Annotated in this window: 51 protein-coding genes and 1 riboswitch (1 of these 52 only partly in view); of the genes, 20 read left to right on the top strand and 31 right to left on the bottom strand. The window is 70.2% G+C overall.

Features of this window, described 5'->3' with window-relative positions; all coding sequences use genetic code 11:
* Positions 1-172, bottom strand: partial view of a hypothetical protein gene (locus YU1_RS0111095; RefSeq protein ID WP_051356755.1) — the 5' end (the start) only. The gene continues 182 nt to the left of window position 1, outside the view; 172 of the gene's 354 nt are visible here — the first part of the coding sequence; the start codon lies at positions 170-172; the stop codon falls past the left edge of the window.
* Between YU1_RS0111095 and YU1_RS0111090 the strand changes: the two genes are divergently transcribed.
* From YU1_RS0111090 to YU1_RS31955, 3 genes are all read left to right on the top strand, one after another.
* Complete coding sequence (locus YU1_RS0111090) at positions 171-1,235, top strand: RluA family pseudouridine synthase (RefSeq protein ID WP_029004118.1); 1,065 nt, start codon at positions 171-173, stop codon at positions 1,233-1,235. The two genes, YU1_RS0111095 and YU1_RS0111090, sit on opposite strands and share 2 nt — an antisense overlap.
* A 116-nt stretch (positions 1,236-1,351) precedes the next feature.
* Positions 1,352-2,254, top strand: a complete 903-nt coding sequence (gene rpoH, locus YU1_RS0111085; RefSeq protein WP_029004117.1) for an RNA polymerase sigma factor RpoH — start codon at positions 1,352-1,354, stop codon at positions 2,252-2,254.
* 174 nt (positions 2,255-2,428) lie between these two features.
* Entirely contained in the window at positions 2,429-3,736 is a 1,308-nt protein-coding gene (locus YU1_RS31955; RefSeq protein WP_198018905.1) for an extensin-like domain-containing protein, read from the top strand.
* A gap of 66 nt (positions 3,737-3,802) precedes the next feature.
* Here YU1_RS31955 and YU1_RS0111075 read toward each other — a convergent pair whose 3' ends face one another.
* Positions 3,803-5,464, bottom strand: coding sequence for an L-lactate permease (locus YU1_RS0111075; RefSeq protein WP_029004116.1), 1,662 nt, complete (start codon positions 5,462-5,464; stop codon positions 3,803-3,805).
* 344 nt (positions 5,465-5,808) lie between these two features.
* Here YU1_RS0111075 and YU1_RS0111070 point away from each other — a divergent pair, with 344 nt between their 5' ends.
* A complete protein-coding gene (locus tag YU1_RS0111070; RefSeq protein ID WP_029004115.1) occupies positions 5,809-6,687 on the top strand; it encodes an EamA family transporter in 879 nt (292 codons plus the stop codon).
* A gap of 88 nt (positions 6,688-6,775) precedes the next feature.
* On the opposite strand, the gene gcvPB is transcribed toward YU1_RS0111070, so the two are convergent.
* The 14 genes from gcvPB to tesB form a co-directional block, all read right to left on the bottom strand.
* Positions 6,776-8,341, bottom strand: a complete 1,566-nt coding sequence (gene gcvPB, locus YU1_RS0111065; RefSeq protein ID WP_029004114.1) for an aminomethyl-transferring glycine dehydrogenase subunit GcvPB — start codon at positions 8,339-8,341, stop codon at positions 6,776-6,778.
* Entirely contained in the window at positions 8,338-9,681 is a 1,344-nt protein-coding gene (gene gcvPA, locus YU1_RS0111060) for an aminomethyl-transferring glycine dehydrogenase subunit GcvPA (RefSeq protein WP_029004113.1), read from the bottom strand. The genes gcvPB and gcvPA overlap by 4 nt, the downstream gene beginning before the upstream one ends.
* A 21-nt stretch (positions 9,682-9,702) precedes the next feature.
* On the bottom strand, positions 9,703-10,176 hold the full coding sequence (locus YU1_RS0111055; RefSeq protein WP_029004112.1) for an OsmC family protein: 474 nt from the start codon (positions 10,174-10,176) through the stop codon (positions 9,703-9,705).
* Positions 10,177-10,179: 3 nt separating this feature from the next.
* Entirely contained in the window at positions 10,180-10,551 is a 372-nt protein-coding gene (gene gcvH / locus YU1_RS0111050; protein ID WP_029004111.1) for a glycine cleavage system protein GcvH, read from the bottom strand.
* Positions 10,552-10,554: 3 nt separating this feature from the next.
* On the bottom strand, positions 10,555-11,718 hold the full coding sequence (gcvT, locus tag YU1_RS0111045; RefSeq protein WP_029004110.1) for a glycine cleavage system aminomethyltransferase GcvT: 1,164 nt from the start codon (positions 11,716-11,718) through the stop codon (positions 10,555-10,557).
* Between the two features lie 221 nt (positions 11,719-11,939).
* A riboswitch (glycine riboswitch) is annotated at positions 11,940-12,042 on the bottom strand.
* Between the two features lie 138 nt (positions 12,043-12,180).
* A complete protein-coding gene (locus tag YU1_RS31950) occupies positions 12,181-13,011 on the bottom strand; it encodes a hypothetical protein (RefSeq protein ID WP_051356753.1) in 831 nt (276 codons plus the stop codon).
* A gap of 266 nt (positions 13,012-13,277) precedes the next feature.
* Positions 13,278-14,573 carry a M16 family metallopeptidase gene (locus YU1_RS0111035; RefSeq protein ID WP_084539814.1) on the bottom strand — a complete coding sequence of 432 codons (1,296 nt, stop codon included), beginning with the start codon at positions 14,571-14,573 and terminating at the stop codon, positions 13,278-13,280.
* 113 nt (positions 14,574-14,686) lie between these two features.
* Complete coding sequence (locus YU1_RS0111030; RefSeq protein WP_029004108.1) at positions 14,687-16,036, bottom strand: M16 family metallopeptidase; 1,350 nt, start codon at positions 16,034-16,036, stop codon at positions 14,687-14,689.
* Positions 16,037-16,370: 334 nt separating this feature from the next.
* Positions 16,371-17,003 carry a hypothetical protein gene (locus YU1_RS0111025; protein WP_156922061.1) on the bottom strand — a complete coding sequence of 211 codons (633 nt, stop codon included), beginning with the start codon at positions 17,001-17,003 and terminating at the stop codon, positions 16,371-16,373.
* Positions 17,004-17,110: 107 nt separating this feature from the next.
* Complete coding sequence (gene lspA, locus YU1_RS29055; protein WP_035714979.1) at positions 17,111-17,641, bottom strand: signal peptidase II; 531 nt, start codon at positions 17,639-17,641, stop codon at positions 17,111-17,113.
* A gap of 4 nt (positions 17,642-17,645) precedes the next feature.
* Positions 17,646-20,672, bottom strand: coding sequence for an isoleucine--tRNA ligase (ileS, locus tag YU1_RS0111015; RefSeq protein WP_029004106.1), 3,027 nt, complete (start codon positions 20,670-20,672; stop codon positions 17,646-17,648).
* Positions 20,673-21,029: 357 nt separating this feature from the next.
* The gene (locus YU1_RS0111010) at positions 21,030-22,514 is read right to left on the bottom strand and encodes an ammonium transporter (protein WP_084539806.1); all 1,485 of its coding nucleotides are present in this window, start codon (positions 22,512-22,514) and stop codon (positions 21,030-21,032) included.
* 29 nt (positions 22,515-22,543) lie between these two features.
* Positions 22,544-22,882: a P-II family nitrogen regulator gene (locus YU1_RS0111005; RefSeq protein WP_012172747.1), complete on the bottom strand. Its 339-nt coding sequence runs from the start codon at positions 22,880-22,882 to the stop codon at positions 22,544-22,546.
* A 261-nt stretch (positions 22,883-23,143) separates the two neighbouring features.
* Positions 23,144-24,007 carry an acyl-CoA thioesterase II gene (gene tesB / locus YU1_RS0111000; RefSeq protein ID WP_029004104.1) on the bottom strand — a complete coding sequence of 288 codons (864 nt, stop codon included), beginning with the start codon at positions 24,005-24,007 and terminating at the stop codon, positions 23,144-23,146.
* A 135-nt stretch (positions 24,008-24,142) separates the two neighbouring features.
* Here tesB and YU1_RS0110995 point away from each other — a divergent pair, with 135 nt between their 5' ends.
* Complete coding sequence (locus YU1_RS0110995; RefSeq protein WP_029004103.1) at positions 24,143-25,390, top strand: ubiquinone biosynthesis hydroxylase; 1,248 nt, start codon at positions 24,143-24,145, stop codon at positions 25,388-25,390.
* 28 nt (positions 25,391-25,418) lie between these two features.
* Here the strand turns inward: YU1_RS0110995 and YU1_RS0110990 are convergent, their stop codons facing one another.
* The gene (locus tag YU1_RS0110990; RefSeq protein WP_029004102.1) at positions 25,419-25,631 is read right to left on the bottom strand and encodes a Trm112 family protein; all 213 of its coding nucleotides are present in this window, start codon (positions 25,629-25,631) and stop codon (positions 25,419-25,421) included.
* Positions 25,632-25,951: 320 nt separating this feature from the next.
* Here YU1_RS0110990 and YU1_RS0110985 point away from each other — a divergent pair, with 320 nt between their 5' ends.
* Entirely contained in the window at positions 25,952-26,851 is a 900-nt protein-coding gene (locus YU1_RS0110985; RefSeq protein WP_029004101.1) for a DMT family transporter, read from the top strand.
* Positions 26,852-26,883: 32 nt separating this feature from the next.
* On the opposite strand, the gene hisS is transcribed toward YU1_RS0110985, so the two are convergent.
* The 4 genes from hisS to YU1_RS0110965 form a co-directional block, all read right to left on the bottom strand.
* Positions 26,884-28,392 carry a histidine--tRNA ligase gene (hisS, locus tag YU1_RS0110980; RefSeq protein WP_029004100.1) on the bottom strand — a complete coding sequence of 503 codons (1,509 nt, stop codon included), beginning with the start codon at positions 28,390-28,392 and terminating at the stop codon, positions 26,884-26,886.
* Positions 28,393-28,448: 56 nt separating this feature from the next.
* Positions 28,449-29,261, bottom strand: a complete 813-nt coding sequence (locus YU1_RS29050; protein WP_051356750.1) for an MOSC domain-containing protein — start codon at positions 29,259-29,261, stop codon at positions 28,449-28,451.
* A 150-nt stretch (positions 29,262-29,411) separates the two neighbouring features.
* Positions 29,412-29,897 (bottom strand): hypothetical protein, encoded by a 486-nt coding sequence (locus tag YU1_RS0110970; RefSeq protein ID WP_029004099.1) that lies wholly within the window; start codon positions 29,895-29,897, stop codon positions 29,412-29,414.
* Between the two features lie 103 nt (positions 29,898-30,000).
* Positions 30,001-30,579 carry a TetR/AcrR family transcriptional regulator gene (locus YU1_RS0110965; protein ID WP_029004098.1) on the bottom strand — a complete coding sequence of 193 codons (579 nt, stop codon included), beginning with the start codon at positions 30,577-30,579 and terminating at the stop codon, positions 30,001-30,003.
* 141 nt (positions 30,580-30,720) lie between these two features.
* Here YU1_RS0110965 and YU1_RS0110960 point away from each other — a divergent pair, with 141 nt between their 5' ends.
* The 4 genes from YU1_RS0110960 (at position 30,721) to YU1_RS0110945 (ending at position 34,466) form a co-directional block, all read left to right on the top strand.
* Positions 30,721-31,176: a PaaI family thioesterase gene (locus tag YU1_RS0110960; protein WP_029004097.1), complete on the top strand. Its 456-nt coding sequence runs from the start codon at positions 30,721-30,723 to the stop codon at positions 31,174-31,176.
* Between the two features lie 171 nt (positions 31,177-31,347).
* The gene (locus tag YU1_RS0110955) at positions 31,348-32,172 is read left to right on the top strand and encodes a hypothetical protein (RefSeq protein WP_029004096.1); all 825 of its coding nucleotides are present in this window, start codon (positions 31,348-31,350) and stop codon (positions 32,170-32,172) included.
* A 64-nt stretch (positions 32,173-32,236) separates the two neighbouring features.
* A complete protein-coding gene (sfsA, locus tag YU1_RS0110950; protein ID WP_029004095.1) occupies positions 32,237-32,950 on the top strand; it encodes a DNA/RNA nuclease SfsA in 714 nt (237 codons plus the stop codon).
* A gap of 58 nt (positions 32,951-33,008) precedes the next feature.
* Complete coding sequence (locus tag YU1_RS0110945; protein WP_051356775.1) at positions 33,009-34,466, top strand: FAD-binding oxidoreductase; 1,458 nt, start codon at positions 33,009-33,011, stop codon at positions 34,464-34,466.
* 49 nt (positions 34,467-34,515) lie between these two features.
* Here YU1_RS0110945 and YU1_RS0110940 read toward each other — a convergent pair whose 3' ends face one another.
* From YU1_RS0110940 to YU1_RS0110925, 4 genes are all read right to left on the bottom strand, one after another.
* Entirely contained in the window at positions 34,516-35,727 is a 1,212-nt protein-coding gene (locus tag YU1_RS0110940) for an MFS transporter (RefSeq protein WP_051356749.1), read from the bottom strand.
* A 158-nt stretch (positions 35,728-35,885) separates the two neighbouring features.
* A complete protein-coding gene (locus tag YU1_RS31945; protein ID WP_051356748.1) occupies positions 35,886-37,931 on the bottom strand; it encodes a SpoIIE family protein phosphatase in 2,046 nt (681 codons plus the stop codon).
* Positions 37,931-38,749 carry a hypothetical protein gene (locus tag YU1_RS0110930; RefSeq protein ID WP_029004092.1) on the bottom strand — a complete coding sequence of 273 codons (819 nt, stop codon included), beginning with the start codon at positions 38,747-38,749 and terminating at the stop codon, positions 37,931-37,933. Before YU1_RS0110930 ends, YU1_RS31945 begins: the two co-directional genes overlap by 1 nt.
* Entirely contained in the window at positions 38,736-39,482 is a 747-nt protein-coding gene (locus YU1_RS0110925; protein ID WP_210163761.1) for a hypothetical protein, read from the bottom strand. Before YU1_RS0110925 ends, YU1_RS0110930 begins: the two co-directional genes overlap by 14 nt.
* 161 nt (positions 39,483-39,643) lie before the next feature.
* Here YU1_RS0110925 and YU1_RS0110920 point away from each other — a divergent pair, with 161 nt between their 5' ends.
* From YU1_RS0110920 to YU1_RS0110885, 8 genes are all read left to right on the top strand, one after another.
* Positions 39,644-40,309: a hypothetical protein gene (locus tag YU1_RS0110920; RefSeq protein WP_029004090.1), complete on the top strand. Its 666-nt coding sequence runs from the start codon at positions 39,644-39,646 to the stop codon at positions 40,307-40,309.
* Positions 40,306-42,282 carry an MFS transporter gene (locus tag YU1_RS31940; protein WP_051356747.1) on the top strand — a complete coding sequence of 659 codons (1,977 nt, stop codon included), beginning with the start codon at positions 40,306-40,308 and terminating at the stop codon, positions 42,280-42,282. Before YU1_RS0110920 ends, YU1_RS31940 begins: the two co-directional genes overlap by 4 nt.
* A gap of 8 nt (positions 42,283-42,290) precedes the next feature.
* Positions 42,291-43,301, top strand: a complete 1,011-nt coding sequence (locus YU1_RS0110910) for an ABC transporter substrate-binding protein (protein WP_051356746.1) — start codon at positions 42,291-42,293, stop codon at positions 43,299-43,301.
* Entirely contained in the window at positions 43,298-43,990 is a 693-nt protein-coding gene (locus YU1_RS0110905) for an N-acetyltransferase (RefSeq protein ID WP_029004088.1), read from the top strand. The genes YU1_RS0110910 and YU1_RS0110905 overlap by 4 nt, the downstream gene beginning before the upstream one ends.
* Positions 43,974-45,152, top strand: a complete 1,179-nt coding sequence (locus YU1_RS29035; protein ID WP_051356745.1) for an alanine racemase — start codon at positions 43,974-43,976, stop codon at positions 45,150-45,152. Before YU1_RS0110905 ends, YU1_RS29035 begins: the two co-directional genes overlap by 17 nt.
* Positions 45,153-45,393: 241 nt before the next feature.
* Entirely contained in the window at positions 45,394-45,837 is a 444-nt protein-coding gene (locus tag YU1_RS0110895) for an ATP-binding protein (protein WP_029004087.1), read from the top strand.
* A gap of 24 nt (positions 45,838-45,861) precedes the next feature.
* Positions 45,862-47,526 (top strand): Na/Pi symporter, encoded by a 1,665-nt coding sequence (locus YU1_RS29030; RefSeq protein ID WP_035714969.1) that lies wholly within the window; start codon positions 45,862-45,864, stop codon positions 47,524-47,526.
* Between the two features lie 55 nt (positions 47,527-47,581).
* Positions 47,582-47,884: an STAS domain-containing protein gene (locus YU1_RS0110885; RefSeq protein WP_029004086.1), complete on the top strand. Its 303-nt coding sequence runs from the start codon at positions 47,582-47,584 to the stop codon at positions 47,882-47,884.
* A 94-nt stretch (positions 47,885-47,978) separates the two neighbouring features.
* On the opposite strand, the gene YU1_RS0110880 is transcribed toward YU1_RS0110885, so the two are convergent.
* The 5 genes from YU1_RS0110880 to YU1_RS0110855 form a co-directional block, all read right to left on the bottom strand.
* Positions 47,979-48,524: a TIGR00645 family protein gene (locus tag YU1_RS0110880; RefSeq protein WP_156922057.1), complete on the bottom strand. Its 546-nt coding sequence runs from the start codon at positions 48,522-48,524 to the stop codon at positions 47,979-47,981.
* 189 nt (positions 48,525-48,713) lie between these two features.
* Positions 48,714-49,625, bottom strand: coding sequence for a carbohydrate ABC transporter permease (locus tag YU1_RS0110875; RefSeq protein ID WP_029004084.1), 912 nt, complete (start codon positions 49,623-49,625; stop codon positions 48,714-48,716).
* 47 nt (positions 49,626-49,672) lie between these two features.
* Positions 49,673-50,620, bottom strand: a complete 948-nt coding sequence (locus YU1_RS0110870; protein ID WP_029004083.1) for a carbohydrate ABC transporter permease — start codon at positions 50,618-50,620, stop codon at positions 49,673-49,675.
* A gap of 197 nt (positions 50,621-50,817) precedes the next feature.
* Positions 50,818-52,128 (bottom strand): ABC transporter substrate-binding protein, encoded by a 1,311-nt coding sequence (locus YU1_RS0110860; RefSeq protein WP_029004082.1) that lies wholly within the window; start codon positions 52,126-52,128, stop codon positions 50,818-50,820.
* Between the two features lie 182 nt (positions 52,129-52,310).
* Positions 52,311-53,372, bottom strand: a complete 1,062-nt coding sequence (locus YU1_RS0110855) for an ABC transporter ATP-binding protein (protein WP_029004081.1) — start codon at positions 53,370-53,372, stop codon at positions 52,311-52,313.
* A gap of 330 nt (positions 53,373-53,702) precedes the next feature.
* Here YU1_RS0110855 and YU1_RS0110850 point away from each other — a divergent pair, with 330 nt between their 5' ends.
* Both YU1_RS0110850 and YU1_RS31935 read left to right on the top strand, forming a co-directional pair.
* Entirely contained in the window at positions 53,703-54,683 is a 981-nt protein-coding gene (locus YU1_RS0110850; RefSeq protein ID WP_035714966.1) for a 2-hydroxyacid dehydrogenase, read from the top strand.
* A gap of 178 nt (positions 54,684-54,861) precedes the next feature.
* Positions 54,862-55,683, top strand: a complete 822-nt coding sequence (locus YU1_RS31935; RefSeq protein ID WP_156922055.1) for a protease inhibitor Inh/omp19 family protein — start codon at positions 54,862-54,864, stop codon at positions 55,681-55,683.
* Positions 55,684-55,739: 56 nt separating this feature from the next.
* Here the strand turns inward: YU1_RS31935 and YU1_RS0110840 are convergent.
* Positions 55,740-55,947, bottom strand: a 208-nt coding sequence (locus tag YU1_RS0110840) for an IS5/IS1182 family transposase (RefSeq protein ID WP_029003346.1), incomplete at its 5' end; no start/stop codon positions are given.

Below are 55,947 nucleotides of genomic sequence, written 5' to 3'. Positions count from 1 at the left end.
TGCCCCGCATCATGCGATAGCCGATGACACCGAGGATGCTCGCGACGCCGAGCGCCATGATGAGCCCGGACACCATGGAGAAGCGCCGGAGCTTCTGCACCACGCGGGCCTGATCGGGCGGGAGCTTATTCAGATCGTCTGGCGAGACCGGATCTGACGGGCGCGGGAACATGGGCCAGCCTTTGGGGAATGAAACCTTGGACGATGACGACCTTCTCGACCTTCCGATCGAGGACACGGACGAGACCGGCGCCACCGCGCATGTCGTGACCGCCGAGGCCGCCGATGCCGGCCTTCGGGCCGACCGCTTCCTCGCCGCCCGCCTTCCCGGCCTCAGCCGCACCCGCCTGCAACGGCTGGTGGCGGAGGGCCGGGTGAGCGTCGGCGGGCGAGTGGTAGGAGACGCCGCCGAGCGGGTCAATGCCGGCGATGCCTGGACCGTTCACGTCCCCGCGCCAGAGCCGGCCGCCCCGGTGCCGGAGGCCATGGCGCTCGACATCGCCTATGAGGACGCGCATCTCATCGTGGTGGACAAGCCGGCGGGCCTGGTGGTGCATCCCGCGCCGGGCAACTGGTCGGGCACGCTGGTCAACGGGCTGCTGGCCCATTGCGGCGACACGCTGTCCGGTATCGGCGGGGTGAAGCGGCCGGGCATCGTGCACCGGCTGGACAAGGACACGTCCGGCCTCCTGGTGGTTGCCAAGACCGACGCGGCCCATGCCGGGCTCGCCGCCCAGTTCGCCGACCACGGCCGCACCGGGCCGCTGGACCGGGCCTATCTGGCCTTCGTCTGGGGCATACCTGACCAGCGCGGCACGGTGGACGCGCCCATCGACCGCCATCCCGCCCACCGGCAGAAGATGACGGTGCGCCAGAGCGGGCGCGAGGCGATCACCCATTGGGAGCGGCTGGAGACCTTCATGGGGGCCGATGGCCAGCCGCTGGCGAGCCTCGTGGAATGCCAGCTGGAGACCGGGCGCACCCACCAGATCCGTGTCCATCTCGCCCATGTGGGCCATCCGCTGCTGGGCGACGAGGCCTATGGCCAGGGCTTCCGCACCAAGGCGAGTCGCCTGCCCGAGGCCGCCCGCGCGGTCCTGGGCGAACTGGGGCGGCAGGCGCTGCACGCCGCCCGCCTGGGCTTCGCCCATCCGGTGACCGGGGAAACCCTCACCTTCGAGAGCCCGCTGCCGGTCGAATTGGAAAAACTCCGCCGCGCCCTCGCGGGGGCGTGAGGGGACCCCACCTATCCCAACGGCGTTATCACCTCTATATTCCGAGGTTGCGGTCGGCGTCATGCGGCCGCGCATGTGGTCGCTTGGGCGGAGGACCACGAGATAAGGAGGCCGCCATGGCCGTTTCCAGACAGGCGCCGATCCCTTCAGCCGAAGGTGGTCTGACGCGGTATCTCGAAGAGATACGCCGGTTCCCGATGCTGGAGCCGCAACAGGAATATATGCTCGCCAAGAGCTGGCGGGAACATGGGGACCGCGATGCGGCCCATAAGCTCGTCACCAGCCACCTGCGGCTCGTGGCCAAGATCGCGATGGGCTATCGCGGCTACGGTCTGCCCATATCCGAGGTGATCTCGGAAGGCAACGTGGGATTGATGCAGGCGGTGAAAAGGTTCGAGCCCGACAAGGGCTTCCGCCTCGCCACCTATGCCATGTGGTGGATCCGGGCCTCGATCCAGGAATACATCCTGCGCTCGTGGAGCCTCGTGAAGATGGGCACCACGGCGGCGCAGAAGAAGCTGTTCTTCAACCTGCGCAAGGCCAAGAGCCAGATCTCCGCGCTGGAGGAGGGCGACCTGCGCCCCGACCAGGTGAAGCAGATCGCCACCAAGCTGGGCGTCACCGAGCAGGACGTGGTGGACATGAACCGCCGCCTCTCGGGCGACGCCTCGCTGAACGCCCCCCTGCGGGACGACGGCGACAGCGGCGAGTGGCAGGACTGGCTGGCCGACGACCGGCAGGACCAGGAGACCACGCTGGTCGAGAGCGAGGAGCTGGACAACCGGCGCACTGCCCTGTCCGGCGCGCTCTCGGTGCTGAACCCGCGCGAGCGGCGCATCTTCGAGGCCCGCCGCCTGTCGGAGGACCCGATCACGCTGGAGGAACTGGCCTCCGAATTCGGCGTCTCGCGCGAGCGGGTGCGCCAGATCGAGGTGCGGGCGTTCGAGAAGGTGCAGAAGGCGGTGGTGGACCGCGTGCGCAACATCGAGACGGCGGAGGCAGCCTCCGCCGACGCCTGACGCGCCTTAAGGTTTCGTTAACCCTAAAACCGCCTCCGGCCCCGGCCGGGGCGGTTTTTCCGTTTCCGGGGGCGGTTCTTAACGAGACCTCAATGACGCCGGCGTCCTTCTGGGCGCATGATGCGCGGCGTTTCCTGGTCTTTCGTAGCCCCGCTCATCTGCGTGGGGCTTCTCTTGGGCGGCTGCAGGTTCGACCTGTTCCAGCGGCGTGAGCCCTGGCGCGCCGAGGCCGAGGAGAAGTGCATCGCCGAACGGGGCGTCACCCCCTCGGTCTATGTGGAGCCGGTGCGGGCCATCGACGGCCCCGGCGTCTGCGGCATGGAACATCCCTTCAAGGTCGCGGCCCTGAATGACGGCACAGTGGGCATCGAGCCGAAGGCGACGCTGGCCTGCCCGATGATCCGCGAGATGGACGTGTGGCTCGCCGAGGTGGTGCAGCCGGCCGCCATGGCCTGGATGGGCGCGCCGGTGGTGGCCATCAAGCAGATCTCCGCCTATTCCTGCCGCGGCATGAACGGGCAGGCCGGCGCCAAGATTTCCGAGCATGCCTTCGGCAATGCCCTCGACGTGGCCGGCTTCCGCTTCGCCAACGGCGTCGACATTTCGGTGAAGAACGGCTGGAAGGGCCCGCCCGAGGCGCGCGGCTTCCTGCTCCAGGTGCAGGCGGGGGCGTGCGAAGCATTCACCACGGTGCTGGCGCCGGGCTCCAACGTCTTCCATTACGACCATATCCACGTGGACCTGATGCGCAGGAACAACCCGCGCCTGATCTGCAAGCCGAAGCCCCAGCCGCTGCCGGTGCCGCCGACGCTGACCGTCTCGACGCCGCCGAACCTGTTCCCGCAGCCGGGCCAGATGGAGCGCGGGCCGGTGATGCAGGCGCCCGAGCCGCAGATCCAGGGCCAGCCCTTGCCGGGCTACGGCCAGCCGCAGCCGGGCCAACAGCTCCAGGGCCAACAGCTCCAGGGCCAGCCGATCCAGGGCCAGCAGGGCGAGGAGCCGGCGGAGCAGGAGGCGGCGGAGCCGCAGGACATCTCGCCCCTGGGCGCGCAGCCGCCCGCCCGGCCGCAGGCGAACCAGCCCCAGCCGATCCAGCCGCAGCCCGGCTACGGCCGCCAGCCGGCCTATGGCACGCCGCAGGCCTCGGCCCCGCCGAGCCAGGGCTATGGCCAGCAAGGCTATCCCCAGCAGGGCTACCCGCAGCAGACCTATCCCCAGCAGACCTACCAGCCGCAATATAATTCCCGCGCCGCGCCGCAGCCGGGCGTGGACGCGGACGCGCACCAGCCGGTGCTGCTGCCGCCGGGCTCGCTGCCGTCGCAGCCGCGGGTGCCGGGGCCCATGTCCTACGTGGCGCCGGCCAAGCCGGCGGCGAAGGGGCCATTCACGGAAGCGGGCATCGCGGTGCGGCGCTATTATTCGGTGCCCATCCCGCAGGCCTCACCCATCCCGCTGCCCCCCGCCATTCCGGGCGAGGACTGAGCGGACGGGGATATAAAAAAAAGGGCCGGCGCTTGCCGGCCCTTTCCGTTTGGCGGAGCCTCTGGGTCAGTGGATGACCATGGCCGTGAACGGCCAGACATAGGCCTGGAGCATCACCAGCACGCCCACCAGGCAGGCCAGCGCGATGGAATGCCAGAACACGAAGCGCAGGATGGTGCCTTCGTGGCCGAACCAGTTGGTGGCGGTGGAAGCCACCACGATGGACTGGGCGTCGATCATCTTGCCCATGACGCCGCCGGAGGAATTGGCCGCGCCCATCAGGATCGGGCTGAGGCCCAGTTGCTCGGCGGTGATCTTCTGCAACCCGCCGAACAGGACGTTGGAGGCGGTGTCCGAGCCCGTCAGCGCCACGCCGAGCCAGCCCAGCAGCGTGCCGAAGAAGGGATAGAGGAAGCCTGCATGGGCGAAGGCGAGGCCGAGCGTGGCGTCGACGCCCGAGTATCGCGTCAGGGTGCCGATGGCCAGCATGGCGGCGATGGTGAGCAGCGAGTAGCGCACCACCCACAGCGTCTCCAGATAGGCCTTGATGAGCCGGATCGGGGAAAATTTCATCACCGCCGCGGCGATGACGGCGGCGATCAGAATGCCGGTGCCGGTGAAGGACAGGTAGGTGAAGGCGAACACCGCCCCCTCCCGCACCGGCGTCGCCACCACCGGCGGCACCTTCTGGATCTGGTTGTGCAGGCCCTCGATGGGGATGGCGATGGTGAAGATCGGGTTCACCATCGCCTTGAACCAGCCGGTGCCCCAGATGCCGACCACCACCGAGAGGATGACCCACGGCATCCAGGACCACACCACCTCGCTGCGCGTGGCCACACGGGTGGAGACCGGACGCGGCGGCATGGTCAGCGCGCTGTCGTCCTTGGTGCGCAGCTTGGCCGAGAGCCACAGCTCCTTCGGCTGCCACACCTGAAGGAAGGCGATGAGGCAGGCCATGGAGACGATGGAGGCGCCGATATCGACGATCCAGGGGTTGATGAAGTTGGAGATCAGGAACTGCGGCACGGCGAAGGAGACGCCGGTGACCAGGATGGCCGGCCAGATCTGCATCATGCCGCGCCAGCCGGCGAACACCCAGATCAGCCAGAACGGCACGATGAGCGAGAAGAAGGGCAGTTGCCGCCCCACCATCGCGCCCAGCAGATAGGGATCGAGCCCGGTGACGCTGGCGAGGCCCTGGATGGGCGTGCCCAGCGCGCCATAGGCCACCGGCGCGGTGTTGGCGATGAGCGACAGGCCGGAGGCGGCGAGCGGCGAGAAGCCGAGGCCGATGAGCAGCGCCCCCGTGACCGCCACCGGGGTGCCGAAGCCGGACGCGCCCTCGAAGAAGGCGCCGAAGGCGAAGGCGATCAGCAGCAACTGGATGCGCCGGTCGGAGCTGATGCCGCCGATGGATTGCTGGAGGGTGTCGAACCAGCCCTTCTCCACCGTCAGCCGGTAGAGGAAGATGACGTTGAGGATGATCCAGCCGATGGGAAACAGGCCGGTGATGATGCCGAGCCATGTGGCGCGGAGCGCGAGGCCCGCGGGCATGGTGAAGCCGAAAATGGCGACAAGCAAAGCAACGATCAGCGCGATGACGGCCGCCACATGGGCCTTCACTTTGTTGGTGGCAATGAGAACGAGCAGCGTGACGACGGGAATGGCTGCCACGAGCGTCGACAGCAGGGCGCTGCCGAACGGGTCATAGACCTGGTTCCACATGAACGTCTCCTCGGATTTTTATATGCGGGCGCCCCCCGGACCTTTCCGTCCGCTCACGCCGCGCGGTTATTCCGGGCACAGCTCCGCGCGCTGTCAACAGAACCTTGGACGCAGGGGAAGGCCGGGCGGCGAAATCGCGATTCCGGCCGCGAAAACGCGCCGGATGCGGTATCCGATGCCGCCGGGGGGCGTGATTACCAAGCGTCAACATGCGGTGAGCTTGCGTTCGACTCAGCGCGCGGTGCCCACGCATCACCGGGCGTGATGGACATCTTCAGGAAAAGTCGCTTGCGCCGGGTGTGTTCGGCTTTCAAATAGCGCATCCCATCCGGACATCGGTTTTCATGGCCCTTCGCCACATCGCCCTGGCCGTCCTCGTGGCGGCGATCTGGGGCTTCAATTTCGTCGTCATCCGCGTCGGTCTCGATACCTTCCCGCCGCTGCTGCTCACCGCGTTGCGGTTCGCGGTGGCGGCGCTGCCGGCGCTCGTCGTCCGCCCGCCGGCGCTGCCCGCCAGGCGGATGGTGCTGATCGGGATGACCTGGTTCTTCGGCCAGTTCATCTTCGTCTTCACCGCCATGACGCAGGGCATGCCGCCGGGCCTCGCCTCGCTGACGCTCCAGGCGCAATCCTTCCTCACCATCCTCATCGCCGCGCTGGTGCTGCACGAGCGGCCCTCGCCCCGGCAGATGGCGGGCGTCGCCGTCGCGCTCTGCGGCCTCGGGCTGATCGGGCTCAGCGTCGGCGGCGACATGACGCTGGTCGGCCTCGGTCTCACGCTCTGCGCCGCCGCGAGCTGGGCCGTCGGCAATGTGCTGATGCGCCAGAACGGTCCGGTGGACATGCTGTCCATGGTGGTGTGGCTGAGCCTGGTGCCGCCCGTCCCGGCCTTCGCGCTGTCGCTGGCGTTCGAGGGCTGGCCGGTGATCGCCGGCTCCTTCCAGCACGCCACGCTCCTGTCCTACGGGGCGGTGCTCTATCTCGCCGTGCCCACCACGCTGCTGGGCTTCGGCATCTGGGGCTTCCTGCTGAAGCTTTATCCGGCCGGCACGGTGGCGCCGTTCTCGCTGCTGGTGCCGCTGTTCGGCACGCTGTCGGCGGCCCTGGTGCTGGGCGAGCGCTTTCCGCCGCTGCGCTTCGCCGGCATGGCGCTGATCGTCTGCGGCCTGCTGGTCGTGGCGCTGCCGCTCGGCAAATGGCTGCGGCGCGCCCGCGCCCGGTGAGGCCGGCGCACCGGAGCGCGAACGAAAACGGCCCGGCCGGGTTTCCCCGGCCGGGCCGTTTTCGTTTCAGGTCTGGGCGAAGCGCCGCTCACTCCGCCGCTTCGGACAAGGGCGCCGGCCTCGTCCAGCGCAGCACCGGGGCGCGGGCGGCTCTCGTCTCGTCCAGGCGGCGGCGCGGGGCATAGTGCGGGGCGCCGAGGAAGCGCTCCGTCTCCCCTGCCTTCGCCGCGAAGGCCAGATCCCGCAAAGCGCCGATGAACAGGTCCAGCGAGGCCTTCGATTCGCTCTCGGTGGGCTCGATCAGCATGGCGCCGTGGACGACGAGCGGGAAATACACCGTCATCGGGTGATAGCCCTCGTCGATCAGCGCCTTGGCGATGTCCAGCGTGGAGAGGCCGGTGCCCTCCAGCCAGGCATCGTCGAACAGCGCCTCATGCATGGCCGGGCGCTCGCCGAACGGCACGCTCATCACGTCCCGCAGGCAGGCGCGGATATAGTTGGCCGAGAGCACCGCGTCCTCGGACGCCTGCTGCATGCCGTCCGCGCCGTGCGAGAGCATCCAGGACAGCGCGCGCACGAACATGCCCATCTGGCCGTGGAAGGCGCTCATGCGGCCGAGCGCCTGCGCGGCGCCGCTCTGGCCCTCGTCTTCCGCGAGGCGCAGGCCCGCGCCGTCCGCCACCAGCGCCGGGACCGGCGCGAAGGGGGCGAGCGCGGCGGAGAGCACCACCGGGCCGGCGCCGGGGCCGCCGCCGCCGTGCGGGGTGGAGAAGGTCTTGTGCAGGTTGATGTGCATGGCGTCCACGCCCAGCTCACCCACCTTCACCTTGCCGAGGATGGCGTTGAAGTTCGCCCCGTCCGCATAGAAATAGGCGCCCGCCGCATGCACGGCGGCGGCGATTTCCACCACGTCACGCTCGAACAGGCCGCAGGTGTTGGGGTTGGTCAGCATCAGCGCCGCCACGTCCGGCGACAGCGCGGCCTTGACCGCCGCCACGTCCACCGTGCCGTCGGCGCGGGCGGGGATGGACTTGACCTCATAGCCGATCAGGGCGGCGGTGGCCGGGTTGGTGCCGTGGGCGCTCTCCGGCACCAGCACGATGTGACGGGTCTGGCCGTTGGCCATGTGCGCGGCCTTGATGGCCATCATGCCGCACAGTTCGCCATGGGCGCCGGCCTTGGGCGTGAAGGCGACCGCCGTCATGCCGGTGAGCGAGAGCAGCCAGCGGCTGAGCTCGGCGATCACGCCGAGCGCGCCCTGCACGGTGGAGACCGGCTGGAGCGGGTGCACGTCGGCGAAGCCGGGCAGGCGGGCCATCTTCTCGTTGAGGCGCGGATTGTGCTTCATGGTGCACGAGCCGAGCGGGAACAGGCCGCTGTCGATGCCGTAATTCATCCGCGACAGGCGCACGTAATGGCGCATGGCCTCCGGCTCGGACAGGCCCGGCAGCTCCAGCGCCGCCGTACGGGCGTGGCCGCCCAGGCGGGGGGCGAAATCCGCCGCTTCCTCGATGTCCACGCCGGTGACCTCGGCGCGGCCGATCTCGAACAGCAGGCCCTCTTCCAGGTCCAGCGCGCGATTGCCGGTGAAGGTCTGCGGCGCGCCCGCGCCGATGGTGATGGGGGTCGTCGCCCCGCGGCCTTCGCGGTTCATGCCAGCACCTCCTTCAGCGCGGCCGCATAGGCGGCGCGGTCTTCGTCCGTGTTGATCTCGGTGGCGGCCACCAGGATCAGGTCGTCCAGTCCCGCCTTCGGGGCGAGGCGGGAATAGGGCACGCCGCCCAGCACGCCCTTGGCGGCGAGCTTCTCGATCACGTCCGCCGCCTTGCCCGGCACGCGGATGGTGAATTCGTTGAAGAAAGCGCCGTTGAGCACCTTGACGCCGGGCACGGCGGCGAGCGCGTCCGCCAGCTTGCAGGCGTTGGCGTGGTTGAGGCGGGCGAGCTTGCGCAGGCCGGTCTCGCCCAGCAGCGAGAGGTGGATGGTGAAGGCGAGCGCGCACAGGCCCGAGTTGGTGCAGATGTTGGAAGTGGCCTTCTCGCGGCGGATATGCTGCTCGCGGGTGGAGAGCGTCAGCACGAAGCCGCGCTTGCCGTCCGCGTCCACCGTTTCGCCGGCGAGGCGGCCGGGCATCTGGCGCACGTATTTCTGGCGGGTGCAGAACAGGCCCACATAGGGCCCGCCGAAGGTGAGCGGATTGCCGATGGACTGGCCCTCGCCCACCACGATGTCCGCGCCTTGCGCGCCCGGAGGCTCGATCAGGCCCAGCGACACCACCTCGGTGAACACCGCGATCAGCAGCGCGCCGGCCGCATGCGCCTTCTCGGCGATGGGCTTGAGGTCAACGATGTGGCCGAACACGTCCGGGCTCTGCACCACCACGCAGGAGGTCTCGCCGTCGATGGCGGCGAGGATATCCTCCGCGCCGTTCGGCGCCGGGGGCAGGGCGGTGACGCCGTCGTCCGCATAGCGCGACAGGGTGGCGATGGTCTCGCGATAGTGCGGATGCACATTGCCCGCGATCACCGCCTTGCGGCGCTTGGTGACGCGATGGGCCATCAGCACCGCCTCGCCGGCGGCGGTGGAGCCGTCATACATCGAGGCGTTGGCCACCTCCATGCCGGTGAGCAGCGCCACCTGGGTCTGGAACTCGAACAGATATTGCAGCGTGCCCTGGGCGATTTCCGGCTGATAGGGCGTGTAGGAGGTGAGGAACTCCGAACGCTGGATCAGGTGATCGACGGTGGCCGGCACGTGATGGCGATAGGCGCCGGCGCCGACGAAGAAGGGCACCGAGCCCGCCGGCACGTTCCGCGCGGCGAGGCGGCCGAGCGTGCGCTCGACGGAGAGCTCGCTCTGGTGGCCGGGCAGGCCGTCGAGGCCGGGGTTCAGCTTGGCGGCGGGGATGTCGGCGAAGAGGGCATCGACGGAGGGCGCGCCGATGCGCGCCAGCATCTCCGTGCGGTCCTCCGGGGTGAGGGGCAGATAGCGCATGGATGTCTCGGGTTGCTGGCCTTAGGCCACGGAAAACGTTGGCAGGAGAACCACTTCGCCACGCACGGAGTTGGCGATGTAGCATTCCTCATGGGCGCGGTGGTGCAGCGCCTCATACTCTTCGGCGGTGGGCGCCTTGGCACTGCTGAACGCCACGGCGGGGTTCAGCGTGATGCGGGCGAGGTAGAGCTTGCCATTGGCATTCGGCCCCATCTCGCCGGTGGCGGCGTCGGTGTAGCTGTCCACGGTGAAGCCGCCGCGGCGGGCGAAATCCAGGAAGAACAGCATGTGGCAGCTGGACAGCGCGCCCACCACCGCCTCTTCGGGGTCGAGGGCGTCTTCCCGCGACAGCGGCACACGCACGGAGGCGGGGGCCGAGGAGCCCGGCACTTCCAGGCCGTCGAAAATCAGCCGGTGGGCGCGGCTGTAGCGGCCGTCGGTGAACACCGCCGCGCCGCGCTCCCAACTGATGGTCGCCGTGTAGAGGTGCGCCATGGCTCAGAGCGTCTCCAGGAAGGCCTTGTAGTCCGCCTCGCTCAGGAGCGCGTCGAACTCGGCCGGGTTGGAGAGCTTGAGCTTCAGGAACCAGCCCTTGCCTTCGGGATCCTCGTTGACGGTCGCGGGGGCGGCTTCCAGTTCGCTGTTGACCTCCACCACCTCGCCGGAGACGGGGGCGTAGACCTCGCTGGCGGCCTTCACGCTCTCGACGACGGCAGCTTCCTTGCCCTGGGCGACGGTCTTGCCGACCTCGGGCAGTTCCACGAACACCACGTCGCCGAGCTGCTCCTGAGCGTAGCTGGAGATGCCGACCACGGCCACGTCGCCGTCGAGACGGACATATTCGTGATCCTTGGAGTAACGGATGATCATGGGTCAGGCCCCTTTGGCTGCAGTGGTCTTCCGAACGTAGCGCTGCGGCACGAACGGGGTTGTGACGATAGTGGCGGCGAGCGGCTTGCCGCGGACGATGACGTCCAGCTTCGTGCCGGGTGTCGACATGGCGGTGGGCACGTAGCCGAGCGCCATGGGCGCGCCGAGCGTCGGGCCGAAGCCGCCGGAGGTGACGCGGCCGACGACGGCGCCGTCCTTGGTGGCGATCTCGGCGCCCTCGCGGGCCGGGGCGCGGCCGTCGAAGGCGAGGCCGACGCGCACGCGCGCCGGGCCGTCCTTCAGCTCGCGCTGGATGCGCGCGGCGCCGGGGAAGCCGCCCTCCTCGCGGCGGCGCTTCTGGATCGACCAGGTGAGCGCGCCTTCCACCGGCGAGGTGGTGGTGTCGATGTCGTGGCCGTAGAGGCACAGGCCCGCTTCCAGTCGCAGGCTGTCGCGGGCGCCGAGGCCGATGGGCTTCACCTCCGGCTCAGCCAGCAGGGCGTTCCAGAGCTTCTCGGCGTCGCCATTGGCGACCGAAATCTCATAGCCGTCCTCGCCGGTGTAGCCGGAGCGGGAGATGCCGATGGGGATGCCGTCGTAGGTGGTGCGGATGACGCTCATGAACGCCATGTCAGCGGTGCCGGGGGCATGGCGGGCCATCACGTCCACCGCCTTGGGGCCCTGGAGCGCGATGAGTGCGCGGTCTTCGTGGGTCACGAGCGCGACGCCGGCCGGCAGGCGGGCGGCGATATAAGCGTAATCGGCGGTCTTGCAGGCGGCGTTGACCACCAGGAGCAGCGTGCCGTCCTGCGCCGGGTCCAGCGGACGGGCGACCATGAGGTCGTCCAGGATGCCGCCGTCGTCCGCCAGGAGCTGCGAATAGCGCTGCTGGCCGGGCTTGAGATTGAGGATGTCCGCCGGAACGAGGGCTTCCAGCACCCGCGCCGTGGTGGCGTGGTCGGGACCGATCAGCGAGGCCTGGCCCATGTGGGAGACGTCGAACAGGCCGGCGCTCTCGCGCGTCCAATTGTGCTCGGTGAGGATGCCGGTGGGGTACTGCACCGGCATGTCGTAGCCCGCGAAGGGCACGAGCTTGGCTCCCAGTGCCGCATGGGCGGCATGGAGCGGGGTCTTCAGAAGGGGGGTCGTGTCGTCAGCATGCGACATGCAACGGTTCCGCGATAGGCGCCAGACTGTGCGGATCGCAAGATCCGCGCGGCGCCCCCTCTGTCGCAGGAACCTGAGAGATTCACCGCGCCCATCGCATGTCAGCGACCGGCGCCGGTTTACTCCGTCGGTGAGCCGCTGGACGCATGTGAACCGGAACGCAGGCGCGAACGCCAAACGCTCCGGAACAGCATCGCGTCCGCGACTGCTTTCCAGAGGCTCGTCACCCTGCGGCCCTTGTTGCCTGAGCGGTTCCGGGGCGGTTGCGCCTTCGGCGCCGGATCACCGCGGATGCGGCTTTCCGGTCTCTCCCGCAGGGATCATCCGAACGACGGCGAGAAACCCACCGTCGCGTTGCAGCATAGGGGATCCGTCGTCCCCGTCAATTCGCCGCTCGTCTTATACCCAATGCCGTTGCGTGGGCGCATCGGCATTGGGGGCAGGCGTGCCGGGCCGCCATGCTCACTGCGTGGGCGGCGGGCCGAAGGTGTTGGGCGAGGGGCCGACCGCGCCGCTCGAAGCCGGCGCGGAGAAGGTCGGCGCCGGGCCGAACGTGTCGCTCGACGGCGCGCCGCCGCTGTTGGACGCGGGCTTGGAACTGCTGCTTGCAGCCGGCGTGCTCGCCGCCGGCGTGCTGGCGGCGGGGCGGGGCGTCGCCGGGCGCGGCCGGGCCGGCTTGGCGCCCGCATCGCCCTTCGAATCGAAGCCCACATAGATGATGTAGCGGTCGAGATCGTCCGTGTGCGCTGGCATGGGGAAGACGATGCCTTCTTCCACCACCGCGAAGCCGGCCTGGGTCTCGTTCGCCGGCACCTGCACCGGCACCACGAAGAACTTGCTCTGGATCGTCACCGGATTCGGGCCTTCGGACACCAGCGCCACGCGCACCGGCACGGTGAAGGCGCCGGGCGAGCCCTTCTCGCCGAGGATCACGCGGCCCTCGATGCCGACCTTGATGTTCATCTGGCCGTTGGCCACCTGGCATTCGCGGGCCAGCGTGCCGAACGTGCCCTGGGCGCGCAGCCCGCCGCCGGGCGCGGGAACCTGCCAGGTGGAGGCGCCGGAGCGCACCGTCACCGGCGGGCAGGTTACCTGGTTGCCGTCCGGCGTTCCGCCGGCGACCGTGGTGCCCGAGGGAGACACCGGGCCGGTGGCCGCGGCCGCGTCCACCGTGGTGCCCGGGGCGCCGAACGTGCCCTGCGAATTGAAGCCCGCGCACCCCGCCAGCGCGAAGGCCAGTGCGCCGCCGGCCAGAATGCGGGTCGGCAGGGCGGCGTGGAACGCCAGACGCATGTCACCTCCTCCAGAACCAAGAGGATCTGCCGGGCGCCAAGCGCCTCGGGTCCTCTCCAGAGCCCGGAAGCGGAGACATCTTCGGCGGAAGCCGGGGAGCGTCAGGCCAAGCGGGCAGCGTATATAACAAAAAGTTAAAGTCACCGGGGAGGGGGCATGCCCCCCGGATGGCTCCCACCGGGCCGCTCTCTGCTTTTATGGTTAGCGCGGGCGGAAATAAGGCCGGAGGCCGATCTTTCGGCTCCGGCCCTGTGGAGCGCCGCCGATCAGCCGCCGGAGAGGCCGGTCGGGCGGCCCACCACCACCGTCAAGGTGGTCTTGGCGCTGGCGAGGCGCTGGGCCACGCGCTTCAGGTCGTCCAGCGTCACCGCCTCGATGAGCGCGTTGCGGCGGTCGATATAATCGATGCCCAGCCGGTCGATCTGGATTTGCAGCAACTGCCCAGCCACCTTCGAGGAGGTGTCGAAGCGCAGGGCATAGCTGCCCTTGAGATAGGCCTTCGCCTCGTCCAGTTCCGCGGGCGTCGGGCCCTGGTCGAGGATCTGGCGGAACTCGTCGCCGATGATCTTGATGGATTCGGCGGCGCGCTCGTTCTTGGTGGCCGTGCCGGCGAACCACAGGCCCGCATGCTCCAGCGCCACCTGGTAAGAATAGACCGAATAGGCGAGGCCGCGCGCCTCGCGCACTTCCTTGAACAGGCGCGAGGAAAAGGCGCTGCCGCCGAGGATGTGGTTGAGCACATAGGCGGTGATGAAATCGGGGTCCTGCCGTTCCAGGCCGTCGGTGCCGATCATCACCACCGACTGGGAGACGTCGAGCGGCACCACGTCCACGGTGCCGAGGCCCTTGGGGGTGACGTCCGCCACCGGGGTGAGCTTGGCCGTCTCGGGCAGCGCGCCGAACACCCGGTCCAGCTCCTTGCCCAGATCCTCCGGCGTGATGTCGCCCACCACCGCCACCCGCAGGTTGGAGCGGGCGAGATTGGTGGCGGCGAACGCCGCCAGATGGTCGCTGGTGATCTTGGGCACGCTCTCCAGCGTGCCGTCCACCGGGCGGCCGTAGGGATGGTTCGGGAAGGCGAGGGCGAACCAGCGTTCGCTGGCGATGGCGTTGGGCTCGGTGGAGCGGCGACGCAGCGCCGCGAGCTGCGCGGTGCGGATGCGCTCGATGGCCTCGCCGTCGAAGCGCGGATGCGTCACCGCCAGGCGCAGCAGGTCGAACGCCGCCGCGCGGTTTTCCGACAGCGTGCGCACGGAACCACGGACTTCGTCGCGGTTGGCGTCGAAATGCAGCTCGATGGCCTTGTCGGCGAGGGTGCGATGGAAGGCTTCCGCATCGAGATCGCCGGCGCCTTCGTCCAGCAGCGAGGCGGCAAGGCTGGCCACGCCGGGGACGCCGGCCGGGTCCTGCGCGGCGCCGCCCAGGAAGGCGAACTCCATGGCCACCAGCGGCAGGGTGGTGTCGTGCACCAGCCAGGCCTCGATGCCGCCGGGGCTGGTGACCTTGGTGATCCGCGTGGTCTGCGACTGGGCGTTCGAAGGCGTGACGAGAGCGAGCGACATGATGACCATCGAGAAGAGGAGCACGGCGGCGCCGACGGACCGGCGGCTGACAGTGCGCCCCGCAAGGCGCGCTGTCGAATGGGACGCGGCGCGCGGCGCCGGGGCGGGACGCCTCACGAGCGGTTCTCCGCCGGCGCCTTGGGCGCGGCGGCGGGGGTGAGATAGCCGGTCACCGCCCGGCGCAGCACCAGATAGCGCTGGGCGGCCTGCTTCACCTCGTCCGCCGTCACGCTCTTCACCCGGTCGGGCCAGGCGTTCACCTGGTCCACGCTGACGCCGGTGGCCCAGGACGCGCCATAGATGCGCGCCAGGGTGGCCTGGTTGTCGCGGGCATAGATGGCGTCCGCCGTCAGGCGGGTCTTGGCGCGGGCCAGCTCCAGCTCGTCGGGGCCGGTCTCGGCGAATTTGGCGATGACGGTGTCGAGCGCGGCTTCCAGCGCCTCCAGCGTCACGCCGGGGCGCGGGGAGGCGGAGAAGCCGAAGCGGGTCTCGTCATAGGCCGTGCCCTGATACCAGGCGCCGGCACCGGCGGCGAGGCCCTGCTCGACCACCAGCGCGCGATAGAGGCGGCCGGTCTGGCCGCCGCCGAGGATCTGCGCCAGCACGTCCAGCGCCTCGGATTCGGTGCCCTTGGCGGTGCGGTAGGAGGGCACGAGATAGGAGCGCTGGAGGCTCGGCTGCGCCACGCGGGCATCGCTCAGCGAGACGCGGCGGTGGGCCTGCGGCTCGGGCTCCTGCGGGCGGTGGCGCGGCGGCGTGTCGGCGCGGGGGATCTTGCCGTAGGTCTCTTCCGCCAGCGCCTTGACCTGCGCCGGCTCCACGTCGCCCGCCACCACCAGCACGGCGTTGTTGGGGGCGTAGAAGCGGCGGTAGAAGGCCAGCGCATCCTCGCGGTTGAGCTGCTTGATCTCGTGCTCCCAGCCGATGATCGGGTGCTGGTAGGGATGGTTCACGTAAGTTGCCGCCTGGAGCGCCTCGCCCAGGCGCGCGCCGGGATCGTTGTCGGTGCGCATGCGGCGCTCCTCCAGCACCACGTCGCGCTCGGGCAGCACCACCTCGTCGGTGAGCTGGAGCCCGGTCATGCGGTCGGCCTCGAAGGTCATCACCGTCTTGAGGTGATCCTTGGCGACGCGCTGGAAATAGGAGGTGTAGTCGGTGGAGGTGAAGGCGTTTTCCTGGCCGCCGAGGCGGGCGACCTCGGCCGAGAACACGCCGGGGGCGGTCTTCTCGGTGCCCTTGAACATCAGGTGCTCCAGGAAGTGGGCGATGCCCGACTTGCCCGGCTGCTCGTCGGCGGAGCCCACCTGATACCATACCATGTGCGTGACCACCGGCGTGCGATGGTCGGGGATCACCATGATCTTGAAGCCGTTGGCGAGCTCGAACTGCGTCACCTCCGGGCCGGCGGCAGAAGCTTCGGAGGCCGCGGCGGCGGCTCCGGCGGCGGCGATGATGGCGACCATGGCGAGGCGTCTCACGTTCACGGGGCAGTTCCACGGCGCGCCCGAAGAGGCGCGCGCTCAAGAGAGATAGGGCGTCGAACGGTACCGGCCAAGGTGCCGGGCGCAGCCAATGTGCCCCATCGGCACGCGCGGCGCAGCGCCGGAGCCTGTCGTTTCGCGGTGTTTTGATCGCGGCGGCGCCCGCAGGAGCGGGGCAAGCGGGCGGCGCGGGCGCCTGACGCGCAACGGCGACGGCCGTGGGCGCAGGTGCCGGCAGGCGAAAAGGCGCGGCGCGCGCGAGAGCACCAGTGCGGCCGCGACGCGGCCTTCCGGCCCGGCATCGCGGCGCTGCGGTTCACTGGCGGTCGAACAGCGTCGGGAATTTGAACGGTTCGTTCTTCTTCTCCACCACGCCGTAGGGCGCGTTGGGCGCGGGCGTCTGGTAGCCGGGCGGGGGCTGGGTGAGGCTCTCGCGCTCCGGCTCGCCGTTGAACGCCAGCGGCTTCTCGTCGGACGGGGTGATGCCAAACCAGGACTTGAAGCCCAGTTCGCTCGGCAGCATCACGTCGCGCTTGCTGTCGGCGCCCACCGGGCCGTCGATGGCGTTGGCCTTCGCCTTGCGGCCCTTGTTGAGCTCGCTGGGAAGCAGCACGTCGCGCTTGTCCTCGTAGCGCATCACCGGGCTGTTATCGACCGACTTGGCCTGCTGTGCGCGCTGCACATCCGGATCCTTCGGCCAGTTGGGCAGCTTGGTGGAGGCCGCAGCCTGGGGCTGGGGCAGCCCGTCGGCCGCCGTCGGCGGCGGCACCACCAGCGGCGCGCGCTCGCGATACTGGATGTTGGGCTTCTGCTCTTCGATGATGCCCAGCGTGCTCAGCGTGTTGCGGACGAGGTCCGGGTCCTGCTGCGCCGCGGCCGGGGCGGCGGTGCCAAGGGCGGCGGCGGGCAAAGCCGCCAGAGCGGATGCGCCGAGGAGGAACGCACGCATCCTGGAGGTCGTCAGCGACCGTCTCATGATCTTCCGCATGGGTCCTTTCCCAATTTGCCAGGCCATTCGCATACCAGAGGCTCGCATACCAAAGGCGTCCGCGACGCTCAGGCCGGAGGATGGCCACCCTGGTCCGATGCCGCCTTAGGGCTGGCCCCAGAGGGCGGCGTTTTTGAGGCGCGCGCGAAGAGTGCATCATAAAGAAGGATCGCGACGCCCACAACGACAGCGATATCCGCCACGTTGAACACATACCAATGGTAGCCGAAGGCGTGCAGCGAGATGAAATCGAACACGCCGCCATAGACCAGCCGGTCCACGGCATTGCCGATGGCTCCGCCGATGAGCAGGCCGAGCGCCAGCCCCTCGATCCGCCGCGCGGTGCGGGCCAGCCAGACCGCGAAACCGACCGCCGCCAGCACCTTGATGGCCACCAGCACCCAGCGCCCGGTTTCGCCCTGGGGAAACAGGCCGTAGCTGATGCCGTAGTTCCACAGCACCACGAAGTCCATGAACGGCGTGATGGCGCGGATCGGCGCGCCCCAGCCGTCCGACCAGGCGAGCACGGCGGTCTTGGTGGCCTGGTCGAGGACCAGGGCCGCCAGCGCGGTCAGCACGCCGAGCCGGAGCGGTGCCATGGGCCTATTCCGCCGCCGCGCGGGCGTTGAACTCGCGCAGCGCCTGGGCGTCGCGCGGGGTCACGTCCGGATAGTCCGGGTCGGCGCCCACCTCGGGCGAGACCTTCCAGGAGCGGGCGCACTTGCGGCCGACCGCCAGGGCCGGCACCACGGCGACGCCGGGCACGTCGTCGAGCCGGAAGGCGTCCGCCGGAGCCTCGTCGGTGGCCAGGGTCGCGGCGCTGGTGATGCACACTTCCGCCAGATCGACGCCGCCGAGCGCCGCCAGCAGGTCCGGATCGGTCACGTGGATGACGGGTGCGGCCTCCAGCGAGGAGCCGATGCGCTTGGCGGCGCGCTCCACCTCCAGGGCGCCGAGCACCACGCGGCGCACCTGCCGCACCTTGCGCCACTGCTCGGCCAGCGCGGCATCGCGCCACGCCTCAGGGGTCTCAGGGAAGGTGAGGAGATGCACCGAGCCCTCTTCCGAGCCGGTCCGCGCGATGAAGGCTTCCTCGCAGGTGAAGGGCAGGATCGGCGCCAGCCAGGTGACGAGCCGGTCGAACACCTCGTTGAGCACGGTCAGGCACGCCCGCCGCGTCGGCGAGGAGATCGGGTCGCAATAGAGCGCGTCCTTGCGCACGTCGAAATAGAAGGCGGACAGCTCGTTGGTCATGAACACCGTGAGCAGCGCGTTCACCCGCTTGTAGTCGAACGCCGCATAGGCCTCGCGCACCTGCCCGTCGAGTTCGGCGAGGCGGTTGAGGATCAGGCGTTCCAGCGCCGGCATGTCGGCGAAGGCGACGCGCTCGGCGGGGTGGTAGTGGTGCAGCGAGCCCAGCAGCCAGCGCACGGTGTTGCGCAGCTTGCGGTAGGTGTCCGCCGTGGTCTTCAGGATTTCCGGGCCGATGCGCAGGTCGTCGGAATAGTCCGAGGCGCAGACCCACAGGCGCAGGATGTCGGCGCCGGATTCCTTGATGACCGACTGCGGGGCGACCACGTTGCCCAGCGACTTGGACATCTTGCGGCCGTCCTCGTCCAGCACGAAGCCGTGCGTGAGCACCACGTCGTAGGGCGGGCGCCCGCGCGTGCCGCAGCTTTCCAGCAGCGAGGAATGGAACCAGCCGCGATGCTGGTCCGAGCCTTCCAGATACATCACCCGGTCGGGGCCGTCCGGAGCGCGCTCGGCCTTCAGGTCGGGCCGCACCTCCAGGGTGAAGGCGTGGGTCGAGCCGCTGTCGAACCACACGTCCAGGATGTCGTCCACCTTGGCCCAGCCTTCGGCGGCGCGGCCCCCGAGGAAGCGCTCGCGGGCGCCGGGCTGGTACCAGGCATCCGCGCCCTCCTCCTCGAAGGCGGCGGCGATGCGGGCATTCACCTCGGCGTCGCGCAGGATCTCCACCGAGCCGTCGGCGAGCGGGCGGATGAAGACGGTGATCGGCACGCCCCAGGCGCGCTGGCGCGAGACCACCCAGTCCGGGCGGCTCTCGATCATGCCGGTGATGCGGTTCTCGCCCGCCGCCGGCACCCACTCCACGGTCTTGATGCCGGCGAGCGCGCGGGCACGCAGCGTGTCGGGCTCGTTGCCGCCGAGCGTCGCCGGGCGCGGCGCCGCCTTGCCGTCCGCGCCGCGGATGTTCTGGTCCATGGCGATGAACCATTGCGGCGTGTTGCGGAAGATCACCGGCTTCTTGGAGCGCCAGGAGTGCGGATACTGGTGCTTCAGCCGGCCGCGCGCCAAGAGGTTGCCGGCCGCCACGAGGGCGTCGATGACCGCCTGGTTGGCGTCGCCCTTCTCGCCCTTGTCGGTGATGACGCGCTTGCCTTCGAAGCCAGGCGCCTGGGCGGTGTAGAGGCTGTCCTCGTCCACAGTATAGGGGATGGCGGGGTTGATGCCGCGCTCCTCCAGCCAGCGGCGGTGCTGGGTCCAGATCTCGAAATCCTCGCGGCCGTGGCCGGGAGCGGTGTGGACGAAGCCGGTGCCGGCATCGTCGGTGACATGGTCGCCGTCGAGCAGCGGCACCTTGAAGTCGTAGCCGATGCCGGCCAGCGGATGGGCGGTGACAAGCTCGGCCAGTTCGGCTGCGGACACGTCCGCGCGTCGCGCGAAGGTGGTGGCACGGGCGGCCTTGAAAACGTCCTCCGCCAGCTTGTCGGCGAGGATCAGCCGGTCGCCGGCCTTGGCCCAATTGTCCGCCGGGGCGTCCGTGACCTCATAGAGGCCATAGGAAATCTTGGCGGAGAAGGAGATGGCGCGGTTGCCCGGCATGGTCCAGGGAGTGGTGGTCCAGATCACCACATAGGCACCGGCAAGCTCGCCGCCCTGCACCGGAAACTTCACCCACACCGTATCGCTGGTGTGGTCGTGATATTCCACCTCGGCCTCGGCCAGGGCTGTCTTCTCCACCACCGACCACATCACCGGCTTGGAGCCGCGATAGAGCAGGCCGTTGTCGGCGAACTTCATGATTTCGCGGGCGATCTGCGCCTCGCCGATGAAGCTCATGGTGGTGTAGGGGTGCTCCCAGTCGCCCTCGACGCCGAGGCGCTTGAACTCGGTGCGCTGCTCGTTCAGCCAGTGGCCGGCATAGGCGCGGCACTCCTGGCGGAAGGCGATCATGGCGGCGCTGTCCGCGAGGTCGGGCTTGGTCTTGCCCTTCTTGCGGTAGTTCTCCTCCTCGATCTTCCATTCGATCGGCAGGCCGTGGCAATCCCAGCCGGGCACGTAATTGCTGTCGTGGCCCAGCATCTGCTGCGAGCGGGTCACCACGTCCTTCAGGATCTTGTTGAGGGCGTGGCCGATATGGATGTTGCCGTTGGCGTAGGGCGGGCCGTCATGCAGCACGAAGCGCGGGCGGCCGCGTCCGGCCTCGCGCAGGCGCTCGCGCAGGCCGAGCCGCGCCCAGCGCTCCAGCAGTTCCGGCTCCTTCTTGGGCAGGCCCCCGCGCATGGGGAAGGGCGTCTGCGGCAGGAACAGGGTGGCGGAATAGTCGACGGCGTCGGACGGCGTCTTGTCGGCAGGCGTCTTGTCGGGAGGCGTCTTGTCGGTCATGGGTCGGGCTCGAATAGGGATCGTTGCGTCGCGTGCGTCACACTGCCCGGCTGACCCCGTGCGCGCTCAGGCGCGGCGGCGGGGCGCCGGGCGACTAATTCGCGCTGTCGCGACAGAGATTGCGGTCCCGAGGGGCATCGAAAAGGCCATGGCCGGCTTCTAGCAGGCAGGCCGCCGCCGGGAAAGGGCCGAATGGGCCGGGCCGGCGGGCGTCCTGCGCGGGATCGGCGGCGCGCAGCGGCAATGAAAAAGGCCCTGGCTCGTAAGCCAGGGCCCGTCTTCCCCTCTTTTTATGCGATGGCGCCCGGCGTGGGCCGGGCAGCGGAGAGGGCGGCGCCGCACGCGCCGCCCGGCCGCTCAGCTGTGGTAGGCGCGCTCGCCGTGCTCGGTGATGTCGAGACCCTCGCGCTCCTTCTCCACCGTGGCGCGCAGCCCGACGACCGCATGCACGATGTAGAACAGGATGGCGGAGCCGACGCCCGACCACACCAGGGTGATGGCGACAGCCTTGAGCTGGGCGATCACCTGGGTGGCCATGTCGTAATCCGCCACCTTGCCGGTGGTGTAGTCGAAGATGCCGGTGCCGCCGAGCGCCGGGCTGACGACGATGCCGGTGGCGATGGCGCCGAAGATGCCGCCGATGCCGTGCACGCCGAACACGTCCAGGCTGTCGTCATAGCCGAAAGCGTTCTTCACCGTGGTGCAGAAGAAGAAGCAGACGACGCCGACGACGAGGCCGGAGATGAGGGCGCCCATGATGCCGGCGAAGCCGGCCATGGGGGTGACGGCCACGAGGCCGGCCACCGCGCCCGACACGACGCCGAGCATGGAGGGCTTACCCTTGGCGAGCCATTCCACGATCATCCAGGACAGGGCCGCGGCGCAGGTGGCGATGAAGGTGTTCATCATGGCCAGCGCGGTGAGGCCGTTGGCTTCGAGGTTCGAGCCGGCGTTGAAGCCGAACCAGCCGACCCACAGCAGGCCGGCGCCGACCAGCGTGAGGGTGAGCGAGTGGGGCTGGAACGCCTCCTTGCCGAAGCCGGTGCGCTTGCCGACGATCAGGCAGCCGACGAGGGCGGCGATACCGGCATTGATGTGCACCACGGTGCCGCCGGCGAAGTCGATGGCGCCGATCTTGTAGATGTAGCCGGCATCCGCCAGCACGGCGTCGAGGGTCGCCTGGGCCGCCGCCTTGCCGCCGGCGTCAGCCGCCGCCAGGGCCTTGGCCGCCGCGTCGACCGCATCCGGGCCGGCCCAGTACCAGACCATGTGGGCCATGGGGAAATAGATGAAGGTGACCCACAGCGGCACGAACAGCACGATCGCCGAGAACTTCACGCGCTCCGCGAACGCGCCGAAGATCAGCGCCGGGGTGATCATGGCGAAGGTCATCTGGAAGGCGACGAAGGCCAGCTCCGGAATGGCCACGCCCACCGAGAAGGTGGCGCCGGCGGATTCCGTGGTGACGCCGGACATGAAGGCCTTGGAGAAGCCGCCGATGAAGTCCGAGCCGCCGGTGAAGGCCAGCGAATAGCCGTAGAGCACCCAGATGATGCCGACGACGCAGACGGTGTAGAACACCTGCATCAGCACCGAGAGCATGTTCTTGGTGCGGACGAGGCCGCCGTAGAACAGGGCCAAGCCCGGCACCGACATCATCAGCACCAGCAGCGAGGATACCAGCATCCACGCCGTATCGCCCTTGTTGATGACCGGCGCCGCAGCGGCGGCGGCCGCTGCGTCCGGCGCCGGGGTGGCGGTCTGCGCCAGAACGGGCAGCGCCAGCGCCGTAACGGCAAGGAGCGTGGGAAGTCCCACGCGGGACCACGTCTTGAGATTCATGGAAGAAGGCTCCGTGAAATGAGAAAAGATCAGAGCGCGTCGGCGTCGGTTTCGCCGGTGCGGATGCGCACCGCGTGATCGATCTGGAAGACAAAAATCTTCCCATCGCCGATCTGGCCCGTCTTGGCGGAGGCGGTAATGGCTTCGACAACCTTGGCGACCTGATCGGATGGCACCGCCACCTCGATCTTCAGCTTCGGCAGGAAGCTCACGGCATATTCGGCGCCACGATAAATTTCCGTGTGACCCTTCTGCCGGCCGTAGCCTTTCACTTCCGTGACGGTGAGCCCGTGCACTCCGATGCCGGTGAGGGCGTCGCGCACCTCTTCCAGCTTGAACGGCTTGATGATGGCCATCACGATCTTCATGGATCGGTCCCTGTCCCCGTAATGCCCCCCCGATCCGACGGATCCGGCTGGCGTTTCTCTCCGGCTCCGCCGCGCGGGACGGGGAAATCCCAACCACGGCAAGGCAAGCCTGGCTTGGGGGAATCAAGGAGCGTGCCAATTCAGGGGGATGGGGCCGTGGCGTGCTTATTTTCTCGCCAGAGCGCGCAGGGCCACGCGCATGCCGCGTTGCCGCCTCTTTTTGTGCCTATTTTTTAATCTTAAAGTCCAAGAAGTGGGCGCCTACAGGTCGCGGACCCGCATCAGCCCTTCCTGTACCGCCGATGCCACCAGCCGCCCGTCCCGCGTATAGAGCGCGCCGCGGCAGAAGCCCCGGCTCGCCTGGGCCGAGGGGCTGTCCTGGATGTAGAGCAGCCATTCGTCGGCGCGGAACGGCCGGTGGAACCACAAAGCGTGGTCGAGGCTGGCCACCTGAAGGTCGGGGTCGAACACGCTGCGCCCGTGCGGCACCAGGGCCGCCTGCAGCAGCGAGAGGTCGGACGCATAGGTCAGCACCGCCCGGTGGATCGCGGGATCGTCCGGCAGTGGGCCGCGCGTGCGCACCCAGATGCCCGGCCGCGCGTCGGAAGCCTGGCCGGCGAGGAAGGTCGGGCTGATGCCGACGGGCTTCACTTCGAGCGGGCGCAACGCCATCCAGTCCCGCGCGGCGGCGGCGGGGAAGCGCTCCAGCAGCTTCTGGCGCCAGGCGGCGTCGGAGGGCAGGTCCTCGGGCGGAGGCACCTCGGGCATCGGCGCCTGGTGGGTGATGCCCTCCTCCTCCAGCTGGAAGGAGACCGCCATGGAGAAGATCGCCTTGCCGTGCTGGATCGCCACCACCCGCCGGGTGGTGAAGCTCTTGCCGTCGCGGATGCGGTCCACTTCATAGACGATGGGGATGTTCGGATCGCCGCCCAGCAGGAAATAGCCGTGCAGCGAATGCGGCGGGCGGTCCCGCTCCACCGTCCGCTCGGCGGCCACCAGAGCCTGTGCTACCACCTGCCCTCCGAACACGCGGCCGCCGCCGGGGGAGCCGCTGCGACCCCGGAACAGATTGATCTCAAGCTGTTCCAGATCGAGGATGGTAAGAAGGGTTTCGACGTCGGTCATGGTCGGATGGAACTCGCGGCGGGACGAAGGCGGTTAGGGTGCGAGCCAGCCACGGCGCGCACCGATCCGTCAAGGTCGCGCTGGCGGACGGGATTTCGGCAGGCAGGTCCGGCTTTGGGCCGCAAGGAGAGATGAATGGGTAGGGATGGCAGGCCGGATGCGGCGGCGACCAAGGCCGACGTGGTGATTGCGGGCGGCGGGCTCGCGGGCCTGAGCCTCGCGCTGGCGCTGAAGGACGGCCTCGGCGCCGATGCGGCGATCACCGTCTATGACCCCGGCTTCGGCCGCCCGCTCACCGGCGACCGGCGCTGCTCGGCCATCGCCGCCGGCGCCCGCCGGCTGCTCACCGTGCTCGGCGTCTGGGACCAGGTGGCCGATGACGCCCAGCCCATGACCACCATGATCGTGACCGACAGCCGCACCCGCGACGTCGCCCGCCCGGTCTTCCTCACCTTCGACGGCGACGTGGAGCCCGGCGAGCCGTTCGCCTACATGGTGCCCAACGCCACGCTCCAGCGCGCGCTGACGCTGGCCTCCGAGCGCGCGGGCATCGACATGCGCGCCGCCACGGTCGCCGATTTTACCGCCGACCGCGCGGGCGTGACGGTGATGGGCAGCGACGGCGCCACGCTGCGCGCGGGATTGCTGGTGGCCTGCGACGGCGCCAAGTCGCGGCTGCGCAGCCTGGCCGGCATCACCACCACCTCCTGGGGCTACAACCAGTCGGCGATCACCTTCACCGTGGAGCACGAGCGCCCGCACGAGGGCCGGGCCGAGGAGCATTTCCTGCCCGCCGGGCCCTTCGCCACGCTGCCGCTGCCGGGCAACCGCGCCTCCATCGTCTGGACCGAGCGCACGCCCGATGCCCAGCGCATGGTCGAGCTGCCTGACTACCGCTTCCAGGAAGAGCTGGAGCAGCGCTTCGGCCATGCGCTCGGCTGGGTGAAGGTGGAGACCAGGCCGCAGGTCTATCCGCTCGGCTTCGCCATGGCGCGCAGCTTCATCGGCGAGCGGTTCGCGCTGGTGGGGGATGCGGCGCATCTCATCCATCCCATCGCCGGGCAGGGCCTCAACATGGGCCTGCGCGACGTGGCGGCGCTGGCCGAGGCGATGACGGACGCGGCCCGGGTCGGCCTCGACTTCGCCTCGCCCCAGGTGCTGGAGCGCTACCAGCGCTGGCGGCGGTTCGATACCTTCGCCATGGGGGTGGCGACCGACACGCTGAACAAGCTTTTCTCCAACCAGTCCGACGCCTTGCGGCTAGTGCGGGACGTCGGGCTCGGGCTGGTGGACCGGCTGCCGCGGCTCAAGGGGCTGTTCATCCGCGATGCCGCCGGCCTCACCGGCGCGGTGCCGAAGCTGCTGCGGGGCGAGGCGCTCTGAAGGAGCGTCCCGCCGCCGGGAACCCGCGTCAGCGCTTGATTTCGCTCTCGTCCAGGCGGCGGGCCTCGTCGGCCAGCATGATCGGGATACCGTCGCGGATCGGATAGGCGAGGCGGGCGGAGCGCGAAACCAGCTCCTGCCGGGCGCGGTCATAGTCCAGCGGGCCCTTGGTGAGGGGGCAGACCAGGATTTCCAGCAGCTTGGGATCGACCTCGTGGCCGGGGCGCTGGGTTTGGGTCATCGCTCTGTCCTTTGTCAGTCGTCACGCGCTTCGCCGCGGACTTCACCGCTCGCGACACCGTGTCATACGCCATCATGCGGGGCGCCGCCGAAGGCGTGCGCACCATATCGGCGCGCACCGGGTGGTCCAAGCGGTTTTGCCGGCGCCGGGCGCGCCGGTCACGGACCGATCCCTTGGCTTCACCCGAAGCGATGGCAGCGATCAGCACTTGTTGCTTTTCGCGGCTCCCCGCCCCGTGTAGAGCACCGCCGATGCGAGCGGCGCCGTGGGCGCCGCCGCGACCTTCGTTCCGGCGGGCCTGCCCCCGCGAGTATCGCCTTATGCCCTCCCGCGTCACCCTCGGTCTCCTGCTCGGCTTCATCGGCGTCGTCATCTTCGGCGCCACCGTGCCGGCGACGCGCATCGCCCTCAATGGCCTCGATCCCTTCTTCATCACCTTCGGCCGCGCGGCGCTGGCCGGGCTGATGGCGGGCGCCATGCTGCTGGTGCGCCGCCGGGTCCCTTGGGCGGGGCGCAAGGGCGCGTTCCGCGACCTGCTGATGGTGGTCGCCTCCCTGATGTTCGGCTTTCCCCTGCTGATGGCCTTCGGCATGCAGAGCGTGCCGGCGAGCCATGCGGGCGTGGTGCTGGGCCTGCTGCCCATCGCCACCACGCTCGGCGCCATGGTGTTCTCCGGCGAGCGGCCGAGCCCGGCCTTCATGGCCTTCAGCGGGCTCGGGGCGGCGCTGGTGCTGGTGTTCGCCGCCCGCAACGGCGGTCTGGACCGCTTCGGCACCGGCGACCTGCTGCTGCTGGGATCGGTGGCCGCCTGCGGCATCGGCTATCCGGTGAGCGCGCGCCTCGCCCGCTTCATGCGGGGCTGGGAGGTGATCGCCTGGGCGCTGGTGATCGCTCTGCCGATCACCCTGCCCGCCGCCCTCCTGTTCCTGCCGCGGGAACTGGCCGCCGTGCCGGGGCCGGCCTGGATCGGCTTCCTCTACGTGGCGGCCATGAGCCAGTTCATCGGCTTCTTCTTCTGGAACGCCGGGCTCGCCATGGGCGGGGTGGCGCGGGTGGCGCAGGTGCAACTGCTCCAGACCTTCGTCACCATCGCCCTGGCCTGGCCGATCAATGGCGAGCCGCTGGACCTGGAGACGGTGATGTTCGCGGTGGCGGTGGTGGCGGTGGTCGCCCTGGGCCGCAAGGCCAAGGTGCGCACGGCCCCGGCGCCCGCCGAATAGGCCGGACCGAGAGGCCCGGCCGTGCGTTGCGATCAGTCGTCGAGGCCGAGCGTGGGCTCGGCCCGGCGCTCCAGCACGCCACGGATGGCGTCCACCATCCCGGCTTCCTTCACCGTGACCTGCGCCGGGCGGGCGGCGCGGTATTCCGCATGGTCGGCGATGCCGGCGGCGATCTTCGCGCCCTCCACCAGATCCTTGATCTGGACCTCGCCGGCCTCCTTTTCATTCGAGCCCTGGATGATCACCGCCGGCGCGTTGCGCTTGTCGGCATATTTCATCTGCGCCTTCATGCCCGAGCCGCCGAGATACATCTCGGCGCGGATGCCGTTGGCGCGCAGCTTCGCCACCATGGCCATGTAGTCGGCGGCGCGGTCGCGATCCATCACCAGCACCACCACCGGGCCGATCTCGGCCTCGGTTTCCATCTTGCCGAGGTGCGCCAGGGCATGCAGCAGCCGCGAGACGCCGATGGAGAAGCCGGTGGCCGGCACGCTCTCGCCCCGGAAGCGCGCCACGAGGCCGTCATAGCGCCCGCCGCCAGCCACCGAGCCGAAGCGCACCGGGCGGCCCTTCTCGTCCTTCACCTCGAAGGTGAGTTCCGCCTCGTAGACCGGGCCGGTGTAATATTCGAGGCCGCGCACGACCGAGGGGTCGATGACGATGCGCCCGTCGTCATAGCCGCCGGCGGCGACGAGGGCGGCGATCTCGCGCAGCTCGGCGATGCCGGCAAGGCCGGTCTCGCTCGATCCCACCACGTCCACCAGCTTCGCAAGGCCCTCGGTGCCGGTGCCGGCGTTGACGAAGGCGAGCACCTTGTCGATGGCGGCGGCTTCAAGCCCCGCGCCCTTGGTGAAGTCGCCGCTTTCTTCCTTCGGATTTTCCCAGCGGCCAGGGCCGAGCAGGTCGCGCACGCCGGCGGCGCCGATCTTGTCCAATTTGTCGATGGCCCGCAGCACGATGAGCCGCTTGCCGGCATTCTCCGCGCCGCCGAGGCCGATGGCCTCCAGCACGCCGTCGAGCACCTTGCGGTTGTTGACCTTGATGACGTAGTCGCCGCGCGCGATGCCCACCGCCTCCAGCGTGTCGGCGGCCATCATGCAGATCTCGGCATCCGCCGCCACCGAGGGCGCACCCACCGTGTCGGCGTCGAACTGCATGAACTGGCGGAAGCGGCCCGGGCCCGGCTTCTCGTTGCGGAACACATAGCCGTTGCGATAGGAGCGGTAGGGCTTGGGCAGCGCGTCGAAATGCTCGGCCACGTAGCGCGCCAGCGGCGCGGTCAGATCGTAGCGCAGCGACAGCCACTGCTCGTCATCGTCCTGGAACGAGAACACGCCCTCGTTCGGCCGGTCCTGGTCGGGCAGGAACTTGCCCAGCGCATCGGTGTATTCGATGGCCGGGGTCTCCAGCGCCGCGAAGCCGTACAGCTCGTAGACGGCGCGGATCTTCTCCAGCATGGCGCGGGTGGCGACGAGTTCCGCCCCCGTGCGATCCACGAGGCCGCGCGGCAGGCGGGCCTTCGGCTTGGTATCGGTGGCCATGGGAAAAATGCCTGTTCTTCTTGAATCTGGTGGGCCTCGCGGCCGTCACGGGCCTCTTAAAGAAGGCGCGGCTGGGTCGCAAGTTTCGGCGCCGGCGCGCCGTCGGCGAGGCGGATGGCATCGCCCGGCCGGATCGTCCCGCCCGCCAGCACCTTGGCATAGACGCCGCAGTCCGCATGGCCATAGGCCCGGGCGAGGCCCTTGACCACATTGAGGTCGCGCGCGGCGGTGTCCGGGTTCACGCTGGTGGCGGCGCAGCGCACGGTGCGCTTGAGCACCTGGAGGCGCACCTGATCGCCCACCGCCAGCACGCGGCCGACGAGGTCGAGCTCCGAACCCGCCGCCCAGCCGTCCAGCAGCAGGTTCATGCGGAAGCGGCGCGGATCGACGGGCGCGCCCATGCGGATTTCCAGGTCGCGCACGCTGGCGAGGTTGAGCAGCGAGACGAAGCCGGCTTTCAGCGAATCCGTGAAGCGGTGGCCGTCCGGCGCGGTCAGCACGCGCAGCGCGCCCTGGGCGTCCGCGCCCATGTAGTCGGTGAAGAAGGCCTCGATGGTGGCGCGGCCCTCGGCCGTGGAGAGGTCGCCCTCCGCCAGCAGCTTGCCGTCCCGCGCCACGGTGAGGGTGGAGGTGGGCTGGTCGTAGCTTGTCTGGAGGGCGGCGAGCGTCTCGTCGCGCATCAGCACCAGGAAGGCGGTCTTGGGCTTGTATTCGGGCGCGGCCGGGTCGAAGCCGCTGGGGCCGTTCTCGATGGCGTGCAGCCGGTCACCGGGAAAATAAGCGCCGGCCACCAGTTCGATGCTGTCCAGCGCCTCGTGCGACAGCCCCTTCACGGGATAGCGGTGGATGGCGGCAAGCTCTGCGGTCATGGCGGTCCCCGGGGCGGCGAGGGCTAAAGCACGCGCCGATCAGCTTGCGATGCAAGCTGATCGGATCGCGCTCTAAGGGCTCGCACCCGCCACGGGCGTGGTCAAGCGGCGGCCGCGCAGGCGTGCCATGCACGCTCGCCCCGGACCGCCTCAGCGGGCGGCGGCGGTTCCCTGCCGGGCGAGGACGAAGATCTGGGCGGCGAGGCCGACGACGAGCAGGCCGAGCAGGCTGCCCTGCGCGCCGAGCAGCAGCGGCGCATGCAGGTCCGTGACCAGCGGGTGGCCATCCGGCACGCGGCGCAGGACCTCGGTGACGGTGGGCAGCATCAGCAGGAAGGTGGCGAAGCTCAGGCAGATGGTCTCCGCATATCGCCCCGCGCGTCCCAGCGGCAGGAAGCCGACGCCGTAGCCGGCGAGCAGCAGGACGAGGGTGAGGGCGCCGATGACATAGCTGACGGGGGCGTGCGCGACGAGAAACACCGTGGCGGCGCCGATCAGCATGGAGACGAAATAGATGAGGCCGGCGGTGGAGCGCGGCACGATCCGGCCGTAGCGCGCGAACATGTACAGGGCGACGGGAATGGCCGGCAGGCTGCCGAGCGTGTGCAGCCAGCCAAGGGGAGAGATGCCGAACATGGGGCGGTCCTTTTCAGCGGGGGGATGGATGGGGATGCGTATACCTACTAGTAAGTAGTTTTTGAGCGAGGCACGGGTCGGCCGCCTCTCCGTCCTGTCGCGGTCAGGGGGCGAGGCGTTCCAGCAGCGGGCGGGTGATGAGGCCGAACATGGCGGGGTCGCCATAGGCGCGGGCCGAGAGCATGGCCCCGTGCACGGTGGCCATGAAGGCTTCCGCCTCGGCGTCCGGCGTTCCGGCCAGGCGCAGGGTGCCCGCGCGGGCGCCACGGCCCAGCACGGATGTCAGCCAGGCCGACAGGGCGCGGAAATGCGCGCGCACCTCGACCACCACGTCGTCGGGCAGCACCGGGATCTGGCCCGCCAGCAAGGCGCAGACGCAGAAGGGCGCGGTGGCGTCCGTGATGCAGGCTTCCCAATAGCCGGTATAGGCGCGCAGTTGCGCCGCCGGCTCCGGGACGTTGCGCTCCAGCGCGGCGATGGCGGCGGCGGCCTCCGCGCGATAGCGGGAGACGAGCGTGCGCACCAGGTCGGGCTTGGTGGGGAAATGGTGGTGGATGCTGGCGTTGCGGATGCCGACCACCTTGGCGATGTCGGCATAGCTGAAGCCGTTGTAGCCGCCCGCGAGGATCAGCGTGCGGGCGCAGGTGAGGATGTCGTCGGCGGTGGTGGCGGATCGGCTCATGCGGTGCGTATACCTTCTAGTAGGTAGATTGACAAGGGCCGGTGCGATGACGCCTCCTTGCGGTGTCCCGCGCCCCGCCCCCCTTGGCGGTGCTTCCGGGGGCACGGGCGGGACGATGCCCGCAATGGGGGGACGATGCCGATGCCTGCCTTCGAGCCCGGCGATCCTGACTACCAGCGCCGCGTGCGCGACAGCTTCGCCCGTCAGCCTTTCATGGCGACGCTGGGCGCCGAGCTCGCCGCCGTGACGCCGGGGCGGGTGGAGGTGGTGCTGCCCTATGCCGAGGGCGTCACCCAGCAGCACGGCTTCTTCCACGGCGGCTCCATCGGCGCCATCGCCGACACGGCGGGCGGCTATGCGGCGTTCACGCTGTTTCCGGCGGAGTCCACGGTGCTGACCGTGGAATACAAGATCAACATCATGGCGCCGGGCAAGGGCGAGCGGCTGGTGGCCATCGGCGAGGTGGTCCGCTCCGGCCGCACGCTCACCATCGTCCGGGTGGACGTGCATGCGGAGGCGGCGGGCGCGCGCACCTTGTGCGCCACCGCCACCCAGACGCTGATCTGCCTCGCCGGCCGCAGCGACGGCCCGGCCTGAGCGGCCGCGCGCCGCGCCGGCGGCGCAAGCCCGAGGCAAGGGATCGCCCGCCTAATCGCTTTGTCGCAAAGCTGACGCCCGGCCTCAGGCCGCGCGCGGCGCGCCTTGGGCGATTGGGGGAGAGCGATGCGGTTTCTGTCGAGGGCACGGTCCGCCGGCCGGAGCGGCGCGATGCTGCGGGTCAGGCATTTCGCCATCGCGGGCCTCGCCGTCGCCGGCTTCCTCGTCGCCAGTCCCGCGCTGGCGGACGAGCTCAGCTTCGAGCCGGCCGGCGCCCCGTCCGCTTACGCCATTCCCGACGTGCAGCCGGACGTGCGCGGCATCGCCCCGGGCATGACTGAGGCGGAGGTCCGCGCCGCCTTGGCGAAGGCCTATCCCGGCGTGCTGCCGGACGCCACCCGGGCCAACATCACCTATGTGCGCGACGGCGTGGTGTTCCGCTCCCGCCCGGTGCTGGCGCAGGTGTCGGTGCTGGCGCAGACGCAGGCCGGGCAGGACGAACTGACGGTCAATTTCGGCCTGCCCACCACCGGGAGCCCGGCGCTCGGCATCCAGCGCCGCATGGACTTCGCCAACGGCCCCGCCGCGCCGCGCGTCGCCGCTCTGGCCGCCCAGGTGATCGAGAAATACGGCCCGCCCTCGTTCGAGCGCAGCGACGCGCGCTATGGCGGGCGCACCCTCATCTGGCTGTTCGGCGGCGGCAAGGCGCAGGCCTGCGGCGGCACCAAGCCCGCCTGCCCCTATATCTCGGCGTCCTTCGCCATCGGCCGGCTCGATGCCTACCGCAAGGCGGTGGAGGACAAGAGCGAGCTGATGATCCAGGTGGACCTCATCGGCCACATGCAGGACCCCGCGCGGGTGAAGACCTTCAAGACCACGCTGGCCGACAATCGCGGCGCGGTGGCGACCTATGAGGCCGCGCAGGAGCAGATCCTCGCCGTGGTCGACGGCCGCATGGCCGAGAGCCGCACCGGGGCGGGCGTGCCCAAGCTCTGAGGGCTCGACAGGCCGGCCGCGCGGTGCTCCAAGCGGCGGGACCTCCCGCCGAGAGCCTGCCCGCATGCGCTTCCCCGAACCCCTCGTCCCCGCCACCCTGGTGCGCCGCTACAAGCGCTTCCTGGCCGACGTGGTGCTGGCGGACGGGTCCGAGGTCACCGTCCACGTGGCCAATTCCGGCGCCATGCTGGGGCTGATGGCGCCCGGCGCGCGGGTCTGGCTGGCGCCCAAGGCGGGGCGGGGGCTGAAGCTGCCCTACGGCTGGGAGCTGGTGGAGGCCGATTTCGGCGCCGGGCCCGAGCTGGTGGGCGTCAACACCATGCATCCCAACGCCTTGGTGGCCGAGGCCATCGCCGCCGGACAGGTGCCGGAGCTGGCCGGCTATGACCGCCTGCGGCGCGAGGTGAAATATGGGGTGAACAGCCGCATCGACCTGCTGCTGGAAGGCGAGGGGCGCCCGCCGTGCTTCGTCGAGGTGAAGAACGTGCATCTCATGCGCCGGCCCGGCATGGCCGAGTTTCCCGATTGCGCCACCGCGCGCGGGGCCAAGCATCTGGCCGAACTCGCCGCCGAGGCGCGCGCCGGACACCGGGCGGTGATGGTCTATCTCAGCCAGATCGCCTCGGCGCGCGAGATCCGCCTCGCCCGCGACCTCGACCCGGTTTATGGCCGCGCCTTCGATCTCGCCCGCGCGGCGGGGGTGGAGGCCATCGGCCTCGTCTGCCGCATCGACGCGGAGGGGATCGCGGTGGCGGGGGCCATCCCCATGCTGGGCTGACTGCGAACAGCGTTGGAGCCGCTTGCCCGCCGCCCGGCTCTGGGGCACTTTCCGCCCCATGTCGAGCACAGCCCCCCGCCCCATCCTCCTGCCCGCCGACCGTCTCGCGAGCGCCCTGGAGCGCATCGCCCAGCGCATCGGCCCGGCTTATGTCCTGACCGCGCCGTCCGACATGGACGGCTATCTCGTGGAGCAGCGCGGCCTGTTCCGCGGCACCACGCCCGCCGTGGTGCGGCCCGGCTCCACCGAGGAGGTGGCCTTCGTGGTGAAGGCCTGCGCCGAGGCGGGCATCCCGATCGTGCCGCAGGGCGGCAACACCGGCCTCGTGGGCGGGCAGGTGCCGTTCGGCGCGCTGCTGCTCTCGCTCGGCCGCCTCAACAAGGTGCGCGCGCTGGACGCCACCGATTTGACGCTCACCGCCGAGGCCGGCTGCACCCTGCACCAGATCCAGCAGGCGGCGGCGGCGGCGGACTGCCTGTTCCCGCTCTCCATCGCCTCGGAAGGCACCTGCCAGATCGGCGGCAACCTCGCCACCAATGCCGGCGGCACCGCCGTGCTGCGCTACGGCAACACCCGCGACCTCGCCCTCGGCCTGGAAGTGGTACTGGCGGACGGGCGGGTGTGGAACGGCCTGTCGCGCCTGCGCAAGGACAATACCGGCTACGACCTGAAGAACCTGTTCGTCGGTTCGGAGGGCACGCTCGGCATCATCACCGCCGCCGTGCTGCGCCTGTTCCCCAAGCCGCGCCAGCGCGCCACCGCGCTGGTCGGGGTCGCCGATGTGCACCAGGTGCTGGCGCTGTTCCGCCGCCTGCGCGCGGTGGCGGGCGACACGCTGACCGGCTTCGAGTTCCTGCCCGACTTCGGCATGGAGACGGTGCTCGCCCACATGCCCGGCGCGGTGCGGGCGATCCAGGGCCGCCACGCCTTCTATGCCCTGGCCGAGCTGACCTCCACCCGCCAGGACGACGACCTCGCCGCCATGGTGGAGGCGGTTCTCGGCGAAGCCTTCGAGGCGGGCGAGGTGGAGGATGCGGTGATCGCCGCCAGCGAGAGCCAGTCGCTCGCCTTGTGGAAGCTGCGCGAGGACCTGTCCGAGGCGCAGAAGTTCGAGGGCGGCTCCATCAAGCACGACGTCTCGGTGCCGGTATCCAAGGTGGCCGAGTTCGTCGAGAAGGCCACCGCCGCCTGCGAGGCGCACATGCCGGACCTGCGGGTCTGCGCCTTCGGCCATATCGGCGACGGCAACGTGCACTTCAACCTCAGCCAGCCCGTGGGCATGGACAAGCAGGCCTATCTGGAGAGCTGGGAAGGCTTCAACCGCATCGTCCACGACCTCGTGGCGTCCTACGGCGGCTCGATCTCCGCCGAGCACGGCATCGGCATCCTGAAGCGCGAGGAACTGGTCCACTACAAGGACGAGGTGGCCCTCGACGTGATGGCCGCGCTGAAGGCGGCGCTCGACCCCGCCGGCCTGCTCAACCCCGGCAAGGTGCTGCTGCCCAAGGCGGAGTGAACGCCCGGCCTCCGCCCGGCGGTGCTCCCGCCGGGCCGGCCCACGGGCCTCAGTAGGCCCGCTTGACGCCGAGCGCGGTGAAGATGGCGAGGCAGAGCGGCACCGCCGCGGCCAGGAACACCATCCGCGAGAAATGGTGGTCCATCAGCGCGCCATAGACGAGCGGGGCCCCCAGCGAGCCGATGTCGAAGCCCGAATAGACCACGCCGAAGACCTTGCCCGTCGCCCCCTTGGGCGCCGCGCGGCGCACCAGCACGTCGCGCGAGGGCATGGACAGCCCGATGGCGAGGCCGATGCCGATCAGCAGCCCGGCGGTGACGAAGGCCGGCGGCGCGCCGAGCGGGATCAGCGCCGCGCAGACGGCGGCGGCGGCGAGCCCGCTCATGGCGATGCGGTGGTGGTGGGTGGCGCGGTCGGCCAGCACCCCGCCGGCCAGCACGCCGGCGGCGGTGGCGAGCTGGTAGGCGGTGATGGTCAGCGTGGCGAAGCCGGCCGAGAACAGGAAGCCCTCCTGCAACGCCGCGATGCTGAAGTTCTGGATCCCCACCAGCGCCAGCGAGGACAGGAAGAAATAGAGGAAGGCCAGCAACACCACGGGCATCATCAGCACGCGGGTGAAGGAGAGCGGCGGGGCGGTCTCGCCGCCCGCCTTGGCGTGCTCGTGGCTGGTGGGGCTGTGCAGCACCGGGCGGACCAGGACCAGCGCCAGGGTCAGCCCCAGCGCGGCGAGGCCCATGGTGGTGAGCGCCACCCGCCAGCCGAACGCCAGCGCCAGCGCGCCGGAGACCAGGGGCGAGGCTGCGAAGCCGAAGTTGCCGGCGATCACATGGGCGGCGAACGCCCGGCCGAGCCGCTCCGGCGAGATGCGGTGGCTGAGGATGGAGAGGTCCGCCGGGTGGTAGACCGCATTGCCGAGCCCGGCCAGCAGCACCAGCGGCAGCATCAGCCAATAGGTCGGCGCCAGCCCCACGGCGGCGATGGCGCCGCCGTGCAGCGCCATGCCGCCCAGCAGCAGCCGGTGGGCGCCGAAGCGGTCCACCAGGATGCCCGCCAGCACCTGGCCGGAGCCGGAGGCGAGATAGAAGACCGAGAGCAGCAGGCCCAGCTCGGTGAAGGACACGCCGAGGTCCGCGCGCATGGCGATGAACAAGGGCGCGAAGGAGAGCTGGAGCAGATGGCTGGTGAAATGGGCCGTGCCCACGGCGGAGATGGTGGCGAACTCGCGCGAAGGGGCGGGCAGGCGGGCTGCGGCTACGGACACGGCGCTTCTCCGGACGCCGGTCTCGTATTCGCGGGCCGGCTTGAGGGTTAGTACCCTGGTTCGCGCCGCGCGGAAACGGCGGGAGCAATGCTCCACGCACATGGCCCGCCGCCGGCGCCGCAGGACAGACGGTAATGTGGTGGTTGCCGCCGGCCGGCCTACAGGCTGTGGCGCCGGGCGCTGCCGCCGAAATAGCGCAGGGTCAGGCAGGTGATGTCGTCCGCCTGCGGCGCGCCGCGCTCGAAGGCGCGCACCGAGGCCAGCACGCGCTGCGGCGTCTCCGGCACCGGCCAGTGGGCGGCGTCCTCCGTCAGCAGGTGCGCCAGCCGGTCGTCGCCATAGGCGTTGCCGTCGACGTCGAACGCCTCGGTCACGCCGTCGGTGTAGAGGAACAGCGTGTCGCCCGGCGACAGGGTCAGCTCGCCTTCCTGGTAGACGAAGCCCTCCATCACCGCCACCGCCATGCCGCGGGTGGAGGGCACGATGGAGACGGCGTTGGCCTGGGTGATCTTGTACGGCAAATTGTGGCCGGCGTTGACGTAGGAGACCTTGCCGCTCTCCAGGTCGATGACGCCGTAGAACAGGGTCACGAACAGCATCTGCTCGTTTTCCAGCGCCAGCAGGTCGTTGAGGCGGCGGACGCTGCTGGACGGCGAGCGCTCGAACAGCGCGGTCGAGCGCAGCAGGGTGCGCGAGATGGCCATGAACAGCGCCGCCGGCACGCCCTTGCCGGACACGTCGGCGACCACGAAGCCGAGCGTCTGGTCGTCGATCAGGAAGTAGTCGTAGAAATCGCCGCCGACCTCGCGGGCCGGGGTCATGTGGCCGTGCACGGCGATGCGCGGATTGGGCGGGAATTCCTTCGGCAGGATGGCGAGCTGCACCTGCGCGGCGATCTCCAGCTCCTGCTGGAGACCGGCCAGCTTGGTCTTGGTGATCAGGGCCTCGCGCAGTTCCACCACCATGGCGGACAGCCGGGTGTGCTGCTCGACGATGCGCCGCGACAGATCGTGCAGCACGCGGGCGACGCGGCGCAGCTCGTCCTCGCCGGTATCGGTGTCGGAGCGCAGCAGCGCCAGCACTTCCTCGCGGTCGGTGGGGTCGATGGCGTCGGCCAGGGCCTGCAATTCGGCGGAGATCACCACTTCCTGGCGGCGGCGCACCCGCTCGCGCTGGCGGCGGGTCTCGGCCAGCGCCTGGGCATTGGCCCGGAACGCCACCACGGCGGCGGCGATGCGGCCGATCTCGTCCTTGCCCTGGTGCTCCAGCGTCACCGAGGTGTCGCCGCGCGACAGCGCCTGGAGCACGTCGATGGCCCGTTCCAGCGGCCGGAAGCTGTACCACAGGAACATGTTGAGGCCGATGATGCCGATGAGCGACAGCCCGAGGCTGACGGCGATGCCGGCGCGGCGGATGCCCTGGGCGTTGGTGATGCCCTCGGTATTGTCCACCATGCTCACCAGCGCGCCCACGGTGCCGCCGCTGACATCGGGAACCGGGATGCTGGTGACGCTGAAGATGCGGCCGTCCAGCGCCACCGTCTCGCGCAGCGGCTGGCGCGGCGAGATGACGAGGCCGGCCTTGCGCCAGGCCTCCGCATTGGTGGTGGCGGCGAGCACGCCGCGCAGGGTGATCAGGGTGGTGGTGGCCTCGATGCTGGCGGCGAAGCGGCGCACCGCCGCCCCGGCGTCGCGGCCGAGCACCAGCATGGCCTGCTCGCCGTCGGAGAAGGTGACCCGCCGCGCCGCCACCACCAGGATCTGGTTGGCCGAGACCTGGCGCAGGCCGGAGACATTCTGCCCGGCGAATACCCGGTCGATGCTGTCCGCGTCCAGCAGCCCGCGCCCCGGCGTGCCGTTGGCCACCAGCACCTCGCGGTCCTCGGCGACCACCTCATAGATCGGCGGGGTGGTGTCGGAGAAGATGTCCAGCCCGTTGAGCGCCGCCAGCGTCGCGCCGCGGTCGGTGCTGCGCAGGGAGGCCATCAGGCTGGCCGAGCCGGCGACGGTGTCGAGGCTCTTTTCCAGGGTGGCGGACTGGACGGTGACGATCTCGCGCCACAGCGCGCCCTGGCCGAGGATCACCACATTGGACAGGCGGTCCTCCTCCATGCGGTCGCGCAGCACGAGGAGGCCAAGGAAGCAGCCCACCAGCACGACGAAGCCGGCGGCGACGAGAAGGGTGATGCGGGTGCGCAGAAGCATCAGCTGCCCCGCTCGCTCTGGCTGCCGCGCGGCAGCGCCTCGCGCCGGATGCGTTCCACCTCCGGCCGCAGCCGGCCGTCGAAATCAACCGCCAGCAATTCTTCCGCATAGGCCTGGAAGGCGGCCCATTTGTCGCCGACCCGGCGGGCGCCGCGGGACAAAGCCTCGAACGCCTGCGCCACCGGCGAGCGGCCGATGGCGGCCGATTGCGGCCCTCCGTCCAACTCGCCGGCCACATTGTGCGCCATGGCGGCGGCGAGGCGCTGCCGCCGCCGTTCCAGGGCGCCGCCGGCCACCAGCCCGGAGGCGATGCCGGCCACGGCGGCGAACGCCAGCACGGCGCCGGCCACCTGGAGGGTCAGGGCGGCGAAGGTGCCGCTGAAGGCGAGCGGGCTGGTGGTCACGTCCACCTGCCCGAGGGCGAGGCCATCCACGGCGATCGGCGCGGACACCGTGTCGGTGCCGGCCAGCGGCCCGATGGCGCTGCGCACCTCGCGCCCGTCCGGGCCGCGCACCACGATGCGGGCGATGCCCGGCGTCTGGTTCAGGGTCTGGGCGAGATAGCCCTCGACGCCGGGAATGAGCTTGAGCGGGATGCCGAACCGCGCCGCCTTCTCGAACTGCATGGCGAGGGCGCGGGCGAGCGAGCCGCCGATCACGGTGACGTCGCGCCGGGCGGTCTCCTCGACGCTGGCCTTGAAGCCGGACACCAGCACGGCGCCGCCGACGCCGCCGACCAGCAGCGTGAGCAGGAAGGCGAACAGGCCGGTGAGCAGCCGGGCGCGGCCGCGCGGCAGGGCCTCGTCAGATCCCGTCATCGAGCGCCTCCAGCTGCTTGAGGCCGGCGTCGATGCGCTCCTCGCTGCGGGTCCAGGTGCGCCGGGTCTGCTGCGCCAGCTGTTCGAGGCCGCGGCCGGCGGGGGCGGACGCCGCCTCGCCGCGCAGGATGCGCGCCGCGTTGCCGAACGGCCGGGTCATCAGCGCGCCGAAGGCGAAGGCCAGGAGGCCGGCGGCGAGGATGCCGGCGCCTCCGACGGCCAGCGTGCGCCAGGCGAGGTCCACCAGCATGCGCTCGTTGCGGTTGGCGCGGGCGTCGTCGGAGACCGACACGGCGATGCCGCCGGCAAAGCCCAGGTCGTTGTCGAAGCGGGTGACGTAGACCGTCTCGCCGCGGCCGGGGACGGTCCAGATGCCGTCGTCGCGCATCTGGGTGGTCCAGGCGGGCGGCACCTCCTCGCCCACCGCGCCGCGATCGGTGCTGTAGACCGAGCGGCCCTGGGCGTTGAACACGTCGATGGCCTGCACCGCCGCGTCCGCCGCCGTCTCGCGCTCGATGCGCGCCTGGAGCGAGGACACCTGGTCGAGCGCCAGGCCGATGGCGAGGTTGGCCTCGGTGGCGCTGCGCAGGCTGCCCAGCAGGTGGGATACCCGGGCCCGCTCGATGTCGGCGGTGACTTTTTGACTCGCGAAAAAGGCCCCCGTCGCCACGACCAGCAGGGTCGCGAGCAGAGCTGCGGCAACGAATAATGCGAGTCGACCGACAAAAGTCATGAAGCAGACGGTAATAGGCAGGCCGGCGGGACGTTAGCCGCACGCTCGTCGCCAAACCAGAGCAAAAACCGGAACCGGGTCAAAAAAGCCACTCCCCACCAAACCGCTTTCCATCGCATGCGTCGCCTGACACAGTGACCTGCCCCCCGAGCCGCGCCGAAATGACCCGTACCACTGCCGTCCTGATCGCCCTGTTCGCCATGATTGCCGCGGCCTGCGTGGCCTTCGGCGCCTATTTCGCCTACGCCACCCTGCTCAACGCCAACCGTGCCGCGGTGGAGGCGCGCTTCGCCATCACCGCGCAGCGAATCGGCGCCACGGCGGAGCTGGCGTCGGGCCTGGGCATCGCCCTGCCGGCGCAGCAGACACTGCCGGACCTGCTGCGGCGGGAGGCGCGAATCGATACCGCCATCCGCGCCATCGACGTGGCGGACGAGCGCGGCCACGTGCTGTTCAGCAGCGATCCGGACCGCGCCGGGCGTGACGAACCCGCGCACCCCGCCGACAGCGTGTCGCGGGTGATGGAGAACGACCTGGAGGCGCGGATCGGCCGGGTGATCGTGCATTACGACCCGGTGATCCTGGCCGCCGGCGCCGAGGCGCTGGCCGCGGACCTGCGCTTCATCGCCATCCCGACCCTGGCGGCGGCGGCGCTCGCCACCATCGCGGTCGGCCTGCTGCTGGCCGCCAGCCTCAGGCGCTCGCTGCGGCGGGCGGCGGACCCCGGCTCCTGGCCGGAGCCCGCCCGCGCCGCGCTGGCGAGCGTCGACGCCGCCCATGCCGCCGTGCTGAAGCGCGACGCCAGCCCGGCGGGGGGGCGGCCGTGATCGGCATCGGCCTGCGCGGCGGCATCTCCGCCGCCATCATCGTCATCCTGTGCGCCGCGCTCGGCATGATCGCCTGGGGCGCGCAGCGCGCCGCCGTGCGCACCATCGTCCCGACCATCGTCGCCAAGGCCGAATCGGTCGGCCGCTCCGCCGCCGCGCTGGTGGAGACCGCGGTGGAGGCCGGCATCCCGATGGAGAAGCTGGCCGGCGTGCCCGCCTATTTCGAGGATCTGCGCAGCCAGAACAGCGAACTGTCCGAGATCCGCCTGACGCAGGGCGGCACCGTGCTGTTCCAGTCCGGCGAGCGCGAGCAGCCCGACTGGCCGCAGGTCCGCGTCCCGGTGGCGGTGGAGGATGGGCCGAGCCTCGGCGACATCGTCATCTTCATCGACCCGAGCATCATTTCCGAGCAGGTGGCGGCGGTGCTCGTCGATGTCGCCTTCATCGGCGTCGTCGCCCTGCTGATCGCGCTGGAACTGGTGGCCCTGGTGGTCGGCGCGCGCGGCGTCAGCGTGCTGGCCGGGGTCGAGGCGCGGGTGCGCGACCTGGCGCGCGGCCGGCTGGTGCGGCATGAGGGCGCCGACGGCGACCGCCTCATCGCCCCCATCGACCGGCAGCTGAACGCCTTGGCCTCGCGCCACGCCTTCGCCCGCGACGAGGCCGAGCGGCGGGGCGATGCCCGGGCGCTGGCGACGCTGGACGCGGTGGCGGCCAAGACCGGGCTCGGCTCGGTCCACAGCGTCGGCAACCAGGCGGCGGCGGTGGTCCGCCCGGCGCTGTTCCTGTTCATGCTGGCGGAGGAACTGACCCGCCCGTTCCTGCCGCGCTACGTGCAGTCGATCGCCCCGGCCAGCCTGCCGATCAGCCCGGACGTGGCCATCAGCCTGCCCATCGTCGCCTTCATGGCGGCGGTGGCGCTCTGCCAATTGCCGTTCGCCGCGCTGTCCGAGCGCATCGGCCGGCGCGGCGGCTTCATGCTCGGCGCCGGGCTCGCCGCCTGCGGCTACGTGCTGTCGGGGCTGACGGGGAGCTATTTCGTCTTCCTCGGCGCCCGCGTGCTGTCGGCGGTGGGCTACGCTCTGGTGTTCGTCTCCGCCCAGGGCCACGTGGTGGATCGCTCCGCCCCCTCCGAGCGGGCCGAGGGGCTCGCGGTCTTCGTGCGCGCCATCATGGTGGCGGCGCTGTGCGGGCCGCCCATCGGCGGCGTGATCGGCGACCGGCTGGGCGGCAACATCGCCTTCCTGTTCTCCGGCGGCCTCGCCGCCCTGGCGCTGGTGCTGGCCGGGCTGAGCCTGCCGGCCTCGCAGCGGCGCGGCGGCGCGCACGGCCTCGGCCTCACCGACCTGAAGGCCGCCATCCAGGCGCCGCGCCTCGCCGCGCTGCTGTTCGGCTGCGCCTTCCCGGCCAAGTTCATCCTCGCCGCGCTGTGCTTCTACCTGATCCCGGTGGAGCTCCAGCGCGAGGGCTTCTCCTCGGCCGCCGTCGGCCGGCTGCAGATGATCTACCCGGTCATCATGGTGCTCGGCGTGCCGCTGTTCGCGGCGCTGGCCGACCGCTGGTCGGCGCGCGCCGGCTTCGTCGCCGCCGGCGGCACGCTGGCCGGGGCGGGGGCGCTGCTGGTGGCCTTCGGCACCTCGCCGGTGATCCTCGCTTTGGTGCTGGCGCTGCTCGGCATCGGCCAGGCGATGTCGATCGCGCCGCAGTCCGCCCTGGTCGCCGACAGCGCCCGCCATGTGCCGGGCGGCCATTCGGCCGGGGTGCTCGGCCTGTTCCGGCTGGTGGAGCGCAGCGGCAATGCGGTCGGCCCCGCCGCCGCCGGCTTCCTTTTGGGAAGTGTCGGATTCGTAACTTCCATGATGACCGTGGGTGGCCTAGTGGTATTCGGCGCGGCGGCATTCATCCTGTCCGGCCGCGTGCCGGCGCGCCGCGACCGCGGGTCGCCGGCCGCTCCCGAGGAGGCTTCGGTGCCATGAGGAGGCCCATGCTGGATCGTCGTTCGCTTCTGTCCCTCGGCGTCGGCGCGGGCGCGTCGCTGGCGCTGCCGCGCGGCCTGTCCGCCGACACGGGCAAGACCTACAAGATCCTGATGCTCACCTTCCGCGGCGAGACCGACGTGGAGCGCGGCTTCCGCGACCTGCTGGACACCGCCGGGCTGAAGACCGAGATCATCTCGCGCGACGCGCGGCGGGACATCGCCAACCTGCCGTCGATGATCGCCGACCTCGCCACGCTGAAGCCGGACCTCATCTACACTTGGGGCACGCCGCTCACCCTCGGGGTGGCGGGACCGTTCGATTCGACCGACCCCAAGTTCATCCGCGACATCCCGGTGGTGTTCGCCCTGGTGGCCGCGCCGGTGCAGGCGCGCATCGCCCCGAGCTTCGCCGCCCCCGGCCGCAACGTGACCGGCGCGGTGCACGTGGTGCCCACCGACGTGCAGATGAAGGCGATGCAGTCCTTCATGGACTTCTCCACCGTCGGCATCCTCTATTCCACCAGCGAGCAGAATTCCGACGTCATCGTCCGCGAGGTGAAGGCCTTCTGCGACGGCATGGGCGCCAAGGTGCTGGCCCGCCCGTTCAAGAACGACGCCAGCGGCCGTCCCACCGCCGAGGGCGTGGAGGACATGGTCGCCCAGCTCCGCGCCGACAAGGCGGACTGGCTCTATCTGCTGCCCGACACCTTCCTCGGGACGATCTACGACCGGGTGACGCCGGCGGCGCTGGCCGCCGGGCTGCCCACCTTCGGCGCCGCCGAGCTGGCGATCCGCGAGGGCGGCGCGCTGGTGGGGCTGGTGAGCCGCTATTATTCCGTCGGCCAGCTCGCCGGCACCAAGGCGGTGGAGATCCTCGCCCGCGGCACCCCGGCGAGCAAGATCCCGATCGAGACGCTGAAGCGCTTCTCGCTCATCATCAACATGCGTATCGCCAAGTCGCTCGGCATCTACCCGCCCATCGCCATGCTCAATTACGCCGAGCTGGTCACGGGATGAGCATCGACGGCCCGGCCGCCGGGGACGCGCTGTCCTGGCGGGCGCTCGGCCCGCCGGACCTCGACGCGGTCTACGCGCTGCACCGGCAGGCCATCGGCGAGGCCATCCGGCCCGAGGTGGTGAAGCCGGAGACCCGGGATTTCTTCGCCGGCATCCTCGGCGGGCGCGGCCGGATGGTCGGGGTGTTCGCGGACGGGGATGGCGCGGACCGGGCGGGCGCTGAGCCCGAGCTGGTCGCCTACGGCGTGCTCCAGCGCGTGCTGCCGGCCTATGACGATCCGCGCCCCCATATCGGTGCCCCGGCCGACGCGCCGGTGGCCAAGCTCGCCGGCGCCTCGGTGGCCCCGGCCCATCGCGGGCAGAAGCTTCAGCGCGCCCTGATCGCCGCCCGCGTCCGCCTGGCGCAGCCGGGCGACATCCTGTTCGCCACCTCCGCCCCCGGAAATCCGGCGAGCTGGATCAATCTGCTGTCGGAAGGCTTCGCCATTCGCGCGCTGGTGCCTTATTACGGGGGGCATCTGCGCTATCTGATGGTTCGCGATGGAACCGACATCACGCCACGGGACACCCGGCTGATGTCGCCCGCCGATGCCGAGGGACAGGTGGCGCTGCTGAAGGCCGGCTGGCGCGGCGTGGCCGCGCGGCAGGGGGCGGAAGGGGCGGCGATTGTCTATGTGTCCGGCGGATAGAGCCAGCGGGACGAGCAGCGACCAGGCGATCCTGGAGATCGATCTCGGCGCGATCCGGCGCAATTGGCAGACGGTTCGGGATGTCTTCACCGGCCCCACGGTGGGCGCGGTGGTCAAGCAGGACGCCTATGGCTTCGGCGCGGCGCGCATCGTGCCGCTGCTCGCGTCGCTGGGCTGCCGCGACTTCTGGGTGGTGAGCTTCGAGGAAGGCGTGGCGGTGCGGGCGCTGGCGCCGCAGGCGCGGGTCTTCGTGCTGCACGGCCTTGCCGGCGCGCCGGCGGGCGAGTTCCGCGCCCACCGGCTGGTGCCGGTGCTGATCGATGCCGCCGAACTGCCCGTGGCCCGCGCCGAGGCGGCGCAGCGCGGGGCGTTCGACATCGCCATCCAGTTCGACACCGGCCTGACCCGCCTCGGCCTCTCGCTGGCCGACGTGCGGCGCCTGCGCGACACGCCGGCGGCCTTCTCCGGCCTGCGCATCGCCGCCTATGTGACCCACCTGGCGCGGTTCGCCGATCCCGTCGCGCGCCGCAACGCCCAGCAATGGCGCCGGTTCCGGGCCTGGACCGGGGCGCTGCCCGAGGCGACCCTGAGCTTCTGCGCCTCCGCCGGGGTGTTCGGCCCGGCGGCGCGGCACGCCAGCCATGCCCGCGTCGGCAGCGCCATCTACGGGGTGGAGACCACGCCCGCCCGGCCGCAGCCCATCGAGCTGGCCGCCCGCCTGTCGGCGCCCATCCTGCGCGTCATGGACGTGCCGGCGGGCGTCGAGGTGGGCTATGGCGGCACCTATCGCACCGCCCACGCCTGCCGCCTCGCCCATGTGGCCGCCGGCTATGGCGACGGCGTGCCGTTTTCCTTCCGCCACCAGGCCCATGCCGGGATCGGCGGGCATCTGGTGCCGGTGGTCGGCGGCGTCGCCATGAGCCTGATGACGGTGGACGTGAGCCATCTGCCCGAAGGCGTGGCGGTGCCCGGCGCGCGGGTGGAACTGTTCGGCCCCCGCCTGCCGGTGGACCAGCTCGCCGCCGCCGCCGGTATCGCGCCCAATGCGGTGATGGTGGCGGCCGGGCATCGCGCCAGGCGCATCTATCACGAGGCGCCGGAGCGGGCGGAGCCGGCGGGGCTGCGGGCCGGACGGGGGCAGGCGGCGGGCGGCGCGGCATGAGGCGGGCCGGGTCGTCGGGCGCGCGGGCATTTTCCGGTGCGTGGCGGCAGGCGCCGCCCCCCGGGGTGCATTGCCCGGCGCCGGGGGATCGATATAGCTTGACGTCCACGAAGGACGGGCCGGTGCGCCGGGAGGCGCGCGGTCTCGATGTGCGGGGCGGGTGTGGGGCTGGAGAGGCGCGGATGCTGACGACGTCATGGTGCGCCGGATCGCGCCGCGCGGACCCGCGTGAGGCGCGCGCATGAGCGGATTTGACAGAGCCGCCGCGAGCCTGGACGTGGCGCCCAGCATCGACGACCTGCCGCGCGTTTCGGACTGGCTCAACGAACTGGCCGAGCAGGACGGCTGGCCGGAGCGCATGCGCTTCGGGCTGGAGCTCAGCCTGGAGGAGGCGCTCGCCAACGTCATCTCCTACGGCTTCGAGGGCCTGGCGCATCCGCCGCGCATCCGGGTGGATTATTTCCGCCTGCCGGCCGACCGGGTGGCGCTGCGCATCATCGACAATGGCTTGGCTTTTGATCCGCTCTCGGTGGGGGAGCCGGAAGTTGCGGCCTCGGTGGAGGAAGCCCGTATCGGCGGACATGGCGTCCAGCTCATGCGGCACTTCCTCGCCGGCCTGGACTATGAGCGGGCGGGGGATGAAAATCGTTTCACCCTCATCGCCGACCCCCACAAGGCAGCCTGATCGCAGGCCGGAGCGACCCTCACCGTGTTGATTGCTGCGCAGCTTCTCGCCGGCCTCGGGCTGCTTTTCGTCGGGCTGAAGCTCATGGGCGCGCACCTGCAGCAGGTCATGGGCCGGCGGGTGCGCCGGCTGCTGCGCATGGCCACCGGCTCGCGCCCGGCCGGGGTGCTGTGCGGCATGGTCGCCGGGGCCATCACCCAGTCGAGCAACGCGGTGACGCTGATCTGCGCCAATCTGGTGCGCGGCGGCGTGTTCGCCACCCGGGACGCCATTCCGGTGGTGGCCGGCGCCAATGTGGGCACCTCGGCCCTCGTCTTCATCGCCAGCGTCAACCTCAAGGTGGCGGTGCTCTATCTGGTGGCGCTCGTCGGCCTGGCCTTCCACCTGCGCATGGACAAGCGCACCGGCTGGCGCGAGTGGATGGGCGTGCTGCTCGGGCTCGCTTTGCTGTTCCTCGGGCTCGACTTCATCAAGTCCGCCCCCGCCGGGCTCGACCTCTCGCAGGCGGCCCATGTGGTGGGGGAACTGCTCACCCCGACGCGCGGCTTCTTCCTGGGCTGCCTGCTGGCGCTCATCACCCAGTCCGCCTCCACGCCCACCATCCTCGCCGTGGCGGTGGTGCAGGCGCAGGTGCTGGGGCTGGGGGACGGCATGTTCCTGGTGGTCGGCGCCAATCTCGGCTCCGGCCTCGCCACGCTGATCTCGGCCGGCGACATGCGGGGGGCGGGGCGGCAATTGTGCGTCAGCGCCATCCAGGTCAAGGCGATGGGCTGCCTGATCGTCGGCGGCGCGGCCCTGGCGGTGATGGCGGCGGGCCTCAATCTCGACGTGATGCTCGGCCGCATCGGCAGCGGGCGGGACCCGGCCTTCGCGCTCTCGGTGGTGTTCTTCGCCCTCCAGGCCAGCGGGGCGCTGGTGGTGGTGACGCTGATCGGGCTGAGCGAGGCCATCGCCGTCCGCTTCAGCCCGGCCACCCGCGAGGACAAGCTCTCGCGGCCGCATTTCATCCATGACCGGGCGGTGAGCGATCCGCCCACCGCGCTCGACCTAGTGGCCCGCGAGACCGCCCGTCTGGTGGTCTGCCTGCCGACGATCCTGCCGGACCTCGACCAGCGCGCGCACGACGAGCCCAAGGCCCGGCTGGCGGCCTGGCAGGGCGCCGAGGCCATCGCCGCCGCGACCGACCGCTTCCTGACCGAGCTGATCGACCAGCGCCTGACGCGCGAGGATCTCGACCTCGCGCTGCGGGCGCAGGCCCAGGTGGACCTGCTGCGGGCGTTGCAGGAGACGCTGCACGAGTTCGGCGCGGTGGTGGACGCCTTCCATCCGCTGCCGCCGCTGGTGTTCAACCTGTCCGAATCGCTGCGCGCGGTGCTGCTGGTGCTGGCCGACGCCGTGCCGGAGGAGGCCGGCGAGGGCGACCTTGAGGTGCTCAACGCCCTGACCGGGGACCGCAGCGACCTTCTGGACCGCATCCGCCGCGACCTGGCCGCCTCCTGCGCCACGGGCGGAAGCGAGGTGCGCACGCTGATGCGGGCCACCAGCCTGTTCGAACGGGCGCTCTGGCTGGTGCGGCGGCTCTCCTTGGCGTTGCGCCCCCGGGCGAATGAGGATAATTCGCCGGAGGGGTGGTCCGTTCCGGCTGCGGCGCAGAACGGGCGGGTGGAAGCTGTCGAGGACCGTGGTTGAGGCGCAGGCGCGGCAATGCCGGCCGCCCGACCCCGGCAGGCGCGAGGACGTGTGAATGCAGATCGAGACCGAAGCGAGCGGCGAAGACACGGTGCTCAAGGTGAGCGGCCGGCTGGACACGCTCAACGCCAAGCCGTTCGAGGGCCAGCTGCTGGAGGCGGTGAAGGCCTCCAACGGCGCCATCGTGGTGGACATGGCGGGGGTGGATTACGTGTCGTCCTCCGGCCTGCGTGCGCTGCTGGTGGCGGGCAAGGCCATGAGCCCGCACAAGCGCAAGCTGCGCCTGAAGTCGCTTCAGCCCCAGATCCAGGAAGTCTTCGACATCTCCGGCTTCTCGGCACTGTTCGACATCCACTGAGCCGGCCGCCGCCGGGCGGCGGCGCGCCTCCTCTCATTCGGCCCCCCCGGCCACGCCGGCGCGGCGGGACGGGATGACGCGCGTCCCGGCGCCGTCAGTGGTTCTCGCTCGGGACCTTGCCGCCCTCGATCTTGTTGTCGTGCACCTTGCCGTCGCCGATCTTGTCGGAGAAGGCCAGCAGCAGGCTGGAGACGACGAAGACCACGTGGATGACCACCTTCCACATCAGCGCGGTCTGGTCGGCCGCCGGGTCGATGTGCATGAAGGCCTTGAGCAGCGAGATGGCGGAGATGGCGACGATCGAGGCCAACAGCTTCTGCTTGAGGCCGGTGAAGTCCACCTTGGTCATCCATTCCGGCCAGTCGGGATGGCCCGCGGGGTCGATCCGCGAGACGAAATTCTCATAGCCCGAGAAGATGACGATCAGCACCAGATTGCCGGTCAGCGTCAGGTCCACCAGGGTCAGGATGCCGAGGATGACGTCGCTCTCGGTGGCGACCAGCGCCTGCAGCATGAAGTGCAGCAGTTCGCGGACGAACTGGATCAGCAGCACCACCAGCGAGACGACGAGGCCCACATAGAAGGGCGCCATCAGCCAGCGGCTGCGAAACAGCATGTTCTCGAGCGCCCGCTCCAGCATTCCTCGTCCCCCCGCGCTGATCTTCCCCGGCCGCGCGCCGTCCGGGCGGCGGCCCATGTCCCGACGACGGAGAAGACCGATCCGGCGTTTCAGCGGGGTTAACGTACCGGAATCGGCTGCCAACGGAAACGGGCGGCCTCGCGACCGCCCGCCGGGATCTTCCGCAGGATGGGGGCCGCGGCGCGGCGGCTATTCCTTCACCGCGCCGGTCATCGAGGACACGTAATAGTCCACGAAGAAGGAATAGAGGATCACCACCGGCAGCGAGCCGATCAGCGCCCCGGCCATCAGCGATCCCCATTCATAGACGTCCGAGCGCACCAGCTCGGTGAGCACGCCCACCGGCACGGTCTTGTTCTCCGACGACTGGATGAAGGTCAAAGCGTAGATGAACTCGTTCCAGGACAGGGTGAAGGAGAAGATGCCGGCCGAGATCAGCCCCGGCACCGAGAGCGGCAGCAGGATCTTGGTGAGGATCTGCCAGCGCGAGGCGCCGTCCACCAGAGCGCATTCCTCCAGCTCGTAGGGGATGGAGCGGAAATAGCCCATCAGCAGCCAGGTGGAGAACGGCACCAGGAAGGTGGGATAGGTGAGGATCAGCGCCAGCTTGGTGTCGTAGATGCCGATCTTGAACACCATCAGCGCCAGCGGGATGAACAGGATGGACGGCGGCACCAGATAGGCCAGGAAGATGCCGAGCCCGACCCAGCGCGAGCCGTGGAAGCGCAGCCGCTCGATGGCATAGGCGGCGAACACCGAGGTCACCAGCGAGATGAAGGTGGCGCAGAACGACACGTAGAGCGTGTTCCACAGCCAGTGCGGATAGGTGGTCTCGAACAGCAGATACTTGATGTGGTCGAGCGTCGGCCCCACCACCCACAGCGGCGAATAATGGGCGTAGTCGGTGAGCTGGTGGTTCGGCTTTATGGCGGTGATGGCCATCCAGTAGAACGGGAACAGCAGCACGAAGACGAACACCAGCAGCGGCAGGATGACGGTCAGGAACCGCCGCGGCGCGTTGTCGAGATAGCTCATGCCGGTGGAATTGTCGGTCAGCCCCACCGTCGAGACGCCGGATTTGGCTTGGCTGTGGTCGGTCATGACGAGATCCGCGCGGGAGGAAGGGGGAGCAGAGGGCACGGAGGTCATCAGTCGCCCCCGCCCTGCTGCCACTTCCGGCGCTGCAGGCCGAAGTAGGAGAACAGGATCGCCGACAGCAGGAAGGGGATCATCGCCACCGCGATGGCCGCGCCCTCGCCCAGCTGGCCGCCGGGAATGGCGCGCTGGAAGGAGAGGGTGGCCATGAGGTGGGTGGCGTTGAGCGGCCCGCCGCGCGTCAGCACGTAGATCAGCTGGAAGTCGGTGAAGGTGAACAGCACCGAGAAGGTCATCACCACCGCGATGATCGGCGAGAGCATGGGCAGGGTGATGTAGCGGAAGCGCTGCCAGCCGGTGGCGCCGTCCAGCGTCGCCGCCTCGTGCAGCGATTGCGGGATGGTCTGGAGGCCCGCCAGCAGCGAGATGGCCACGAACGGGATGCCGCGCCACACGTTGGCGGCGATCACCGAGGCGCGCGCGTTGGTGGTGTCGCCGAGGAAGTTGATGTTGTGGTCGATCAGCCCGAGCTTGATCAGCGCCCAGGAGATCACCGAGAACTGCGCGTCGAAGATCCACCAGAAGGCGATGGCCGAGAGCACGGTCGGCACCACCCACGGCAGCAGCACGATGGCGCGGAAGAACGACTTGAACGGCAGGTTCTGGTTCAGCAGCAGGGCCAGCCACAGGCCGAGCGCGAACTTCAGGATCGAGGCGCCGATGGTGTAGAGCAGGGTGTTGAACACCGCCAGCCAGAACACGCTGTCGCCCATCAGCGATTCGTAATTTTCCAGCCCGATGAACACGCCCTCGCGGCCGATGCGGGTGTCGGTGAAGCCGAGCCACACGCCGAGGCCGAGCGGATAGGTGAGGAAGAACAGCAGGAACACCGCGGCCGGCAGCAGGAACAGCAGCCCCAGGAGGTGGCGCCCTTGCCCGACCCTGGAAAGCCAGGCGCGGAACGGGGAGGGTGACGCTCGGTGCGCCGCGATATCAGCCATGAACCAGAATCTCCGAAAGCCGCCTCAGGCGGGGTCCGCGTCGGGAAGACAAAGGCGGCCGCGCCGCCCGTCGCCGGATGGGAGCGGCGGCCCTTGGGCCTGCCGCCTCGGCTGTGCCGCCGGGGCGGGCGGACCGGCCGGAACCGGCCGCCCGCCCCGGTGGGCACCGCCCCGGCCGGGCCGGGGCGGTGCCGCGCTCAGCGATAGATGCGCGCGGCGCGCTGCTCGGCGCGGCGGGCCGCTTCCTCGGGGGTGCGCTGGCCGGTGGCGGCTTCCGCCACCATGTCCACCACGATCCAGTCGGCCATGGCGGCGGCCGACTGCGGCCCGAGCGGACCGGCATAGCCGTTGGGCCGCAGGGTCTCGGAGGCCTTGGCATAGGGGGCGTGGATCGGGTTGGAGGTCCACACCGGATTGCTGGCGAACGCCTTGAGCGTCTGGCAGCAATAGGCGTTGGAGCCCTGGATCCAGGCGTTCATCTGCGGCGCGTCGAACATGAACGACAGATAGGCCTGCGCCGCCTTCGGATACTTGGTGTACTTGAAGATGCAGGCGGAGGTGGTCTGGTGGAGCTCCACCGACTTGCCCACCGGCCCGATGGGCAGGTTCACCGAGCGCATGTCGGCGGCCATGTCCGCGAGCTTGGGGTCGTTCTTGGCGGCGTAATAGAGCGACACGCCGTTGGCGGTCACCGAGATCTCGCCGGCGAGGAACGCGCGGTTGTTGTTCACGTCCAGCCAGCTCTCGGTGCCGGGAATGAAGGTGAGATAGAGCTCGCGGGCATATTTCAGCGCGGCGATGGTCTCCGGGCTGTTGATGGTGACCTTGCCCTTGTCGTTCACCATCTCGCCGCCGTGGCTCCACAGGATCCAGTGGCAGTAGTTGTTGCCGTCGCCCACGCCGTGGCCGAGCGTGAAGCCCATGGGATGGTTCTTGGCCTTGAGCGCCTTGCCCAGCTCCAGGAAGGACTTGGTGTCCTTCGGGAACTCGGAGAAGCCCGCTTCCTTCACCCAGCTGTCGCGATAGATCACGGCATTGCCGATGGTGGCGAGCGGCAGGGAGACGTAGCGGCCGCGGTTCAGCGCATAGGCCTCGGGTGCGGGGTACCAGCCGCCATAGGTGGCGCCGAGCCCCTTGGCGAGGTCGGTCACGTCGAGCAGCTTGTCGGGATACTGCTGCGCGTCGTCGAACCACACCCAGACGAGGTCCGGGCCGGAGCCCACGTTGGCGGCCACCGCCGCCTTCGGACGGATGTCCTCCCAGCTCTCCTTGTCGATGCGCACCTCGATGCCGGTGGCCTCGGTGAACTTCTTGGTATTGGCGATCCAGGCGTCCTCCTCGCTCTTCACGAACGGGGACCAGCGCAGCAGGCGCAGGCTCGCGCCCGGCTCCGGATCGAATTTTGGCAGCGCTTGCGCAAGGCTCGGCGTGCTGCCCATCATGGGCAGGGTGGCGGCGCCCGCTAAACCGGCGCCGCCCAGCAGCACGTCGCGTCTGGAAATGGTCATCTTGGCGTTCCTCCGTTGGCATCCCCGGGACGGCCCACCGCCCGGGGTTAGGCGTCTGCCTTCGCCGCGTCGGCGGACCCGACAGGGTCTTGGCCGCGAGGTCTTCTAGGCAGGGTCATCGGTATGGCTGGCGCGGGCACCGGCGCCGTCGCGGCGCTCTTGTGGTGACGCCCGCGGCGGGGTCAGAGCCGGCGGCCGGTGGCGCCGTCGAACAAATGCGTCACGCCAGCCTGGGGGGCGATGTGGATGGTCTCGCCGGGCTTCAGCGACAGGCGCTCGCGGAACAGGCAGGCGATCTCCTGCTCGCCGAGCCGCGCGATGACCAGGATCTCCGAGCCGGTGGGTTCCACCACCACGATCTCCACCGGCACGCCGTCCGGGCTGATGCGGATGTGCTCCGGGCGCAGGCCGTAGACCGCGTCCTTGCCCGCCGCGCCCTCGGGCAGGCGCTCCAGCGGCAGCCGGGCGCCGCTGGGGGTGACGAAGGCGGCGGCGCCGGTGGCGTCCACCTTGCCCTTGATGAAGTTCATCGACGGCGAGCCGATGAATCCGGCGACGAACTGGTTGGCCGGCGCGTCATAGAGGTCGAGCGGGGCGCCGATCTGCTCCACCACGCCGTCGTGCATCACCACGATCTTGTCGGCCATGGTCATGGCCTCGATCTGGTCGTGCGTCACGTAGACGGTGGTGGTCTTCAGCCGCTGGTGCAGCTCCTTGATCTCGGTGCGCATCTGCACGCGCAGCTTGGCGTCGAGATTGGACAGCGGCTCGTCGAACAGGAACACCTGCGGGTCGCGCACGATGGCGCGGCCCATGGCGACCCGCTGGCGCTGGCCGCCGGAGAGCTGGCGCGGGAAGCGGTCGAGCAGGTGGGAGAGGCCGAGGATGCCGGCGGCACGGTTCACCCGGCCGTCGATCTCCGCCTTCGGCGCGTTCCGCAGCTTCAGCGAGAAGCCCATGTTGGCGCCCACCGTCATGTGCGGGTAGAGCGCGTAGTTCTGGAACACCATGGCGATGTCGCGCTCCTTCGGCGGGACATCGTTGACCACGCGGCTGCCGATCCGGATCTCGCCGCCGGAGATGTTCTCAAGGCCGGCGATCATGCGCAGCAGGGTTGATTTTCCGCAGCCGGACGGCCCGACCAGGACCACGAATTCTCCGTCGCGAATGTCGATGTCGACGCCATGAATGACTGGCGTCGCGCCATAGGCCTTCGTCACCGCGCGGATATCAACCGTCGCCATCGTGTCCTGCTCCTTGCTACCTCTTGCGAGGCGTCTACCCCTTGCGGGGCATCTACCTCTTGCGAGGTCGGCCCGTTACGGGCTGCGTCGTCCTGCCCAGATCAGGTCCGTTCGACGGCGTGCCGTCCTCGGATCCCATATTGCCGCCGCATGGCGGTTGCGCGCCCTTTGGCGAGGGCGCGGCTCGATCATGGGGCGGTAACGGCCAGCGATCAAGCGGAGATTAAAACGATTGAACCAAAGCATGATGACGCTTATCCAGAGCCGGTCCACGGGCCCTGCGCGCCCCTGGCGCTGAGATCCCCCCGTCTTCCAGCGAGTTACGCCGCCATGTCTTCTTCCCTCCCCGCGTCCGCCGCCCGCCCCAAGCTGCTGCTCACCGGAGCGATCATGGAGGGCGTGGTCGAGCGCCAGCTGGCGGAGCGCTTCACCGTGCTGGGACCGGACGGTCTCGATGCGGTGATCGCCGCCGAGGCGGGCGAGATCCGCGGCCTTGCCACCAAGGGCAAGCTCAAGGTGGACGGTGCGCTGATGGACCGCCTGCCCAAGCTTGAGATCATCTCCAATTTCGGCGTCGGCTACGACACGGTGGACGCCGCCGCCGCCGCCCAGCGCGGCATCATCGTCACCAACACGCCGGACGTGCTGAACGAGGAGGTGGCGGACCTGGCCCTCGGCCTGCTGCTGGCCACCGTGCGCGAGATCCCGCAGGCCGACCGCTTCGTGCGCGCGGGCGGCTGGATCAAGGGCCCGTTCCCGCTCGGCGCCACGCTGCGCGACCGCAAGGTGGGCATCGTCGGCATGGGCCGCATCGGCAAGGCCATCGCCAAGCGCATCGAGGCCTTCGGCCTGCCCATCGCCTACCACACCCGCCGCCCGCAGCCGGACGTCGCCTTCACCCACTATCCCGACCTGATCGCCCTGGCGCGGGACGTGGACACGCTGGTCCTCATCCTTCCCGGTGGCGCGGCGACCCGCAACCTTGTCAATGCCGAGGTGCTGGAAGCGCTCGGCCCGCGCGGCATCCTGATCAACGTGGCGCGCGGCACCGTGGTGGACGAGCCGGCGCTGCTGAAGGCGCTTCAGGACCGGACAATCCTCGCCGCCGGCCTCGACGTGTTCGTCGACGAGCCGCGCGTGCCGGAGGCCTTCTTCGCGCTCGACAACGTGGTGCTGCTGCCGCACGTGGGCTCGGCCACCCACCACACCCGCAACGCCATGGGCCAACTGGTGGTGGACAATCTGGTGTCCTGGTTCGCCGGCAAGGGGCCGGTGACGCCGGTGGGCGAGACCCCCTGGCCGAAGGGCTGAGCGGGCGGCCCCGCGGATTGACCGGGTCGGTTGACTTTCCGGCCGAACGGCGCCTGCCTTGTCGGGCGCCGTCGAGCGGCGCGCCACTGCGGGCGGTCTGCCGATGCGGTTCCTGTTTTCCCGGTTCCCGGCCGGACGTGTCCCGGTCCCGCCCGGCGTGATCCGGCCGGAGCGCCGGGTGGCGACCGCGCCGCCGCGCGGCCCCGGCCGGGCCTGGATGGCGGCCGGTCTGGCGTTGGCCCTGGTGCTGGCCTTCGGCACCGCGCCGCGGGCGCAGGGCACCGGCGGCAACAAGCCGCCGGCCGCGCTTCCGGGCAAGCCGGCCGCCAAGCCCGCCGCCCCCTCCGCAACTCCCGCGCCCAAGGGGCCGGACCCGGCGCTGCGCGCCGAGGCGGAGAAGCGCGCCGGCACCCTGACGCTGGCCAGCGCCGACGGCGAGCGCACCTGTTCCCTGCAATTGAAGACGGTTCCCGCGCCGCCCGGCTTCGCTTTGGCCTTCGCCGCCGGCGGCTGTCCGGCGATCGCCTTCGCCGCCCAGGTGGCGGCCTGGATGCCCGATCCCTCCGGCGCGATCCGCCTGCTGTCGGCGCAGGGCCGCACCGTGGCCGAATTCACCGAGGGCGCGGGCGGGGCCTATGAGGCCCTGCGCGAGGGCGACGGCGTCTATTTCCTCGCGCCGCCCTCCGCGCTCCAGGACGACATGGTGCGGCCGGAAGAGATGCTGGGCGAATGGGACCTCGCCCGCGCCGCCGGCAGCCCGCTCTGCCGCTGGACCTTCTCCGAGACGCCGGCGCCGGCCGGGGGCTTCGCCATCGCCGTGGGGCCGGGATGCGACGCCGGCCTTGCCGCATTTCAGCCGGTGGCGTGGCGGCTGGAGGGCGGAAACGTGCTGGTGTCCTCCGGCGGGGGAGGCGGCACGCTGCGATTCGCCCGGCAGGAGGATGGCGGCTGGGCGAAGGTACCCGAGCGCGGCCGTCCATTGCTCATGTCGCGGCCCTGATACGGTTAACGTGGCTCCGGGGTTCCGCGCGCCCTACCTCTAGGTGGTGTGGACAGTTACCTGATCCACAGGACGATGGCAGCGATTGTGACGATGGCGAGGTAGTTTCGCGCGGTCTTCTCGAAGCGGGTCGCGACACGCCTGAACTGCTTGAGCTTGGAGAAGCAGCATTCGATCAGGTGGCGCTGAGCGTAGAGGTGCCTGTCGAGGCTATGCTTCCTGGCGCGGGATGGATTGGACGGGATGACCGCCTGCGCGTTCCTT

Origin of the sequence: Azorhizobium doebereinerae UFLA1-100 (assembly GCF_000473085.1) — a bacterium.
GTDB lineage: Bacteria > Pseudomonadota > Alphaproteobacteria > Rhizobiales > Xanthobacteraceae > Azorhizobium > Azorhizobium doebereinerae.
This window is presented reverse-complemented; position numbering and strand designations above follow the sequence as displayed.

What these genes read in the sequence shown, in the direction of transcription:
- YU1_RS0111090 (WP_029004118.1), top strand. Translation starts at nt 171, where the DNA reads ATGGGCCAGCCTTTGGGGAATGAAACCTTGGACGATGACGACCTTCTC.
- rpoH (WP_029004117.1), top strand. Translation starts at nt 1,352, where the DNA reads ATGGCCGTTTCCAGACAGGCGCCGATCCCTTCAGCCGAAGGTGGTCTG.
- YU1_RS0111075 (WP_029004116.1), bottom strand. Translation starts at nt 5,464, where the DNA reads ATGTGGAACCAGGTCTATGACCCGTTCGGCAGCGCCCTGCTGTCGACG.
- YU1_RS0111070 (WP_029004115.1), top strand. Translation starts at nt 5,809, where the DNA reads ATGGCCCTTCGCCACATCGCCCTGGCCGTCCTCGTGGCGGCGATCTGG.
- gcvPB (WP_029004114.1), bottom strand. Translation starts at nt 8,341, where the DNA reads ATGAACCGCGAAGGCCGCGGGGCGACGACCCCCATCACCATCGGCGCG.
- gcvPA (WP_029004113.1), bottom strand. Translation starts at nt 9,681, where the DNA reads ATGCGCTATCTGCCCCTCACCCCGGAGGACCGCACGGAGATGCTGGCG.
- YU1_RS0111055 (WP_029004112.1), bottom strand. Translation starts at nt 10,176, where the DNA reads ATGGCGCACCTCTACACGGCGACCATCAGTTGGGAGCGCGGCGCGGCG.
- gcvH (WP_029004111.1), bottom strand. Translation starts at nt 10,551, where the DNA reads ATGATCATCCGTTACTCCAAGGATCACGAATATGTCCGTCTCGACGGC.
- gcvT (WP_029004110.1), bottom strand. Translation starts at nt 11,718, where the DNA reads ATGTCGCATGCTGACGACACGACCCCCCTTCTGAAGACCCCGCTCCAT.
- YU1_RS31950 (WP_051356753.1), bottom strand. Translation starts at nt 13,011, where the DNA reads ATGCGTCTGGCGTTCCACGCCGCCCTGCCGACCCGCATTCTGGCCGGC.
- YU1_RS0111035 (WP_084539814.1), bottom strand. Translation starts at nt 14,573, where the DNA reads ATGTCGCTCGCTCTCGTCACGCCTTCGAACGCCCAGTCGCAGACCACG.
- YU1_RS0111030 (WP_029004108.1), bottom strand. Translation starts at nt 16,036, where the DNA reads ATGGTCGCCATCATCGCCGCCGCCGGAGCCGCCGCCGCGGCCTCCGAA.
- YU1_RS0111025 (WP_156922061.1), bottom strand. Translation starts at nt 17,003, where the DNA reads ATGCGTGCGTTCCTCCTCGGCGCATCCGCTCTGGCGGCTTTGCCCGCC.
- lspA (WP_035714979.1), bottom strand. Translation starts at nt 17,641, where the DNA reads ATGGCACCGCTCCGGCTCGGCGTGCTGACCGCGCTGGCGGCCCTGGTC.
- ileS (WP_029004106.1), bottom strand. Translation starts at nt 20,672, where the DNA reads ATGACCGACAAGACGCCTCCCGACAAGACGCCTGCCGACAAGACGCCG.
- YU1_RS0111010 (WP_084539806.1), bottom strand. Translation starts at nt 22,514, where the DNA reads ATGAATCTCAAGACGTGGTCCCGCGTGGGACTTCCCACGCTCCTTGCC.
- YU1_RS0111005 (WP_012172747.1), bottom strand. Translation starts at nt 22,882, where the DNA reads ATGAAGATCGTGATGGCCATCATCAAGCCGTTCAAGCTGGAAGAGGTG.
- tesB (WP_029004104.1), bottom strand. Translation starts at nt 24,007, where the DNA reads ATGACCGACGTCGAAACCCTTCTTACCATCCTCGATCTGGAACAGCTT.
- YU1_RS0110995 (WP_029004103.1), top strand. Translation starts at nt 24,143, where the DNA reads ATGGGTAGGGATGGCAGGCCGGATGCGGCGGCGACCAAGGCCGACGTG.
- YU1_RS0110990 (WP_029004102.1), bottom strand. Translation starts at nt 25,631, where the DNA reads ATGACCCAAACCCAGCGCCCCGGCCACGAGGTCGATCCCAAGCTGCTG.
- YU1_RS0110985 (WP_029004101.1), top strand. Translation starts at nt 25,952, where the DNA reads ATGCCCTCCCGCGTCACCCTCGGTCTCCTGCTCGGCTTCATCGGCGTC.
- hisS (WP_029004100.1), bottom strand. Translation starts at nt 28,392, where the DNA reads ATGGCCACCGATACCAAGCCGAAGGCCCGCCTGCCGCGCGGCCTCGTG.
- YU1_RS29050 (WP_051356750.1), bottom strand. Translation starts at nt 29,261, where the DNA reads ATGACCGCAGAGCTTGCCGCCATCCACCGCTATCCCGTGAAGGGGCTG.
- YU1_RS0110970 (WP_029004099.1), bottom strand. Translation starts at nt 29,897, where the DNA reads ATGTTCGGCATCTCTCCCCTTGGCTGGCTGCACACGCTCGGCAGCCTG.
- YU1_RS0110965 (WP_029004098.1), bottom strand. Translation starts at nt 30,579, where the DNA reads ATGAGCCGATCCGCCACCACCGCCGACGACATCCTCACCTGCGCCCGC.
- YU1_RS0110960 (WP_029004097.1), top strand. Translation starts at nt 30,721, where the DNA reads ATGCCTGCCTTCGAGCCCGGCGATCCTGACTACCAGCGCCGCGTGCGC.
- YU1_RS0110955 (WP_029004096.1), top strand. Translation starts at nt 31,348, where the DNA reads ATGCTGCGGGTCAGGCATTTCGCCATCGCGGGCCTCGCCGTCGCCGGC.
- sfsA (WP_029004095.1), top strand. Translation starts at nt 32,237, where the DNA reads ATGCGCTTCCCCGAACCCCTCGTCCCCGCCACCCTGGTGCGCCGCTAC.
- YU1_RS0110945 (WP_051356775.1), top strand. Translation starts at nt 33,009, where the DNA reads ATGTCGAGCACAGCCCCCCGCCCCATCCTCCTGCCCGCCGACCGTCTC.
- YU1_RS31945 (WP_051356748.1), bottom strand. Translation starts at nt 37,931, where the DNA reads ATGCTTCTGCGCACCCGCATCACCCTTCTCGTCGCCGCCGGCTTCGTC.
- YU1_RS0110930 (WP_029004092.1), bottom strand. Translation starts at nt 38,749, where the DNA reads ATGACGGGATCTGACGAGGCCCTGCCGCGCGGCCGCGCCCGGCTGCTC.
- YU1_RS0110925 (WP_210163761.1), bottom strand. Translation starts at nt 39,482, where the DNA reads ATGACTTTTGTCGGTCGACTCGCATTATTCGTTGCCGCAGCTCTGCTC.
- YU1_RS0110920 (WP_029004090.1), top strand. Translation starts at nt 39,644, where the DNA reads ATGACCCGTACCACTGCCGTCCTGATCGCCCTGTTCGCCATGATTGCC.
- YU1_RS0110910 (WP_051356746.1), top strand. Translation starts at nt 42,291, where the DNA reads ATGCTGGATCGTCGTTCGCTTCTGTCCCTCGGCGTCGGCGCGGGCGCG.
- YU1_RS0110905 (WP_029004088.1), top strand. Translation starts at nt 43,298, where the DNA reads ATGAGCATCGACGGCCCGGCCGCCGGGGACGCGCTGTCCTGGCGGGCG.
- YU1_RS29035 (WP_051356745.1), top strand. Translation starts at nt 43,974, where the DNA reads ATGTGTCCGGCGGATAGAGCCAGCGGGACGAGCAGCGACCAGGCGATC.
- YU1_RS0110895 (WP_029004087.1), top strand. Translation starts at nt 45,394, where the DNA reads ATGAGCGGATTTGACAGAGCCGCCGCGAGCCTGGACGTGGCGCCCAGC.
- YU1_RS0110885 (WP_029004086.1), top strand. Translation starts at nt 47,582, where the DNA reads ATGCAGATCGAGACCGAAGCGAGCGGCGAAGACACGGTGCTCAAGGTG.
- YU1_RS0110880 (WP_156922057.1), bottom strand. Translation starts at nt 48,524, where the DNA reads ATGCTGGAGCGGGCGCTCGAGAACATGCTGTTTCGCAGCCGCTGGCTG.
- YU1_RS0110875 (WP_029004084.1), bottom strand. Translation starts at nt 49,625, where the DNA reads ATGACCGACCACAGCCAAGCCAAATCCGGCGTCTCGACGGTGGGGCTG.
- YU1_RS0110870 (WP_029004083.1), bottom strand. Translation starts at nt 50,620, where the DNA reads ATGGCTGATATCGCGGCGCACCGAGCGTCACCCTCCCCGTTCCGCGCC.
- YU1_RS0110860 (WP_029004082.1), bottom strand. Translation starts at nt 52,128, where the DNA reads ATGACCATTTCCAGACGCGACGTGCTGCTGGGCGGCGCCGGTTTAGCG.
- YU1_RS0110855 (WP_029004081.1), bottom strand. Translation starts at nt 53,372, where the DNA reads ATGGCGACGGTTGATATCCGCGCGGTGACGAAGGCCTATGGCGCGACG.
- YU1_RS0110850 (WP_035714966.1), top strand. Translation starts at nt 53,703, where the DNA reads ATGTCTTCTTCCCTCCCCGCGTCCGCCGCCCGCCCCAAGCTGCTGCTC.